The organism is Bacteroides sp. 519 (genome assembly GCF_010500955.1).
Classification (GTDB): domain Bacteria; phylum Bacteroidota; class Bacteroidia; order Bacteroidales; family Bacteroidaceae; genus Bacteroides.
Genome location: NZ_QVMJ01000022.1, coordinates 1 through 45,885 on the forward strand (window position 1 = coordinate 1; position 45,885 = coordinate 45,885).

Genomic DNA, 45,885 nt, shown 5'->3' on the forward strand with positions numbered 1-45,885 from the left:
TATAGTTCTGAGGCTTGCATAAAATATTATATAAAAATTAAATGCAAAGATACAGAACAAGGAAAAGACAATATAGGCGACAAAGCGGAGACGCTTACTGTTATGATACTTCGAATGGTACTTATGTTTTACTTTTTGAGCATCTATCATAATGTAACAAACTGAAATACAGTCCAATAAGTGCGTTATGATACTTATGATGGTTTTTTAGGCGAAAATCTTCTGTAGCGAGTTGAATTGGGCTACCAGAATTTTCATTTAGTGCGACCAACAGCAAAAGCATTTTCCATCCTATCTTGTTCTGCAGATGATATTTGGTACCTCTTTGCTTCCTGTCGCCAACCTGCAACAGCTGTTTTTGTGCTTTCAATAATAGTTTGTGCCTCTTTTTTTTCAATCCTAAAAAAATCAGAAACACTTAAAACTAAGTCTAAATCCAAAGAATTATCATCCAGATTAATATTCAGCTTTAGCCCTTTCCCATCTGGGTTTGGGTTGATATCGTATGCAGGAGAAAGTGACCACCCTTTGTTGTTGAGCAAAAAACCATGATTGCGTAGATGATCATCCGTATTACTGATACAAACCGAAAATGCAATACGCTTAAAGAGTTCTTTTAAATCTTTACCTACATCAGACCCATGTTTAATGATAAATTCGGCAAGTTCCAGATAGCTAACATCGTCATCGGCTCCCGTTCCATCGGTGTATCCAAGCAATGTCATAGCAGAAGCAAAATGTATACGGTTGCCTGCTTGGTCTCGGTCGAATCGTTTAGTCAGATAAGTATGATGCTTATTATTAAACTGTCCTACTTTTCCTGTTGCACAGTTTATTCCAGCCTTCTTTGCAAGAGAATTGACTAACATTTCCCAAGCTCCGATATTTACATCGTCATTCTTACTGGGAAACTTTGCAATCCATAAAAAACCATCAGTATCTTTTATATTTGCTTTCGGACGTGCTCCACCCAACGAAGAACCGGGAGCATACAGCATGTTCAGCCATTTCAAAAGTTCGGGATTATCTTCTTCCAATCCTTTTTCATATTCAAGGCTAGCACTTTCAAGTTCTCTTATGGAGGTCCATGGGGGAGTAGTATAATTTGTGCTATTGTCTAAAAAAGCACCTTCTTTATCTGTTTTAAAACGTAGACCTCCCATCCGTAGTGGATCGTATACACCAAGCAGGAAATCTGATTCAAAAAGGGTTCTTGATCTTCTAGCTTCTTGTTTTGCTGAAGCTATTTCGCGGCGCTTCATTAAAACGCGCCCCCATCTGTCGGGAGATGAATCGAGAAACATTCCGAAGTTTAATTTATCATCACGTAGATGCTGAAAGCCGGAAAAAAGAGATAAATCCGGATCCAGAGCTCTGGCATTACCAGATTCAAGCCACTCGTCATCATACTGAAAAGAAAAAATTTCTTTTCCTCGTATCTGATTCACAGTCAGGGTTCCCATAAAATGCGGATAGTTTAAACCTATCCAATCGGCATATACATATATATTCTTTGTTTGCTCTCCCATACCCTATTTTTTTGAAGAGCCTCGTCCTAAAAGCAATTCGGCATCTTGTAGTTTGCGTCCTAATATATCGTCGCCTGCAAGTTTGAGGATGTCTTTCTCCAGCCCAAGAACAAATAACACTTGGGCATACACCCCGAAGGAAACAGTAGGAAGCCCTTTTTCTACTTGCCACAGAGTGGAACGAGCAATGCCTGCGCGTTCTGCTACCTGCTCCATGGTAAGATTTCGTCTGAGGCGAGCTAATTTAATGTTTTCGCCCATCTCTTCAAGGATTTTACTCAAGCGAGGTAATAATGTCAGTCCTTTACTTTTCATAAGGTTTTATGTTTGATGCAAAGATAAGATTATTGTTTGATGTTGCAAACAATTTAGCAAGTGGTCTTATTTTTTATCTTTCACTCATACCTTGATTTCTTCCCAACCAACGCCAATTCAGCACACTCTTTCAGGCCGCAATTAGTTGATTCGGCAAAACGTTTCAAATAAGCTTGGCTGCTGGGATCTTTCCATTTGCTCATTGCCGAGAGCAAGGATTCGCGAGGATCTCCAAGTCCGGTAATAGCTATTTCCTTCTCATCTTTGCTATCCAATAATGAAATTATTGTTTTTATATCTTCTTCCAAAGGCTTCATCTCGTCGAAAGCTAAAATATTTGTTGCGCCGTTTAAGACAGAAAGGTTGCCGTTTTTTAGCAAATCAATTACAGGTTTCGCATCGGTTAAATCGCTACGCTTTAGTCGCACATACGATCTGGCTGCGGCAATGGTTATCATATCGTGCGGTTCGTTTCGGTTGATAATCAGTTCGAGGTCGGGCAGTGCTTTCGTATAACCAATTCTGCCTAAGGATAAAATCATTTCGGTTTGGGTTTCCCACGTGCGTTTATCTCCTCTTTCTTTTATGTAGGCTTCATAAAGGGCATCACCTAATGCAGTGAGCTGATTTTTTCCTACTTTCTTGGCAGCGCTTCTCCGTTTTGTACTCTGTGAGTTTTGCAGGTCGGTAGCTATTTGAGAGATTTCTTCCAAGGTTAATTGTTTTTTTGCCATATTCTTAATCTTTTTGTCCTCTATCAATTATGTAGCTAACTTTTCACAATTTTCTCTACTGTCATTTTCGTAGGCTCGATGTCTCCACCATCGGGGTGAAAAATCCAGAGTGAATTATTATCCTGATAGTCTATGAACAAAACGGCTTCATTCTCGTACCCGATTGTCAGGCAATTGGATAATTGGGCAAGAGAGAAGGTTTCTGTATTTTCTTCTCCGAACACCTCCTCCAGCGATTTGGCGTAGGCTTTCAGAGAGGTAATTCTTAAACAAGAATTGCCGTCAATACTTACTGTTTCGCACAGTTCATTGAGGTTGTAGAGGTGGAATTTGCTTTGTCCGCGAACTATTGAAACGTTCGGTTTGAACATCTTGCTTGTTAAATAATCCAAGTACGATGGCGGTATCCTGATGTTTTGTTTTTCAAGGGTTGTAAGCAACTCTGTGGTGGGTTTTAGCTCTTTTGCAGCTTTCTTGTTCGGATCTGAAAATGCAGCTTTAGCCTTCCACTCCACAGGATTGAAGCTGAATTGTGTGGAGCACTTCGGACAGTGAATAAACATGAACGTCATTCCTTTTGTTATTGCCGATTGCAAGAATTTATAGTCATATTCGCTCATGTCTTGTGCTTCGAATTCTTCTCCGCAAAACCAAGTGTAGGGGCAGATTAGTTTTTTCATGGTCTTCTTCGATAGTGTCATTGCAATCATTATACTGCGAATTTATATATATATCTTCTGATAATCAAAAAAAAATTCGATATTTGTACATCTCAATATTTTAAGCATAAAATTGTAATAGACAAATGAACTACACACCAGCCAACAATAAAGATTTTGAAGCTTTTGCAAGTGAATACCACAAAGAAGAAAAAGAAATCCTGATACTGACAAGTGACTACTCGGGAGGAGCAATAAGATTCGGAAGTTCGTGGGCGGCGATCGCTGATTTTCTTGCATATATCAATCTTTCCTCAAATGAGTTAAAAAAAGGAGACGGAAGGGTTACCTGGCTTCTATCTGAGGAAGAGAATAAGAAACACAGTTTTTCTTATCCTTATTATTTCAAGGAAGGAACAATTTATCGACTTAAAGTAAGGGATTTGATAGACAAGACAGTTCCCGAAGGACGATTGCCTTCCTTCTGTAATCGCTTTATGGTTGTTGAAGTTCTTGAAGAAAATGTAGAGAATGATGAGTTGCTCGCCATCTTGGCAGAGTATCGAAAACCGGTAAAAGTTGTAGATGAAATATTGGGAGAACTTGAGCTCAATAAAGACATGGAGATGTTTGAAGGAGCTATCGACTGGCTTGGAGAGGAAATCACTATCTATTTAAAGGTAAATATTAACAACAAAGCCAGTTGGACGAAGGCCATAAAAGCATTGCGCACGTTAGTTGAGCAGCAAAAACAACAAGACTCTGAATTCCGCAACTTTGCCGCAGAGCATCTTACCCGCTTGGCAAATGACTGGCGAGACTGGCGAGACGATAAAGAAACCCCGGAAATATCAAAAACCGATTTTGCCGACAGGATAAGCCTTTCTGAACTAAAAATAACCTCAAGTGGAAATTTTGCAGCCTATTACGATGATGATGATATGTTTTTGTGTCATGCAATTACAGTGTCGGGGAATATTAAAAAAGGGCTGAAATCGGCAACGATAGAGGGGTAATTGCTTACGATTCTTCTTCATATTCCCACTCGGCATTAGAACTCTCCCTCCATGCGCGCCAACCGTATTGCAAATGATAAACTTCATTGATTGAGGGATCGAGCTTTATTATTTCTTCCAGACAAACGAGTTGTGCATCATCTGTATTGGGTTCGGAAGTTGTATGAAACTGCCAGTTGCCATCTTTATTATGATATACAAAGAGTATTGGTTCTCCTTCAAAGGCTTGTTTGGTAGTATATACACCCAGATTTCTTTCTTCATAAAATTTAAAATCCGTGTTTCTGTCTAATAATGGTTGGCGGAATTTCCAATCGGGGTTGAAGGCTTTATCCCAAGGAAAATTATGTTGTTTGTCCGGCCATACAATTTGCAATAGTGGGAAATCGAAACTATTGTCATAAAACCAACCGGCATACCCCACATAATCGGCGTAAAACTCTTTCTCTACTTCCAGAAATTGAATATCATAGCCTTTTAGAAATCCACCATAGGGTTTGCCCGGCTCAAATGAAGCACCTTGTTTTATCAAATCCCGAGCATGATTTAAAATGGCTCCCATAATTTCATTGTGCAATCCAAAGCAAATTATTTCAGGGTGGTTGAACTTCTTATGAAGCCCAATTGTGTAAACAAATCCGGGTAGATAATTGTCTGGCTCAATCAGCGCCAAGTGGCAACCATAAGTTTCAATATTGCTTAATATTGTTTTTTTGGCTTCTCTGTCGTGATGGGTGTGGTTGTCTTCTATCATCTTACAATTTAATCATTACGCTGCGAATTTATATATATATCTTCTGATAATCAAAAAATATTCGATATTTGTGCATCTCAATATTTTAAGTTTTGAAGCAACAAAAAGTGTAACCCCTCTGCAAAATGCTTTTTTACATTCGATTTTGTGATTTTCCCATGCATTTTTATATCTTGCACAAGATTTTAAATTAGATCATCAACTATGTTTCATTATTAACTATACCACAATGTCTAACAAAAGAAAATACCTCATATTTGCCGATTGGCAGAAAGACCACTCATACACTCCCTATTTCGATGCCTGCACACAAGCCATTCTGGACGGAACGGCACGGATATCAAAGACACGATACGAACCTGGATACCCACAATATCCTTGCTTCCGCGTACAGGGGCACGAGGTGTTGGTCGGTGCAGTATTGGAATACTATCTATATCGGTTGGGGGTTGAAGGATTCGACTACGAAAAGGCTCGTAATTTCTCTGAACGAATGCGCCAACTTGCCGGTTTCTCGTTCGAGGTTCGTTATCCGCTCAGTCAATGGGTGAAACGATGCCTACGCAATCCCTATTTTCAGAACGTTGCCCAAGAAGATAGTTTTTATGAAAACTGGGTATTGAACCCTAACGAAGCACACGATTTCATTCCCGAAGATATGTTCAAATTTGCCTGTTATGTGGCTGTTTGTCATACAAAATATGATGCAGGAGATAGCTATACAGCCCAACAGATTTTTCAATATGTAACGGCTCTTGGTTCGAATATACCTACACAATTAAAGAAGAATGGTAGTGGAACCCTGCCGAAAGAAATTATTGAGTATAAGGACGTTGCCCTTTCGTGTAAAGCCAATGATGCTTTTGCAACTATCAAAATCACGATGAAAGAGGATACTGAACAAAATTATGCCCAAACACTCGACTTTCTTTGTACATTGCTGGAATCCGAGTTTCCACGATCATATTCTATCGACTTCCGCACTCCCTCTAAGAAATTGTTGCCAATAAAAGGACTTCCCAAATGTGGTGTCCACTATTTGTTTGCAGGCGCTATACACTATCCTGCACTATACAAAAAAATAGAACGTTATGCACGGTTGGCGATGCAAGAGTTTGAATGGTATATCAATCTACAAGCCGAAAAATGCGCCATACCTGGCACATTTGCTGTCTTTGCACTTGGTATTACCGACGAAAAATATCATACACTTGTGTGCGATTATCTATTGGTTTGCGATGGCGAACACCAAAGTTTGCAAGGTGATTTCGTGTTAGCTTATATCGAAAAGTATGGTTTTACAGAGAAAGGGCTGGAACTTTATCGCCTATGCGAAGAAAACATGCAACATCTGCCAAAACGACTAATAACACTCTATAAAAAGAAATAAATTATAAGTTAGCAGGTACAAACAAAATAGCAGGTTCTTTACCACATTTCCAAAATAATGGTTAAATTTGCACTCATGAATCAACTGGCTTCACATATAGAGATACTGCTTTTGGAAAACGATTGTGTTGTAATTCCCGGATTTGGTGGTTTTATTGCACACAATGTATCCGCAATATGGAATAAAGAAGAAAATTTATTTATTCCACCTACACGTATCATAGGCTTCAATCCACAGCTTAAAATGAACGATGGATTATTAGTACAATCGTATATGAAAACATATAAAATTGACTATAATGAAGCCAATAAACTTGTACAAGAAGAAACAAGCACTCTTATCAGCACACTCAATAATGAAGGAAAGATAGAATTACCTTTCATTGGCGTAATTAAATATTCGGCAAATGAAAGTTATCATTTCTCGCCATATAACGAAAAGTTGAATTCGCCCACTTTATATGGATTAAATTCTTTTGGTATTCAAGATCTAACCAGCTTATCGAAGAAAAACAATGAACCAACAAAAGAATTAACTGTTTCATCACCCAAAAGAAAACATCGTATCAATCCGATGTGGAAAAATGTGGCAGCAGTTGCGGCAGCTATCATTCTGTTTTTCTTTATGTCTACCCCAATAGAAAACACATACATCGAAAACCAAAGTTATGCTCATGTTTTTCCCGGCGAACTTCTGGATAAGATAAAAAACGAATCGCTTATAACAACACAAGTTGTTACCTCAACCGACAATAAACAAAATAAGAAAACAGAGCAAACTACACCAACCAAACAGGTTACGCCGGTAGCTGCTAAAGAAGTTAAGGTTCCTCAAACCGAAACTCAAAAGATAGAAACTCCAAAAACTGATAATACACCAAAAGAAGAATATAATTATCACCTTATAGTATCCAGTGTAAGCAATGAAGCTGATGCGGAACGTATGGTTAATAATTTACGTAGCAAAGGTTATTTAGGAGCAAAAGTTATTCAGAGCGATGGAAAAATCCGTGTAAGTATTGCCTCCTATGCAACTTATAACGATGCTTCAAAAGAATTAAAAGAGTTGCGTAAGATAGAATCTTATAAGAACGCCTGGTTATTGGTTAAGTAAAAACATTTTTCATGAAAAGAATCCTTTGTCCGAAGTGTGAGAATTATCTATCTTTTGACGAAACTAAATACAGCGAGGGACAATCGCTTGTTTTCATTTGCGAACATTGCGGAAAACAATTTAGTATCCGCATTGGTAAATCCAAAATGAAAGACATGCATAAGAATGAAGACCCAGATGCTGAAACTGCCGGGTCTGAATTTGGATACTTAACTGTAGTTGAAAATGTATTTGGCTATAAACAAATACTAAAACTAAAAGAAGGAGATAATGTTATTGGCCGCCGTTGTGTAGGTAGTGTAGTTAATCAACCTATAGAAAGTGGTGATATGAGCATGGACAGGCGTCATTGCATTGTTAATGTGAAACAAAACAAATACGGGAAAATAATACATACCTTGCGTGATGCTCCAAGCCTGACAGGTACTTTTCTTATGAATGAGTTATTGCAGGAAAAGGATAGAATTCAGATAAAAAACGGAGATATAATAACAATTGGTGCTACAACCCTTATTTTCCATAAGGACGACTAATTAGTGAGAGAGACAGAAATGAAAAAGGATGCCTTTTGGCATCCTTTTTCATTTCTTTATTCTTTTGGAAGATTTACTACCAGATTTAATTCATCTAATTGCGCAGGATCAAGACACGAAGGAGCATCCAGCATAACATCACGTCCGGAGTTATTCTTGGGGAACGCAATACAATCGCGAATTGAATCAAGACCGGCAAACAACGACACAAAACGATCCAATCCATAAGCTAATCCACCATGAGGAGGAGCACCATACTTAAACGCATTCATCAAGAATCCAAATTGTTCTTGCGCACGCTCGGGTGTAAAGCCTAACAAACCGAACATTTTATTCTGTAAAACACTATCGAAAATACGGATAGAGCCCCCTCCTACTTCAACACCATTTATTACCATATCATAGGCATTGGCACGAACAGCACCCGGATCAGAATCCAGCAAATGAATATCTTCCGGTTTAGGCGAAGTAAACGGATGGTGCATTGCCATGTAACGTCCGGACTCTTCGTCCCACTCTAACAATGGGAAGTCAACCACCCACAAGCAAACAAATTTATCCTTATCACGTAAACCTAACTGATTACCTACTTCCAAACGAAGTTCATTCAATTGTCTGCGGGTTTTCATTGCATCATCGCCTGATAGAATCAAGATTAAGTCGCCCGGTTTTGCTCCGAATGCTTCTTTCATTTGTTGAAGCACCTCCTGTGTATAGAATTTATCGACACTTGATTTAACTGTTCCATCGGCTTCTATACGGGCATAAACCATACCTTTGGCACCAATCTGAGGTCTTTTCACATAATCGGTTAACGCGTCCAGTTGTTTACGGGTATAGGATGCTGCACCTTCTGCGCAAATTCCACCGACATAAGCTGCATCGTCAAATACAGGGAACCCGTGACCTTTCATTATGTCCATCAATTCAACAAACTGCATCCCAAAACGAAGATCCGGTTTATCGCTTCCATAATACTTCATTGCATCGTGCCAGGTAATACGTTGAAATGGTTCAGTTATATCAATACCACGAATGCTTTTGAAAAGATGTTTCGACATTCCTTCGAATGTACTCAATACATCTTCCTGATCCACAAAGCTCATTTCACAGTCAATCTGGGTAAATTCCGGTTGACGGTCGGCACGTAAATCTTCATCGCGGAAACACTTTACGATCTGGAAATAACGGTCGAATCCCGAAACCATCAATAATTGCTTTAATGTTTGAGGCGATTGTGGAAGAGCATAGAACTGCCCCGGATTCATACGTGAAGGTACAACGAAGTCACGTGCCCCTTCGGGGGTAGAACCTACCAGAACAGGAGTTTCAACTTCAAGGAAGCCAAGTTTATCCAAATAACTCCGTACCTCAATAGTCATTTTATGGCGAAGTTCCAGATTGGCACGAACTACATTACGGCGTAAATCCAGGTAACGATACTTCATACGAATATCATCACCACCATCTGTATTATCTTCAATAGTAAAAGGGGGAGTCAAAGCTGCATTTAATACTTTCAATTCGGATACGATTATTTCAATATCTCCGGTAGGTATATTCGCATTCTTATTAAAACGTTCGTTTACTGTACCAACAACCTGAATTACAAATTCACGTCCCAGTTTATTGGCCTGATCGCACAATTCAGCGTTAACTTCTTCATTAAAAACTAATTGTGTTACGCCGTAACGATCGCGAAGATCAACAAACGTCATACCTCCCATTTTGCGGGAACGATGTACCCATCCTGCAAGGGTTACTTGATTATTCACATCAGAGATTCTCAACTCTCCACATGTATGTGTTCTAAACATATATAATATTTTTAGTTAATTTTAATCCTTCTTAGTCAGTTTCTTTATGAATTCTTTATTTCTCGAAGTTATATCATTAAATATTGCTTCATTCAGGGTTTTTAATCCATTTATATAACCAGAAGCTTTATCAAGCATATTGGTGTTACTCTTTTTCTTTTCCGGAGGGATAATAACCTTTAGCCCTTTCGTTATTACCTCAACATCTATATCTTTTCCCATTTTAATAGGATCACCATCATAATGCACCACCCCTTCACACATCCGGTGAATGCGCAGGTTCTTGCATCTGAAAGATTTAATGTGACTATTCTGATCGATTGTTTTATTGAATAACTGAAAAGCAAGTGAAGGTACATCCAGTACAGTAAAAGGTTCGAGTATGGTAACATCCAGCAAACCGTCTGTTATTGTAGCTTGTGGAGCTATATAGGCATTATTGCCATACTGCGAAGCATTTCCGCAAGCTATTAAGAATGCTTTGTACTTTTGTGTACCATCTTCGGTTTCAAGTTCGTATGTTTCAGGTTTATAATTCAAACTTTCCAGCAATGTTTTTTCAAGATAGGTAAGCGGACCACGTCTTCCTGCTTCTGCAAATTTTAGGCTGACAAAGGCATCAAATCCTACTCCGCAAGTACAAAAGAAAGATGTGCCATTTATTTTTCCGTAATCTATTGTTTCGGTAACGCCTTCATTTATAACTTGAAGAGCCTTTTTAACCTCTAACGGTATCCGTAAATGCCGGGCAAGCCCGTTTCCGGATCCTAATGGTAATATTGCCAAAGCAGTATCTGTGTGAACTAGAGAACGTGCTATTTCATTTATTGTTCCGTCGCCTCCCACTGCAACAACAATATCTATATTATCTTTAGCTGCCTGCGCAGCTAGTTCTACAGCATGGCCAGCCCTTTCAGTATATGCAATTTCCCAAGTAAATTTACTACTATCAATTATTTCACCAAATAACTTAACAAGAGAATCCTTATTCTGGGTTCCGGAAATAGGGTTTATTATGAAAACTATTTTTTTCATTTTAAATGAATGAAAAGTTCAGGGTTTGTATACAACTCGCTTGACAAAAGTAATATATTTCTCGCAATTGCAACGTACAGATGTCAGTTAAATCCAAAAAGTGAAGTTTTTCCTCTTAAAAAGAACAGTTAAATACATATTTTATTATCTTTGACCCCGATTTTTAAACTTGTATTAAAAAGGAAAGTAGAACAACTGCCAAATGTTATATTGTTATAAATATATGGCAGACACTGAATTTATTTAAACGACAATTCGATGGGATTATTACAAGACAAGTTAACAAAGTATGATCTTCCCCAACAAGTGAAAGCTAAAGGAGTATATCCTTATTTCCGTTGTATAGAGAGTGAACAACATACTGAGGTGGTAATGAGCGGTAGAAAAGTGCTGATGTTCGGTTCAAATTCTTATCTGGGATTAACCAACCACCCCAAAGTTATTGAAGCAGCTGTAGAAGCCACAAAAAAATATGGTACAGGATGTGCCGGGTCACGCTTTCTCAATGGTACTTTAGATATTCATATTGAACTGGAAAAAGAACTGGCTCAGTTTGTTGGTAAAGAAGATGCTATTATTTATTCCACAGGTTTTCAGGTTAATCTAGGTGTAGTATCATGTGTAACCGGCCGGGAAGATTATATTATCTGCGATGAGTTAGATCATGCATCTATTGTTGAGGGGCGCCGTCTCTCATTTTCAACAGCTTTAAAATTTAAGCACAACAATATGCAGTCTCTCGAAAAAGAGTTGCAAAAGTGTAAACCTGAATCTATTAAGCTGATAGTTGTTGACGGTGTATTCAGCATGGAAGGCGATATCACAAACCTTCCCGAAATAGTTCGTCTGTCTAAAAAGTACAATGCAAGCATCATGGTCGATGAAGCTCATGGTCTTGGGGTTTTAGGAAGACAAGGAAGAGGAACCTGTGACCATTTTGGATTAACCGACAATGTTGACCTGATTATGGGAACTTTCAGTAAGTCACTTGCTTCTTTAGGTGGTTTCATTGCTGCCGACGAATCTATTATTAATTACCTGCGCCATACTTCACGTTCCTATATATTTAGTGCAAGTGCTACTCCTGCTGCTGTTGCTGCTGCAAGAACCGCATTACACATTATGCAGAATGAACCCGAACGCCTTCAACAATTATGGGATAATACCAATTATTCATTAAAGTGTTTCCGCGATCTGGGATTTGAAATAGGTAATACTGCCACGCCGATTATTCCTTTGTATGTAAGAGACATGGAAAAGACATTCATGGTTACAAAAATGTTGTTCGACGAAGGCGTTTTTGTTAATCCGGTAATTCCACCTGCATGTTCTCCGGAAGATACCCTGATTCGTTTTTCACTGATGGCTACTCATACCAGAGAGCAAATAGACTTTGCTATTGATAAACTGGTGAAGTGCTTTAAGCAGTTAGATATATTGTAAGAATATTCTGATTTAAATATTGAAAAGCCTGTAAAGCAAGTGTTTTACAGGCTTTTTTCTTGTTTAAACAATAAAAACAGAATAATAAAGTAGGGTATTTGTATCTTCATGCGGTATAATAATAAAAAGCCGGACAGGATGTTACGCAAAACAGAGTTTAAACAGTTATTCGACACCTATTTCGATACGATTCGAAGTTTTATCTTCTACCGTTGTGGTAACGAAGATATGGCATCGGATATGGCACAGGATATCTTTATGAAGATATGGGAAAAGCGGGAACAGTTGAATAGCCATAATCTGAAATCATTATTATATAAAATGGCAAATGATATGGTTATCAGCAATTACAGAAAAGATTCAACCCGTTTTGACTTTGAACAAAGTATGACAATCAAAGAGAATGCCAGTTTATCGCCTGAGGAAGAATTTACTTTTGAAGAACTTGCATCATCATACGCCAAGGCATTGAAACAGATGCCGGAAACGCAACGAATAGTTTTCTTGATGAGCCGGAACGATGAACTTAAATACAGTGAAATTGCGAAATATCTGAATATCAGCATAAAAGCTGTAGAAAAGCGAATGAGTGCAGCATTACAATTTCTAAGAACAGAATTATTATAACCATAGAAAGATGAAAACAGAAGATATTAAAATCACCCCGAAGTGGAGTAAAAGTAAAGATGAAATCTGGAATGAAGCTTTCTCCGGACTTGAAGAAACCGCTCCAAGGATCAGGCATTTTTCTTTTTGGAAATACATAGCCGCAGCCACCATTACACTTGTAGTTGTTGGTAGTTCATTTGCCTATTTTTATAAAACAACTGAAGTTGCAAAACGAGGTTCGCATCTGGCAGTTACTTTACCCGATGGTTCTAAAGTAGCTCTTAATGCAGACAGTAAACTCAGCTATAAACCTTATTGGTGGTTTGTTTCAAGAAAAGTAGAGTTAAATGGTGAGGCGTTTTTTGAGGTTAAGCGTGGAAGTAAGTTTACTGTTGAAGCTCTTCAAAACGAAATCCGTGTATTAGGTACAAGTTTCAATGTTTTTGCCCGTTTAGAAAAATATAGCGTTACATGCCTCACCGGAAAAGTAGAAGTCAGAACGGATAAGGGAAAAAACATACTAACATCCAATATGCAGTTAAATTTGCGAAATGGAATTCTTGAAGTTTCCAATAACATTGATGCTTTACCATTTGTCAGCTGGAAAGAGAATAAATTCTCTTTTATTGGAGTTCCACTAGTCGATGTTATGAAAGAAATTGAACGTCAATATAATATTCATATATCTACAACTTCAAATTTAGATTATCTTTATACCGGCAATTTCTCTAAGAATAAAAAGCCGGAAGAAGTGCTCGAAATAATAGGAAAGGCCTTGGGAATAACCCTCAATATAGAACAGTGAAAAAAAGTATTTTAGCATTCATTATATTGGTTATATCTGCTACCGCAGCTCTTGCACAAGAGTTGCGGTTAGTTGTTACAGATAAGCCTCTGAATACTGTATTGAACACACTCAATACAGAAATATCTTACAATGATAAAGCACTCTCCAAATACACCATATCTGTATCAAAAACATTTAAAACACCCGAAGAAGCCATTACCTATTTACTTAAAGACACACCTTTTAGGGTAGAAAAAATTGGTAGTGTTTATGTTATTTCTCCTATTCCAACAAATTATAAGCAAGAAAAGACTGTTCGTAAAACATACACTATATCGGGCAACTTATCCGATCGGTTAACCGGCGAACCCCTACCCTATGCATATATGCATACAAACAAAGGAATTATATTAACTAACGAATCCGGTTATTTTTCTATCGTTTGTGAATCAAACAAGCCAACACAAATACAAACACAATATATAGGGTTTGAAACACTTGACACCCTTCTGAACATTGGTAATCACAAACTCACCCTTTACCCCAAAACAATAGCTCTGGATGAAGTTGTTATTGCTCCTTCATCATCTGTAATGCTTATGCAAACAGGCAAAACCTCTGGCGAAACAAGAATTAATCATCAGATAGCACAATATATGCCCGGAAGTGCAGATAATTCTATTTTCAACCTGATGCGCATGATGCCTGGTATTCGTGCTTCGGGCGAACCTTCGGAAGATCTTATAGCATGGGGCAGCAATTGGGGAGAGAGTCGTTTGGTTTACGATGGATTTACGATTTTCGGTATGAAGAGTTTTAATGATCAGATAGGTTCTGTTAATCCTTATCTGGCAAATGACATTCGTTTGCTAAAAGGAGGGTATGATGCAGCCAAAGGTAATCGAATCGGAGCCATTGCAGAAATAACCGGAAATGAAGGTGATTTTAATAAGTCATCAGTTAAAGTAAACCTGAGTAACTACACTGCCAATATTTATACTTCGGTTCCAATCAAAAAAATGTCGGCTTTATCGGTTGCGTACAGACAAACATTTTACAACTTGTATAGCAATAAAAGAACTTCTAACCTATATATTGAGCCCGAATATGAGTTTCGTGATCTGAACATAAAGTATGCAGGCAAAGCATTCGAAAATGATCGCTACCATATAAGTTTATACGGTGCCGACGATCGTTTCAAGTTTTCGGTAAAACAGCAACGTTATGAATTAAATGCTGCTGAAAAAAACAGGCAATACGGCGCAGCAGCAAATTACAACAGAGTTTGGAATAATGGCAGTAACAGCAAATTTCTTTTCACATACTCCCGATTCTCAGCAGCAATTGATAATGTTTCTGGTATTACCGAGGGGAAACCAGCCCCACCAGATGTTTTTCTGTTGGAAAACAGGGTACAAGAACTATCTTTGAAACTGGAACATAATTTCAATATCGGACAATACCAAAAGATACAAATTGGTGGCGAATGGCAACAATACACCACATCTTACAATAACAATGAAACAAGCATTAACAACCCAGCATTACATTTTACGGATAACATTTTACTTGGTAAGTTATCACTAAAGGCGGGTGTAAGAGCAGACATTATACCCAATGATAAGATATATGTGCAGCCTAGATTATCTGCCAGATATACCATAACGGATGAATTAACTGCAACTGCTTCTTTTGGATTGTACAATCAATTCCTGACACGGGTTCCTTATCAATACCGTGAGGGAAGTTACCAAATGATCTGGAATCTATCTGATGGTACCACCTTGGCTTCTACTCAATTATTAGCAGGTATTGGATATGGCAAAAATGGTTGGCTTGTAAGTGCCGAAGGATATATACGAAAAAACCGGAATCAATTATACTATATTGATAATAATATCTACAAGCTTAACAATACCAATATGGGGATGGATGTTTTTATAAAAAAAGAATGGAAGAAACATTCTGTTTTTGGTTCATATTCTTTTGTAAATTCTACGAATCCACAAAAATCAACAGGTCACGAAATAAAGCTGGGAGCGATTTATTCTTTGAGATCTTTTCATCTTTCTGCTACTTATGTTTATGGTACCGGATTCCCTTATCTTTCTACTGGAAGTCATGGACATGGACAAAACAATGAAGAGGGGCAACACGGCGAAAACCATAAACACGCTGATGTATCCAGTGAACCTTACAACCGTTTTGATCTATCACTTAGCTATAAATTACAGGTAAAGAAATTCAGTATACAAACCGGAGCATCATTATTAAATGTATTCGATATCAATAATATTAAATACAGCTATCGGCTGTCCGATCAAAACAATGTGTTTAATGTGTACACTAAAGCCACTTCATTTACTCCGGTAGCATTCTTCGAAATTATTTTTTAATTCCGAGTAGGGTATAAACAAAGCTGTGCGGTATATAGATAAAGAACTTTTTACTAACATAAAAAAGAGAAAAATGAAAAAGCTTATTTATTTATTTGCAGTAGTAGCAATGGCAACAGGGTTTACATCGTGTAGTAACGATCATGATAACAACAACACAGAACCCAATTTGGAACTTCGTGCAGCAATGCTTGGTTATACAGATGTAGATGCCTATAAAAGATCTGTAGCAGAACAGTGTGCAGCTGGTAACCATGAAAATTGTGATATACAGAATGATGGCACCCATCAGGTTTGTGCTTACGAAGACCATAGCGGCACAAAACACGATGGCTCGCATCACAATGGAAGCGACCACGGAACACACGATGAAAACGGACATTCACATAATTCACATGGAAACGGCAATCATCATTAATTCATAAGAATGGAAGGAGTTAAAGGGAGTTATCAGGAGCTTTGCTCCTTAGCTAAGATACTTCAGAGCATCTAAAGCTTTAACTCCTAGCGAAGCGATAACTCCTTCCATTCTGGAATAGCTTTATTTATTAAAAAATATTCTGATAACAAAGTGGCAGTACAAAGAGATTTTATACTTTTGCATGAAAAATACATTATTATGAAAATCAGAACAACGCTAATTATTATTTTACTAGCCTTACCTTTTTTATCCGGATGTGATGTTGCCAAGCAAATGAGTGGTGCTTACAATGTTATTAACTGCAAGTATGATTTTAACTCCATCTCTAACCTCAACCTTGCCGGAATAAATGTAAATGAGGGTCTATCATTTACCAACATTGCCAAAGCCACTTCTATTTTATCAGGCAATGCTAGCTCAATTCCATTGAACTTTACCCTGAATCTGAATGTAGAAAACCCCAGCCAATCGGCAGCTTTTCTAAATGGGTTGGATTATATCCTGAGTATTGACAACATTCAGTTTACTACCGGTTCATTATCACAAACTTTAAATGTTCCCGGAAACGGAACAGGTATTCTACCGCTTTCTATTGGGTTCGACTTGGCTACCTTATTAAAAGGCGACACAAAAGATGCTGTAGTTGGAATCACCAAGAACTTTCTTGGCATAGGCAGTCAGAAGTCAAATATTACCTTCCAGATACGTCCTACATTTGTTATTGGCAACATTTCGGTACCATCACCCGCTTACATTCCTGTAAGTTTTGCTTTTGGTGGTAAAAAATAGTATTTAGCTTTTTTCTCAGTACCAATAAACAAATAAACCAATCTTATGTTTATTAAGATACAATAACAATCTAATAAACATAAGATTATGGAATTTCTAACAACAGAAAAATTAACTATTGTAGGAGCAGCCGGAATGATTGGCTCCAACATGGCACAGTCTGCCATCCTCATGGGACTATCGTCTAATATTTGTTTGTACGATCCTTATGCTAAAGGACTGGAAGGCGTTGCCGAGGAATTATTGCAATGCGGCTTTAAAGGTATCAATATTACATATACCAACAGTATAGAGGAAGCTCTTAAAGACAGTAAGTATATTGTTACATCGGGAGGTGCTGCTCGTAAAGAGGGCATGACACGAGAGGACCTGTTGAAAGGTAATGCCGAAATAGCTATTCAATTTGGAAAAGATATTAAACAGCATTGTCCGGATGTAAAACATGTTGTTGTAATATTCAACCCGGCAGATATTACAGGACTACTTGTGCTGCTATATTCAGGATTAAAACCTTCACAAGTTTCAACATTGGCTGCTTTAGATAGTACCAGACTACGAAACGAATTAGCTAAACATTTTAATGTACATCCGGATAAAATAACTAATTGCCGGACTTATGGAGGCCATGGAGAACAAATGGCTGTATTTTCTTCGACTGCAACAGTTGATGGAAAACCTTTAAACAAGCTTATAGGAACCCCTGCTCTTACCGATGCTGAATGGACCAGTATAAAAGAAAAAGTAGTTCAAGGTGGAAAAAAAATCATTGAATTACGAGGACGCTCTTCTTTTCAAAGTCCATCGTATTTATCGTTAGAAATGTTGCAGGCAGTTATGGGTGGACAAAAATTTGATTGGCCTGTTGGTGTGTATGTTTCAAATAAAGAATTTTCGAATATAATGATGGCTATGGAAACAAAGCTTGATAAAGACGGAGTACACTACCAAACAGTACAAGGTACACCTAACGAGCATAAATCTTTATCACAAAGCTATGTGCATTTATGCGATCTGAGAGATGAACTTATTAAATCGGGGGTTATTCCTGCAATAAATGAATGGAGAACTATAAACCCAAACTTATAAGTTAATCAGAACGGATAACCTACTGCAAAATGGAAGGCAAAGTCTCTTTTGAAATTGGGATGTATAATCGGATAACGTTTTTTTCCGCTCTCATATTCAGGATTCAATGCCTTCATCCCTCCATCAAAGCGTATAACAAAGAAATCAAAATCTAAACGCAAACCCAAACCATAAGCAACAGCTATTTGCTTATAGAACTTATCGAAATAAAATTTCCCTCCTGGCTGACTTTCATAATTACGAATGCTCCAGATATTACCTGCATCAATAAAGAAAGCTCCTTGGAATTTCCAGAAGAGACGGCTTCGTAACTCAATACTGGCATCAAATTTTATATCTCCCGACTGATTAAGGAAGTTACCATCTCCAGGAAAAGTTCCCGGTCCCAAACTACGTACAGACCACCCACGAACACTGTTAGCCCCACCAGAAAAGTATTGTTTCTCAAACGGAACCACATCGGCATTTCCATAAGGTACAGCTACTCCAAGCCCAACATGGTATGCTATTGAGTTTCGCTGATCTAATGCCATGTTCTTTGCAAAGTCAAAATCGAACTTCAAATATTGTGCAAACGGGATATTAAAGATTGAATACTCACCATCAGCATTTTTAGAAAGACCTAACATTTTAGAGAAAGCAAAAAGCACATTTCCTGCCGATTCAACTCCGGCACGGATAGTATAAGAGTTCGAAGCAATTGTATTGTTGTTTAAACCAGCGCCAATACTGTTGTAATTATACATGTAACCCATACGTACAATAAACCTGTCTTTGTAATTGTATGCCAGAATATAATTCTTTTTCTCATCATTCAGATAGTCTTCTTCAAACTTTGGAGACTTCCAGGGCATATATAAATAATTAACGTCAATAAGATCAAATCTATGATTAACCCGTTGGTCGCGTTGGGTCCATTTATAGCCCCAAGAGCCTGAAAGAACCGTACGCGAAAACTCCGGACGGATTTGATAATTATACTGTAGCCCAAACTCGGTTGTTGCTCTGATTCCTCTTTTGAATTTAGAAGTCAGGAAAGGAAACAGGAATCGTGGAAAGTTAACAGTAGTTTCAACTCCCCATTCTCTATAGTTGTCATAACTATAATCTTCCTTACTCAATCCGGAAATTGCTTCATAAGCACCTCTAAACTTTACCATAAACCGTTCGGAACCTTTAAATATATTACGGTGTTGATAGGTTACAGATGCAGCGGCCCCTAAATCGCCGGCCGAGTTTGTTCCGTCCAACTCAAACGATACTGACTGATGTTTGCTTTTAGTGAGTAAGATATAAGCATTCAGCTTAGTGGTATCACCTACCTGAGTTTCGGCAAACCGTATATTGGTATATTTCAAGGCAGATAAACGTCCAAAGTTATTATAAGTGCTCTGCACATTCTTTTCGTTATACAATTCTCCCGGCTGAATGCGAAGATTGTTTAACAATACCTTAGGACGCATGTACATTCCATCTTTAAAATAAATAGGATAACCGCGGTAATGAATTGAATCATTTATTTCAATACTACTTCGCACAGAAGTTTGCATCGGATCATAATCAGCAATAAAATTCACCTTATTTATAGCATATTGGCTATGTTCCTGAGGTTCGGCACCTGTGTGCTTATATAAATTTAAATGCAAAGTTAAATCAACCTCATATGTATTTCTTACAGTATCTGCTTCGTAGTTAATGTAATCTTTATTAAACTTATAATATCCATTAGATAACAAATACTTGGTTATTCGTTGGCGCTCTGCATCCAGCACATTTACATCGAGCACCATACCCTTTTTAAGATAAGTGTTGGCCGAGTCTTGTGTTAGGTATTTTGCTATTTTATGATCCTCAATATTGTAATACAATGAGCGCACAATATACGGTTTACCCGAAGTTACTTTATAAGTTAAGGAGAGTTTCTTCTTTTTAGTTCGCTCAATCTTTTCTACCTGTGCGCTCATGTAACCCATGTTGTGAACAGCTTTGGTCATCTCTTCTTCCGAACGCATTGCCAGTCCACGGTCGTATAATACCGGAGCCTGTCCCATTTTACGCAATACTTTGTTTATCCATTTGGTAGAATCGCGTCCGGAAAGACTGTAAATGTGAAGTTGGGTTTTAAAAAGGCTAAACCACTTGGAGTTTGGGTTTTGCCTGACATAAGGCTCAAGAGCCTCCTTCTTTATTTTTCTATTGTCTGTTTGTATCTTTACATTGTCTAACAGATATGCCCCTTCGGGTACAAACTTAGTAGACGAACATGAAGCCAGTAACAGTATAATAATAAGGAAAGAAAGATTCTTCATGCTGGGAATTTCAATAAACCATTTAGCATACAAACTTAAATAAAATGTTCGATTTATATGCCAGTTTAATAAAATTTATATTCGTTGCAGAGGAGTTATTACTGCAATCTGAAAGTTATTGGGACAGTATATTTTACCTGTACAGGTTTTCCTCTTTGTTCGCCAGGAATCCATGCAGGCATTCCTGAAATTACACGAATCGCTTCCTTATCGAGCGACTCTTCTACACTACGTACTACTACCGGATTAGTGATTACCCCACTCTTACTTACCACAAATTGCACAATTACACGTCCCTGTATTCCTTTTTCCTGTGCAGCGAGCGGATATTTAATAGATGAATTCAGATAACGCATTAAAGCTGTCTGTCCTCCTGGATATTCCGGCATCTTTTCAACTATTTCGAATATAGTATCTTCAACCTTTTCAACCGGTATTAATTCTTCTTCCTTATTCTGCTCCATGTAATTCTGACAGTTACTGAAAATCAACAGAAAAGCAATAAATGGTATAAAAAGCAAATACTTATATACCATAAATGCAGGAGTTGCTTTCCGGTTTAACATTTTCAGTCGGCTTTTTAAAGGCAGTATACTAAAGCTATTATATAACGCAACAGGCAAGTGAGAGGTTTGTTTTAATCCTATCAGATGATACTGGTAACTTTTCTTGTTATAACCTGAGTTTATAACCTGCCTGTCGGCCAGGTATTCATGGTTAATCCGCATTTCATTTCGTAAAAGCCAAACAAAAGGATTAAACCAGTTGAATATAATTATTAGTTGAATAAACAATACATCTAACGAATGACGCTCTTTAGCATGAGTTTGTTCATGATGTAATATTTCATAAAGTTCTTCGCAGCTATATAAATCTGGAGATACACAAATCCAATTAAAGAATGAGTATGGTTCTGTTCTTTCTTTGAAAGTACAAACTTTAATTCCATTTATAACAGTTTTATTGCTTTGGAATATCTTTCTTGTAATTTTTCTTATTTCCAGTAACGAGCGGGTAGATAAGAGAACAATACCAATTATATACAGAATTCCTAAAGCATGATACCAGTTAAATATTGGGGCATCAGTTTCTTCTGTTGATATTGTGACTTCCGGTAATAATCCATCGTACAAAGAAGATAATGCTGTTATTGTTGCATTGTTCTGATCGTAAGCTAATTCAAATTCAATAAAAGGATACAAAACGGAAACAATACATATTAGAAGTAATACGTACCTTTTAAGACGCAGAAAAGTATCTTTACCAAACAACAGCTTGTATAAAAGATACAACACAACAAAAGCAATATTTACTTTCAACAGATAGAGAATGAGTGTTTCCATAGATGAAAGAATTATTTAAAAGGTACTATGATTCTTCATTCTCTATTATATCCAGAAGCTCTTTCAATTCATCTTTGGATATTTTGCGGTCTTTCACAAAGAAAGAAACCATTTCTTTATAAGACCCTGTGAAGTAATCTTTTACTACTCCATTCAGAAACTTCCGTTTATAATCTGTTTCTTTTATGGCAGGATAATATTGTATGGAGTTACCCACTTTATAAGGAGATAAATATTTCTTCTTCTCCAGATTACGCACAATAGAAGCTAGGCTTGTATAGGGTGGTTTGGGATCTGGCATTTCGTTTAACACCTCCCGTATAAAACTTGGTCCTAAGTTCCAAAAGTAAAGCATTACTTCTTCCTCTTGCTGAGTTAATTTCTCTTTCTTCATTTCCTGATTACTTTTAGTATTCTTGAAAGTAATGACTCTCTTTTACAAAGATACTTAATTTATAAATATTGAGCAAGTCAGTATTCTCGTTTTATATTCTTTCAACTACAAAATATCTCGCAAAATGTTTACCTTTGCATTATATCAAAGAATTAGCATTATGACTTACACCGAATTACAAACCCGCAAAGCTCAACTCATAGCTTTCATTGAAGAAGAGGTATATAACGAACAGCAACTACTGAAATACGAAACCATGCTTATGGGGTTCGAAGGAGGTGTAATGCCACATCAAATATCGCCCAATTATCCTTATTCTCCTTCGGAAGAGAAACTAAAATCGATTGTTACCCAAGCAATAGAAGACGACAAAAATGGTTCATTTATTGATGGAGCTGAATTTGAAAAGAAGCTATATGAAAGAAGAAAAAGAGAGGAGACTCTATCATTATGATTTATCGTCTCTCTCCTCAGGCCGAAAATGATCTTATGGCCATTGAGATTTATTATACAGGTGTTGGCAACAAACAAGCAGGTAATCGTATTGTTGACAGTATCATATCTTGTATCCATACCCTTATACATCATCCTTATCTTGGCCATCCAGAACCAATGCTTCAAGAATTTCCTCAAAGTTTTCGAACAATGGTTAATGTACCCAACTATAAAATTGTTTACTGGGTTGAAGAAGATATTGTGAAAATAGCTACCATCTTCGACTGCCGACAGTTTCCAATGAAACTACATAATCTTATTAATAAAGGCAACATGTGGATATGTGAGCCACAGGTAGAATACAAAAAAAGTAGGCAGTAAAATGACATTAAGCAAGAATAAAATCAAATACATCCACTCACTGGAGCTAAAAAAGAAGAGAAAAGAAGAGAAAGTTTTTCTTGCCGAAGGTCCCAGATTAATAGAGGAACTACTTCCTTGTTTCCAGTGCAACCTACTTATAGCAACAGCCGAATGGTTAAGCAAAAATCCGGATATAAATACTTCTGAAATTATAGAAGTAAACCAGGAAGAGCTTCAACGGGTTAGCCTTTTAAAAGCTCCACAGCAGGTATTAGCTGTATTTAAACAACCCGAATATGTTCTGAACATGAACGAACTCCAAAACAATCTCACCATTGTTTTAGATGATGTGCAAGACCCTGGCAACTTAGGAACAATTATCCGGCTGGCCGACTGGTTTGGTATTGAAAACGTTATCTGTTCTCCTAACTCGGCCGAAGTTTACAATCCGAAGGTAATTCAAGCTACGATGGGAGGCATTGCCCGTGTAAAAGTACATTATACTCCCCTACTCCCTTTATTAGATAAACTCAACAATAGCTTACCTGTTTACGGAACGTTTCTGGATGGTGAAAATATGTACCAGCAACAGTTAAGTAAAAACGGGCTGATTATTATGGGGAATGAAGGAAACGGTATTAGCAGTGAACTGGAAAAAAAAGTAAGCCGGAAACTGTATATACCCAATTATCCGGCTGATAGAAATACGTCAGAATCGCTCAATGTAGCAATTGCAACAGCTATAGTTTGTGCTGAGTTCAGAAGACAAGGCTAACTCACTCATTTGTCTTTCAGCATCACATCATGCGCTCCTCCTTCTACAATGCTGGTCGATGATACAAGAGTTATTTTTGCATTCTCCTGTAACTCAGCTATTGTTATCGATCCGCAGCTACACATGGTTGCTTTAATCTTACCCAATGTAAGATTAAGGTTATCTTTCATTTTTCCGGCATAGGGCACATAACTATCTACACCTTCTTCAAATTTAAGGTTTTCTGTTCCACCCATATCATAACGTTGCCAGTTCTGGGCACGGTTCGAACCTTCGCCCCAGTATTCTTTTACATAATTATTACCTACACGCAATACCTTTGTGGGCGATTCGTCGAAACGGGCAAAATAACGTCCCATCATTAAAAAATCGGCTCCCATTGCCAAAGCTAGTACCATGTGATAATCGTGCACCAAACCACCATCGCTGCAAATAGGTACATAGGTACCTGTACTTTTATAATATTCATCGCGAGCTTGTGCAACATCAATCAATGCAGTTGCCTGTCCGCGGCCTATACCTTTTTGCTCACGGGTAATACAAATAGAGCCACCACCAATACCTACCTTAATAAAGTCGGCCCCAGCTTTTACCAGATAATCAAACCCATCCTTATCAACCACATTTCCGGCTCCTACCAGTACCGAATTTCCATAATTTTCTCTTATCCAAAGAAGGGTTTCCTGCTGCCATTCAGAATATCCATCGGACGAATCAATACAAAGAACATCTACTCCGGCATCCACCAAAGCAGGAACACGCTCTTTATAGTCGCGGGTATTTATTCCGGCACCAACCAACAATTTCTTTTCCGGAGTAAGCAGCTCCAACGGGTTTTCCCGGTGACTATCGTAATCTTTGCGGAAAACAAAATATACCAGATTCTGGTCTTTGTCAATTATAGGGAGGGAGTTCACTTTATGTTCCCAGATTATTTCGTTAGCCTCGGTAAGCGACATTCCCAACTGCCCAACATGCAGCTTATCGAACGGAGTCATAAACTCTTTCACTTTTTTGTCTAAACCATCTTTTTCTATCCGGTAATCGCGGCTTGATACCAATCCCAACAGTTTACCATTAGGAGAACCATCGTGCGTTATGCCTATGGTGTTGTGGCCCATTTTTTTAACCAATGCCACAACATCGCACAACGTATGTTCGGGTGTAAGATTAGCATCGCTCACCACAAAGCCAGCCTTAAACTTCTTTACTTTGCGCACCATCTCGGCCTGAGTGTCGATGGGCTGCGAGCCAAAAATAAATGATAATCCACCATTACGGGCCAGTTCTATTGCCAACTCGGGCCCCGATACCGATTGCATAATGGCCGAAACGAACGGTATATTTAAGGATATTGCAGGTTTTTCGTTTGCCCGATATTTAACAAGCGGGGTACGTAACGATACATTTGAAGGTACACATGACTTTTTAGTCAAACCGGGAATTAGAAGATATTCGCCGAAGGTTCTGGATACATCAGGTAAATAGTTTGCCATATTGATTAATATTGCTTGGTGAGTTTCTTACAAAATTAATCAAATAGTTTGATTATTAAAAAAATCAAAGAATAGAGTTAAATAGAATTCTTGCAAAAGCTTCAGACTTTTCTTGTGGAAACCCTGTACTTTCCCTACCTTTGCTACAGAGTTTTCTTTTAGGGAGATGCGCATCTCCCCTATACCGAGATGCACATCTCCCATACACCAAGACGTGCATCTCCCCTATGCCGAGATGCGCATCTCCCTCAAGGAAAACTCTGTACTATATAAAAGGAAAAGCCGAAGAACATTCTGGAAAATACCGGAGAAAACAAAAACTTAATATTATATTCTACTTATGCCAGTACTGTATGTTGCCCGAAAAAAAACGTTTAGTATAAAAGGAATCCTGAAATCTTTATATTTCATAGTACCCAAAGCTTTACAGAAAAAAGGTGTTTCCGAAAATGAATTGGCAGATAGCTTAGCCGAATTAAGTTCACTATCTCCTGGAGATGTATTATCTGTACTAAGATTGCTTCCAGCCCAGATAGCAAAAGAAATAAAAAACGGACGAACAGTAACAATAGACGGGCTGGGAACTTTCTACATAGCAGTAAGCAGTGATGGAGCAGAAACCCCGGAAGAATGTAAACCCAAAAACATCCGCTCGTACCGTGTTTGTTTCAGAGCAGACGACACTATGAAAAATCATATGCTCAACTGCAAATTCGAACGTATACCCGACAACGACACTGAAAACAAATAATGAGCGAACTCCTTATCTACAAAGCCTCTGCTGGCTCTGGTAAAACCTTTACCCTGGCCGTAGAGTACATAAAACAACTTATTTTATATCCACGCGCTTACAAAAGTATACTCGCTGTAACCTTTACCAATAAGGCCACAGCCGAGATGAAAGAACGTATACTAAGCCAGCTATACGGCATTTGGAGCAACGATAAAGGTTCCGAAGCCTATCTGAAACGCTTAATGGAAGAAACCAGGCTGAGTGCCAAGGAAATCCGTAATGCATCAGGCCAAGCGCTTACAAATATTCTTCACGATTATAGCCACTTCCGGGTAGAGACGATCGACTCATTCTTTCAGTCGCTTATGCGAAATCTGGCCCGTGAGTTGGAACTTACACCCAACCTCAATATCGAATTAAATCAAGATGATATATTGAGTGAGGCTGTAGATTCCATGATTGAAAAGTTAACCCACAACTCGCCCATGCTGCTTTGGTTGCTGGATTATATCAATGAACGAATAGCTAACGATAAACGCTGGAATGTTTCGGACGAGGTTAAGAAATTCGGAAAAAACATTTTCAACGAAGAATATATAGAAAAAGGGGTAGCCCTTCGGGAGAAACTGAAAAATCCCGAAATAATCCGGGGGTATAAAGAAAAGCTGAATCTGCTAATGAAAGAAGCCATTGCCGAAATGACTGTTTACTGCGATTGGTTTGAACAGACATTAGAGATGAACAGCATGACACCAGAAGATTTCAGAAAGAGCATCCGCAGTTACTTTAGCAAATTGCGGAAAGGCATACTTAACGATAATCTGCGAAACCAAACCGTGGAAAGATGTTTAACCGAACCGGATTACTGGGCCTACAAGAAAGCACGCTATTATACAGAAATAACTTTGATGGCCGAGAATACTTTTATTCCGTTGTTACAGAAAACGGAAATGGCTCGCCAAAAAAACAACGTCATTGTAAACAGTTGCAGGTTATCTTTGCAGCACCTTCACAAAGTACAGCTTCTGGCAGGTATCGACGAAGAAGTGCGTGAGCAAAACCGGTTGAATAACCGTTTTTTACTTTCGGATACAAATGCACTGCTCCATTCGCTGATTAAAGATGATGATTCTTCGTTTGTATTCGAAAAAATAGGTAGCAGCATTCGCAATGTAATGATTGATGAGTTTCAGGACACCAGCCGTATGCAGTGGGAAAATTTCAAGCTACTGTTACTGGAGGGGCTATCGCAAGGAGCCGACAGTTTAATTGTTGGCGACGTAAAACAATCCATCTATCGCTGGCGTAATGGCGACTGGGGAATATTGAATGGATTGACCGACCGTATTGCTAACTTCCCCATCAATCTTAAAACGTTGGTTACCAACCGCCGAAGCGAAACCAACATTATTGAATTTAACAATAAATTTTTCACTGCGGCTGTAAATTACCTTAATGAAATGCATCGTACTGATTTGGGGATAAATTGCGAACCACTGCAAAAAGCCTATAAAGATGTAGTACAGAAATCTCCGAAGGAAATACAAAAGGGATATGTAAAAGTATCTTTCGTTAATGCTGAAAACAAAGACGAATATATTGAAAATACACTTCTGGAATTGGGTAAACAGGTACAAACGTTACTCGAGGCAGGAGTACAAACCAATGATATAGCCATATTGGTGCGCAAAAACAAAATGATACCGCAGATAGCGGAATATTTTGATAAAACGATGAACTGCAAAATCATTTCGGACGAAGCTTTCAGACTGGATGCCTCATTGGCAATCTCTATTATGATTAACGCAGTGCGTTATCTTTCTTCGCCTAGTGATAACATAGCCCGTGCCCAACTGATTATATCTTACCAGAACGACATATTAAACAACCCTATAAGCCGCAATGAGTTACTACTCAATCCGGATGATTCTTATCTTCCTACGGAGTTTATTGAAAACCTCGACCGCTTGCGGTTAATGCCTTTATACGAACTGTTGGAAGAGCTATTTATTCTTTTCCGCATGGAACTGATAGCAAATCAGGATGCCTATCTGTTCTCCTTTTTTGATGCGGTTCTGGATTACCTGCAAGATAACTCTCCGGATTTAACAAGTTTTATTCAGCATTGGGATAAAACCCTGTGCAGCAAAACGATCCCCAACGGCGAAGTAGAAGGAATACGCATTTTCTCTATTCATAAATCGAAAGGGCTTGAGTTTCATACGGTTCTGGTTCCCTTCTGCGATTGGAAACTGGAAAATGAAACCATGCAACAACTGGTTTGGTGTTTCCCCGAAGTAGCTCCTTTTAATGAGTTAGACATTGTTCCTATCAACTATTCTGCTCAAATGGCACAGTCTATTTATTTAAAGGATTATCTGCACGAGCGAATGCAGTTATGGGTAGATAACCTTAATTTGCTGTATGTAGCTTTTACACGTGCCGGAAAAAATCTTATTGTGTGGAGTAAGGAAGTACAAAAAAACACTGTCAGTGAGTTGTTAGCTAATGCCCTTCCGTATGCCGAATATGGCGAAATTTGTCCATCGGAAGCTAAAACCGAAACAAAGGTTACCAACAAACTGTTGCAGAAACCTTCTAAACTTCCGGTTAAAATGGAATCTACCAGACACGATATACAATTTAAACAATCCAACCGATCGGCCGATTTTATTCAAGGAATTGAAGAAGCCGACTCCGATTTCAGGTTCCTGGATCGTGGCCGGATGCTCCATACTTTATTCTCATGGATAAAATCTATAAACGATATTGGGCCTGCCATTGAACAATTAATTTTCGAGGGGGTTATAGGTAGTAAGGAGCAGGAAGAAGAAATACGAAACATTACTCACAAGGCTTTCTCTTTACCTGCCGTGCAGGATTGGTATTCGGGCGAATGGCATCTTTTTAACGAATGTGCCATTATATATAAAGAAAACGGTATGATGCAGCTTCGCCGGCCCGACAGGGTAATGATGAAAGATGGCCGCGTAGTGGTGGTCGATTTTAAGTTCGGAAAGCCTCAGAAACAGTACCGTAAACAGCTACTAGAGTACATGGACCTATTAAACCGGATGGGATATACCAACATTGAAGGATACCTTTGGTACGTAGATAAAGAATTAATAGAACAAATATAATGGAGCCATTTCTTAAGATTGTTGCACAGGACCTTTTCAAAAAGAAAGGAAATGATATGTCGCGCATTGCGGTAGTGTTCCCAAACAAACGTGCCGGATTGTTTTTCAACGAGTATCTTGTTGAAGAGTCCGATATGCCATTATGGGCCAATCTACCGTTATGGTCGCCTGCTTACTTAAGCATTAGCGAACTGTTTCTGGGGTTCTCCTCACTCAAAACAGGCGATTCCATCAAGCTGATTACCGAACTTTATAAAGTGTTTCACCAGGAAATGGCTAACGACGAAACGCTGGACGATTTCTATTTCTGGGGAGAATTGCTGTTGAGCGACTTTGACGATGTAGATAAGAATCTCGTTAATGCCGAACAGCTCTTTGCCAACCTGAAAGATCTGAAACAGATTATGGATGATCTTGATTTTCTGGACGAAGAACAGGAAGCAGCCATCCAACAGTTCTTTTCCAACTTCTCCATAGAAAGACGAACGGAGTTAAAAGAACGGTTTATCTCTATTTGGGATAAGCTGGAAGATATATATACCCAATACAAAAAGAATCTAACTGCGCTTGGCATAGCTTATGAGGGAATGATATACCGTGATGGAATCGAGAAACTGGTTCCGGAAAACCTTCCTTTTGACACCTATGTGTTCGTTGGCTTCAATGTACTTAACAAAATTGAATACAAGCTATTTGAAGAACTTCAAAATGCAGGAAAAGCATTGTTCTATTGGGATTACGATGTCTTTTATACCAACAATAACCAGATAAAGCACGAGGCAGGCACCTATATGGTTAAGAATCTGCATAACTTTCCTTCCTCGTTAAGTACGAAGTTATTCGATAACCTCAAGAAACCCAAGAAGATACAGTTTATTTCTTCCCCGACCGAAAATGCCCAAGCGCGTTTTCTTCCCGAGTGGGCAGAGAATATAGATTTCATCGCCGAAAAGGAAAATGCAGTAGTGTTATGCAACGAATCTCTTCTGTTGCCAATCTTGCATTCCATTCCCGAAGAGATAAGCAATGTAAATATCACAATGGGATTCCCTTTGTCGCAGACTCCGGCCTATACTTTTGTAAACGCATTGATCGAACTACAAACTACCGGATATGACAATAAATCAGGAAGATATACATTTACTGCTGTCGAAACCATCCTGAAACATCCCTATACACTGAGCCTATCACCTAATGCCGATGCTTTGATACAGGATCTTACAGCAAACAATCGCTTTTATCCGCTTCCATCGGAGTTGCAAAGAGATGAAATTCTTCATCAGATATTCACTCCTCAAAATACATTGATTGCTATCTGCAACCAGGTAACAGAGTTATTAAAAGAGATAACAACACTATACAGAAGTGAAGAAGATAGCGATGATGTTTTCAACCAGCTATACCGCGAATCTCTTTTTAAAAGCTACACAATAATCAACAGAATGCTCAACCTGCTTGAAAATGGCGAGTTGGATGTACGCGAAGATACTTTTAAACGATTGGTATATAAGATATTACTATCTACCAATATACCTTTCCACGGTGAACCGGCCATCGGGATGCAGATTATGGGGGTTCTGGAAACGCGTAACCTTGATTTCAGAAATATCATTATCATGTCTTTCAATGAGGGACTGATGCCCCGCAGCACTGCCGATTCTTCGTTTATTCCGTTCTCACTGCGCAAGGCTTTTGGGATGACTACCATAGAACATCAGGATGCTATTTATGCGTATTATTTCTATCGCATGATTCAGCGGGCGGAGAATGTTACTATACTGTACAATACTTCTTCTGGTGGAATCAATCCGGGTGAAGCTTCCCGCTTTATGCTTCAAATGCAGGTAGAATGGCCTTATCCTATTGAGCAAAAGTTTCTGGAAGCCGGTCAGTCGCCTCAAAAGTCAGCCGAGATAACCATCGCCAAAACTCCGGATGTTATAGAACGTTTACATCAGGTTTTTAATCTCGACCTGAACAAGAAAGCTAATTTTACCCCATCGGCTTTAAACATGTATATAGATTGTGGTTTGAAGTTCTACTACAATTTTATTGCTGGATTAAAAGAACGGAAAGAAGTGAATACGGAAGTAGACTCTCCTACTTTCGGTAGTATCTTCCACCGGTCGGCAGAGTTAATTTACAGAAAACTAACAGAGTTCAACAGGATTATAAAGAAAGATGATCTGGAAAAGCTTCTTAAGAACGACCGAATGATTCAGGCCTATGTGGATATTGCTTTTAAAGAGATATTCTTTCATATTCCCGAAGAAGAGGTTCCCGAATACAATGGTACACAGTTAATTAACTCCAAAGTTATTGCTACATACATCAAACAATTGCTTCGTAACGACCTGCAATATGCTCCGTTCGAAATGGTTGAGATGGAAAAATGGGTAAGCGAAACCATCCGTGTAAAATCTGGAGACCTTTTGATCAATACCCGGATAGGTGGTATTATCGACCGTGTAGACTGCAAAGATAACACCCTCCGCATAGTAGATTATAAAACTGGAGGTAGTCCTAAAGTCCCCGAAAGTATTGAAGAGTTATTTATCTCAAGCGAGAAAAGACCGAATTATATTTTCCAAACCTTTCTGTATGCGGCTATCATGTGTCGACTGCAAAGTAAAAAGGTTGCTCCCTCGTTGTTGTATATTCACAGGGCAGCATCAGAAACATATTCGCCTGTTATAGAGATAAATAATTTTTTGGTAAGAACCCCGGTTTACGATTTTTCGGTATACGAGAAGGAATTCAGATCCAGACTTTATGTGTTGTTGGAAGAGATATTTAATTCAAGGATTCCTTTTACTCAAACGGATAATAAAAGGCGTTGTGAGTTCTGCGATTATAAATCACTGTGTAAAAGATAAATCAAAACTACAATATTAGTCTGGGAGGAAGCACAGACAAAACAAACTATTTAGAGGCCAATGGCCTCAATCCAATAGCATAGGGCAAAGCCCTATGTAACATATCGAATATACAGAAAGACCCCAAAGGGGTCAACGCAAACCATAACTATAACTGCGTTGACCCCTTTGGGGTCAATAAAAAATACTTTCCTCTTCGTAGGGCTTTGCCCTACGCTATTGCATAGAGGCCGTTGGCCTCAATTAAAGAATAATTAACTGGCTGTTTTTCTGCGGTTGAGTAAGAGTAAAATCGAAAGGATATATTTGTATAATCCGAACCTCTGATAACACAGGTATATCAGAGGCATTTCCTTGTACTTGCTTATTTGAATAAAACTCAGGGTTGAGAACCGTTTGGACTTCTTCGGTAACAGGCAATAAACAAATAATTCCCTGCATCCATGATACTGCTTCAATTTCTTCGGTTAAGGGAAAAAGCAGTATTCCATCGCCTTTTTCTTCCACAACATACTGTTTCAGAAAGCCATATTCCGGAATATAAATGTAATTTGCTGCAAAACGTTTCATTTGCTAACAGAGGAAGGACGAGCCCTTTCCATCCGCTGGGGTTGTTCTTGTAGAACTTCGGTTGGCTCAATAGGTTTGATTTTCTCCGGTTCAGGTTTTAGTATCTTCTCTGTTGCAACAACTGTGTCGGTACGGGTGGTTAATGTATCTTGCGAGTGGTAACGCATCAACGAAATACTATCTATCCACAAGGGTTTAACAGAGTTATCTTTGGCATTATAATAAATAAAGCCTTTGATTTCCTTTATCTTACCCAAAGTATCCGAATGCAAACGAATGGTATCCATTCCTGAAGTGACTATTTTTCTTATATCGCTGATTATACTATCATTATCGTATATAATATGCATAGCCATAATAGCGGCCCGGTTACTATCAACCTCATGTCCCAGGAAATTGTAATTTACCTGCCACGACAATGTATCACGATCATAGAAATTTGTATCCGATGGCAGATTAAAGGTGATCTTATTATTTAAAGGATGTCCTGTTAAGCGGTATATCTTTTCAAGGAACCAAACATTAATGCTATCGCCCGATTCAGATACCATTGGTTTGTTGTCGCGAATAGAAATCAGTCTCTTTACATCATTCAAATCGTTTTTCAAGCGTTTACTTACTTTTTCGTAAACTTTAGAAAGTACTTCGGTGTTACGTGTGTACCAAACCATAGATGAGTCGAATGCAGCTTGAGTAGTACCGTATTTCTTAAATACATCTTCTACATACAGAGCCTTTTTGTAGTTTTCATTATATGGCAAACCGTCTCCCATGGCTTTTGCAATATGATAATCGTATAGCAATTGCTCCATGGTACTTTCGGGAATAACATCTTTGGGTCTTTTTATTCCACAACTCATGAAAATAAAAAGCCCCAGAAAACAACAAACCAGACTATATGTTCTATTTACTCTTTTCAACTTTATCTGTCTTATCCGAATGATATATAGTATTCAAATATCTACCATAAAACAAAATCAAGGCAATCATGCCACAACTTATTGCAGCATCAGCAAAATTAAATATCGGGCTAAAGAAAACAAACTCTTGACCTCCCATGCCAAATGGCATCCATGTAGGCCATGTAGTTTGTATGATGGGGAAATAAAACATGTCTACTACTTTACCATGGAACCAGGAAGAATACCCTTCTCCTATTGGAACAAAGTTAGCAACATTACGGATAACCGGATCGCTGGCTTCGAAAATAACTCCATAAAAGATACTGTCGATTATATTACCAATAGCTCCGGCAAGTATCAGAGATACACAAATAACATATCCGGTTTTGAGTTTTTGCTTAATTATCTTCGCCAAGTACCAGCCAATCACACTGACTGCCACTATACGGAACAAGGTGAGGAATAATTTACCAAATATTTCCATACCAAAAGCCATTCCATTGTTCTCTGTAAAATAAATAAAGAACCAATCGGTTATCCGGATACTTTCGTGCCAATACATATTGGTTTTAATCCAGATCTTTATCCACTGGTCAATGATTAATACAAGTAAAACTATTATAATGGATAACTGTCCTTTGGATAGTGAAATTTTCATTCGGTTTATAGTTTGTAGTAAGTAGCAAGAATAAAGTAGTAAGAAGCAAGAATGCGATGCCGCATGGTATTCTTACTACTTACTACTTATTTCTAAATTCTGTATATTTAATTATTTCTTTCCTTCATTTTTGGCCTCGATACTCAACGTTGCATGCGGAACAGCACGAAGACGTTCGGCAGGAATCAATTTTCCTGTTTCGCGGCATATACCGTAAGTTTTATTCTCAATACGTATCAAAGCTGCCTGTAGTCCCTGAATGAACTTCTGCTGACGAGCTGCAAGACGTGTTGTTTCTTCTTTCGATAAAGTACTCGCACCCTCTTCCAACACTTTATATGTTGGTGATGTATCGTCGGTATCATTACCGTCTTTATTCATGATGCTACTTTTAAGAAGCTCATAATCGCGTTGAGCCAATTCCAGTTTCTCCATGATTATCTTCCGGAACTCTTCTAACTCTACATCTGAATATCTGGTTTTTTCTGCCATAACTCTGTAATTTAAAAATAGTAATTAGCAAATGGTCTATTTATTACTTTTCTCTATACTTACAAACAAAGAGAAATCGTCAAAATTTAGTTCAACTCCATTGTCTACCGAATCAACTAATTCTAAAGATGTTCCCAATACTTGATTGCAAATATAGGTATTATATTCTTTTACTGCATCATCTGTTTGAGGATTTTTAGACAATGTAATTTCTATTTTGTCTGTTATCTCAAACCCATTCGATTTGCGGATATTTTGAATACGGTTAACCAACTCACGTGCAACACCTTCGCGGCGAAGTTCTTCTGTTATAGTTACTTCCAGTGCTACCGTTAGTTTACCTTCGTTTGCAACCAGCCAGCCGGGAATATCTTCGCTGATGATTTCTACATCAACAGCCTCAATAACTGCATCAGCACCATCAATAATAAGTGTATAGTTTCCGTTTCTTTCGAGTTCAGCTATTTGTTCCTGATTCATTTCGCTGACAACAGCAGAAACAGCTTTCATCTGTTTACCGAACTTAGGACCCATCTTCTTGAAATCGCATTTTACACGTTTCACAAGGATACCGGCGGTTCCATCGACAAACTCAATTTCTTTCACATTGACTTCACTCATAATCAGAGATTTCACCGCTTCAACATGTTCTTTCTGAGCCTCATTAAGAACAGGAATCATGATACGTTGCAAAGGCTGACGTACTTTGATATTCACTTTTCTTCTGAGTGCCAGAACCATTGAAGTAATATCCTGAGCCATCTTCATGCGAATTTCCAGTTGCTTGTCGATCAATGCTTCATTGTATTTTGGGAATTCGGCTAAATGCACTGAATCGGTTGTAGCACGTCCGGTTGCTTTAGTCAGATCAGTATATAAAAGATCAGCATAGAACGGTGCTATTGGCGACATTAACTTCGCTACTGTTTCCAAACAGGTATAAAGTGTTTGATATGCAGATAGTTTATCTTGTGTGAATTCACCGCCCCAGAAACGTTTTCTGTTTAAACGCACATACCAGTTAGACAGGTTGTCGTTTACAAAATCAGAGATTAATCGTCCTGCTTTGGTTGGTTCATAATCGTTATAACATGCATCTACTTCCTGAATCAAAGAGTTGAGTTCCGATAGAATCCAACGGTCAATTTCAGGTCGTTCGGATACTGGTATATCGGCTTCTTTGTATTCAAACCCGTCTACATTTGCATAAAGAGCAAAGAAAGAATAGGTATTATATAATGTACCAAAGAATTTACGACGCACTTCTTCTACCCCATCAACATCAAACTTCAGATTATCCCATGGTGCAGAGTTGGTAATCATATACCAGCGTAATGGGTCGGAACCATATTTTTCTATCGCCTGGAAAGGATCAACACCATTACCCAAACGTTTAGACATTTTGTTTCCGTTCTTATCTAACACCAATCCGTTGGAGATAACTGCTTTAAATGATTTTGTATCAAAAACCATTGTTGCAATAGCATGGAGGGTAAAGAACCAACCACGAGTTTGGTCAACTCCTTCGGCGATGAAATCGGCAGGATACACAACACCGCTATCTAATAATTCTTTGTTTTCGAACGGATAGTGAATTTGTGCATAAGGCATAGCACCCGAATCGAACCAAACGTCGATAAGGTCGGCTTCACGTTTCATTGGTTGGCCGCTTTCGGAAACAAGAATTATATCGTCAACATAAGGACGGTGCAGGTCTATTTTATCATAATTTTCATTACTATAATCACCTGGTACAAAGCCTTTATCTTTTAATGGATTCGATGCCATTAATCCGGCAGCAACCGATTTTTCAATTGCGTTGTACAGTTCGGCAACCGATTCTATACATACTTCTTCGCTGTTATCTTCTGTACGCCAGATTGGCAACGGAGTACCCCAATAGCGCGAGCGGCTGAGGTTCCAATCGTTCAGGTTTTCCAACCATTTACCAAAACGTCCGGTTCCGGTGGATTCGGGTTTCCAGTTGATTTCTTTGTTCAATTCCATCATGCGCTCTTTGCAGGCAGTAGAACGAATAAACCAACTATCCAACGGATAATATAACACAGGTTTGTCTGTACGCCAGCAATGCGGATAGTTGTGAACATGCTTTTCGATCTTAAATGCCAGATTATTGGCTTTAAGCATCATACAGATAGCAACATCAAGAGTTTCGTCGGCTTCTGTCAGATTCGAATCGTATACGTTCTTCACAAATCTTCCGGCGAATTCTTTATATAGTTCTACGTTTACACGTTCTTTCACAAAGTCCCCGTCCAGTTCGTCTATCTTATAGAATTTACCTGTAAGATCAACCATTGGGCGTAACTCTCCTTTGGTGTTGATTAGTTGCAAAGGAGGAACTCCAGCTTGCTTTGCAACATGGGCATCGTCGGCACCAAATGTAGGAGCAATATGAACAATACCTGTACCATCTTCGGTTGTTACATAATCACCGGGTATTACACGGAAAGCACCATCACCGGGATAAACCCATGGAATAAGTTGTTCGTATTCCATGCCCAACAGGTCGGTTCCTTTGTATTCGGCAATTACTTTAAATGGCACTAGTTTATCTCCCTGCTTGTAATCTTCTAAAGCCAGATCGGCTGCTTTCGGATTGAAGTGTGCATTCAATAATGCTTTAGCCAAAACCACAGTTACAGGTAACCCAGTATATGTATTGTATGTTTGTACGGCAACATAATCGATGTTTGGTCCTACACAAAGGGCTGTATTCGATGGTAATGTCCAGGGTGTAGTTGTCCAGGCCAGAAAGCAAGGTGTTCCCCATTGCGCCATTTCGGGTTTCGGGTTCTTCATTCTGAACTGTGCTACCACTGTTGTATCCTTTACATCGCGATAGGTTCCGGGCTGGTTTAGTTCGTGCGAACTTAAACCGGTTCCGGCAGCAGGCGAATAAGGTTGTATGGTATATCCTTTATATAAAAGGTCTTTATTATATAACTGTTTAAGAAGCCACCATAATGTTTCGATATAACGGTTATCGTATGTGATGTAGGGGTCGGTCATATCTACCCAATATCCCATTATGTGGGTTAAGTCTTCCCACTCTTTGGTATACTTCATCACGTCTTTACGGCAGGCAGCATTATAATCGGCTACAGAAATCTTTTTGCCTATATCCTCTTTGGTAATTCCCAATGCTTTTTCAACACTAAGCTCAACAGGAAGCCCGTGGGTATCCCATCCTGCTTTACGTTTCACCTGAAAACCTTTCATGGTTTTATAACGACAGAAAATGTCTTTAATGGCACGGGCCATCACATGATGAATACCCGGCATACCGTTTGCCGAAGGTGGTCCTTCATAAAACACAAACGAAGGACATCCTTCGCGCTCTGTCATGCTCTTTGCGAAAACGCTGTTTTCATCCCATTTCTTAAGTACTTCCTTGTTTACTTCCGAAAGGTCAAACTGAGAATATTCAGCAAATTTCTTACTCATAATTCGATGTTTTTCTATATCTCTCAAAAATTAAGGTGCAAATTTACAAAAAGTTAAGATAGGAAAAGCTATTCTATAAAATAAAATAACACAAATAGTGGTTCTGTTTATCAATACTCTACTTTTAATATATTTGATAGATGCCTTCTTCTTATTCCCCAATTAATAACAGTGATTTCATCGCCGGCCAATAGCAAGTTCAATAATTGCGGATTTTCTTCTTTTATTTGTTTCATGCTCCCTATTTCCAATGTGGCTACATCCTGCTCCATCATTGTATATAGATATGGGCGGAGTATTTTTTGAATAGTATCCGATATTTCGGGTTTGTGTGTAGTATAAACAATCATATCTACTGTTTGAAATCCTTTCAACGTTTTGTATCTGTTTGCTTCCCATCTGAAAGGTATTTTTGTTAATGAGTCTCTTCCAACAATATATAAATCATTGAAATCGTCCCACCCTCTGCTTATGCCCGATGTTTTTTCTCCATTGTTATAGTAATAGTCAACTACATCAATTTTGCGTCGGGTTATAGCTTTGTTAGAAACCTCTAAAGCAATAGGAAAACGAATACTATAGATACGGTTAAAAGTGCTGTTACACTTCAATATAATTGGCAGGTCTGTTTCTGTTTGTTTTATTTTTATTACTCCGTTATAACCTTGAATAAAATTGGTTACAGGAACAAAGAAGTAAACCAATACAGTAATCCCCCATACCAGAACCAGTTTCTTTAATCTCTTTATTTTAAAGCCTGTAATTAGAAGTATCGCAGGGAGGCATAACAGAAAGATTACCAGAAAAATTATTTCATAAATATCCTTTGTGCTGATTTCGCCTCCATAAGATGCTAAAAGGATAGGATTTACCACACAGTCCATATAAAACCCTATAGCCAGATACGTTAACAATAGAACAAATGTAACAACGATTATTTTCTTTTTCATAATTAACAGCAAGTAAATTAGGTTGCCGAAGTTACAGAAATATTTGCACCTAACCACAACCTCTACAAAAAAATGCTTTCCTAAATGAACAAATAGTAGCATGATTATCGTTATTATACTAAGATTACACATTAATTAATAACAACGAACTTTTAATCAGAATTAATGACTATGGAAATTATGTTAAAAAGAACTGCTAAAAAGCGGGAATATACAATTGGAAAGCTATATTTGAATGACAAATATTTCTGTGATACACTTGAAGATACAGTACGAGATCTTTCGAAAGAAGAAAAAGTACCTGGGAAAACTGCAATACCAGCAGGGATATACAAAGTAATTGTAAATAAATCCCCGCGTTTTGGTCGCCAATTACCCAAATTATTGGATGTACCTCACTTCACTGGCATACTTATCCACAAAGGCAATACCTCTAATAACACTTCCGGGTGTATTTTGGTAGGCGAAAGTATAAAAAACGGCATGGCTTTTAATTCTGCATATTACGAACAAGAACTTGTAGAATTGCTATGCAAAGAAACAGATATTACTATTGAAATTAAATAACATGAATAAGAAACAATATAAAGATAGTGCCAAAATGGTTTTCTGGTCGTTTGTCGGTATGCTTATATTGATAGTAGCAATGCTTATTAAATAAAGGGCAACTATGCAAAGTTGCCTCTTATTTTAATTTAATGCCGTCCAAATATCCAGAATAGATATTTTGAGTTCTTCTCTTACCTTTTGAAGATTATCCCTATCTAATGTATTTTGATAATCAATGCAAGCCATATTTTTCCAGTTGTAGGCTTTTGGAGTTATATCGTCCCACAATAATATAGTAGGTCTTTTAAAGGTTTTCCGGATACTTAAACCCAAAGCTACCTTAGGATTTAAAGAACTCAAATCACACACTACAACCGGAGCATTAATTATTTTCTTTAAAGCTTTTAGCTCTAAATTCTTTTCACTTTTAAGTTCATTTCCACTAATAGATGTCATACCGGCATTCTCTATGGCCGGTTTAATCAATAAATCGTAAACTTTACGAAAATGCCCGTTTTCATATCCTCTGCATTCGCGTTCTGTGGGCATTATAACAAAACACTCCTTGAAAATACTGTTTCCCATAATAGTCTCTCTCTCCCTGAATATTATGAAACAAAAATAATCAATAAGTTCAAACCTGCAAACTAATCGGTCGTATGGAACATTTTTTTATCGTAAAAGAAGCTATATATGCATAATTCTATCTCTAATTTACGATTAGTTTATATCCTATTCCCCGAACATTCACTATGCGAATATGCTCATCCTTAGATAGTTTATGTCGCAATTTTGTTATAAAAACATGCAAACTGCGAGAATTAAAGAAACTATCATCACCCCATAAGTCTAAAAGAACATTTTGTGTATTTACCACCTCATTCCGATTCTCGCACAAACGTTTTAGTATTTCGGCTTCGCGATGAGACAAATCTTGTTTTTCACCGTTCAAAACTAACTCCTGTTTAACTGAGTCGAAATAATAGTTACCTATTTCAAATCGTGTAACTATTTCCTTTTCGTTAAAGGAGAAAGCTTTTCCCAACAATGCTTTAATACGAACAATTAGTTCTTGCATGCCGAATGGCTTTTTCAGGTAATCGTTAGCACCAAGTTCAAATCCTTCAACCACATCGTTTATTGCAGAACGTGCAGTAAGAAACAAAACCGGTGTTTGCTTGTTGATTTGGCGGATACGGCGCACCATCTCGAAACCGTCCATACGGGGCATCATAACATCGGCTACCAATACATCCGGACGAATATCAAAAAACAATCGCAACCCTTCTTCGCCATCGGCGGCTAAATGTATATTGAAGTTGCTTTCTTCAAGCGTATCTTTAATAATCATGGCCAGTGTTTGCTCGTCTTCTACCAGAAGCACATTTATCTTGTTGTTTTTCATCTTTGGTTTATTATTAAAGTAAAGGTACTACCTTTTCCTGGTTCGCTATGCAATGTTATTGTACCATTCATTTTCTCGATCATTGTTTTTACGTAATACAATCCCAAGCCATATCCTTTTACATTGTGTAAGTTGCCGGTAGGAACTCTATAGAATTTATCAAATATATGCTTCTGCCGGTCGGCTGAAATACCAATTCCTTTATCTGCAACGATTATTTCAAGATTGTTGCTTTTTATACAGGCTTTTATGGTAACATGAGCACTTTCCGACGAGTACTTAACTGCATTGTCTATCAAGTTACTGATTATATTACTGAAGTGACTGCGATCAATATCCACAACAATATCCTGTGGCCGAATATCTACATCAAATTCTACTTTCTTATCTGCTTTTAAGGTATGCTGTTCAACTAACGAGTTTATTAGAGGGGCAACCTGCACCTCTTCTATCTTGAAGCAGAATGTTTCTCTGTTTTCCATACTCATAGAAAGAATTTGTTCGACCAAGCCACTGAGCCGCTGCAATTGTTCCTGAGTAATATGCAGGTATTTATCCCGTTTGGATTTTTCTTCGGCCAGATTAAAATTCAACATCGCATCTGTTGCTGCATAAGCCACTGCTATAGGAGTTTTCAGTTCATGAGTTATATTATTGGTGAAATCGGTTTTCATTTCCTCCAATGTTCTCTGTTTTAACAGTGTACGGATTAGATACCAAAAAGAGAATCCCAATACAACAATAATAATGAATGATGCCAAAAGAATACCTTTCATTTGCTTTAAAACATATTTATTTACTGGCTCGGTATATACAATATAGGCATGATTATCTTCTAAATCATAGTAGTGTGTATATTTTTGCATTGGGGTAACATCTACTCCAACCGGAACCAACGAGAACACAATGCTATCTTCTACACAATCTGCAACTTGTGTATAATGAAGCATCTTTAGATTAGATTTTTTGAACTCATCCGATAATATACTATCAAATTTCATGATATTAACATTGCCCACTACCCCATCTACTGTGCTATGCAATCCCTTCTGCATAGATAATGCCATCTTTTCAATGGACGAAATATCTTTTCCTAATCCAAAATCCGGTTCCTGCTCCGATTGCTTTAGATGCCTGGTTGTATCTATTTCTATCGAATCATTTTTTAGTTTTTGTGTCAATACCGGTGCCTCGCTCTTATTGGTAAACGAAGTCGAAAAGCTAACCTCTCCAGTAGAAGTATCTGTACTTACCTCGGTTTCCCGCTGTTTTTCGCGAGCATCACTGATACTATCCAAACGTAGAAAAAGTTCTATATGATCTGCATTTTTTATTGCATTTACAACCGTTACATCTGTTTGCTTTTTCTGCGTTATATACATATTATATAACCAATAGGATTGATAAACAAAAATACCGGTTAACGATGCAATAACCAGAATGGCTATATATTTAAAAGGTAGTTTCATGTTTGTTATAAGTTAGTAATCGCAAAGATATATGGATTCTGTCGAATATAAACTGCACGATAAGACTAAATAACACTACTGATAACACTAGATAACACTACATAAGTTTGTGATAACCTAATGTTCTCTCACAATTGTCGTACTTTGCATCCAGACAAAACAATTAAAACTTATATATTATGAAAAGGCTTTTAATATTATCTACTATTTTCATTGCAATTGCATCAAAAGCTCAAATACAAGTGAACGATTCTACCTATCTGTTTTTGGATAGTCTTTTTATGAATCTGCCCGAAGTTATGGTTACCGGCGAGCAGCCTATTGTTAAAGCAGATCAGGGAAAACTAACTTATGATCTTCCGCGTATGGTTAGTCAGCTTCCAGTTGATAATGCATTGGATGCTATTAAAGAATTGCCGGGAGTTGTTGATATGGATGGGTTGACATTGGCTGGTAAAGCTATAAACATTATTATTGATGGTAAGGTAAGTACATTATCGTACGAACAATTAACACAGCTGCTTCAAACAATCCCTGTTTCGCGCATTGAAAAAGCAGAAGTTATGTATGCTGCTCCTGCACGATATCAGGTGCGTGGTCCTATGATTAACTTAATATTGAAGAAAGATAACGAAAACAGCAATCTTACAGGAGAATTATTTTCATCGTGGTTGCAAAGACAATACGGAAGTTTCAGAGAACGTGCAAGCCTCCTTTATTCATCTTCTAAATTCTCTGCCGATTTACTTTACTCTTACAATCGAAATAAGAATAAACAAACAATGGATAAGGAGGCTTTGCACACTGTAAACGGTACGGTTTACCCTATGAACTTATCGGACAGACTTTTATACCGTTCGCACAATCACAACATAAGATTGGGTATGGATTACACCTTTGCACAAGATAATGTATTAAGTATGGTGTACACCACAAACTTCTCCAACTACGATAATAATGGAGTAACAAGTGGCACCCAAAATTCAATTGCCAAAAGAACCGGAAACGACCAGCTACACAATGTAAAACTAGATTATCGCACTCCTTTTGGTTTAAGTACCGGTGCTGAGTTTACCTTCTATAAGTCGCCTGGTAAACAACACATTAACAGCACAATGAATGATGAAGAAATCAGCATACAATATGATGAACTGCAAAAAATTAACAGTTGGAAGTTTCATGCCACACAAGAACATAGTTTATCCAACAACTGGGGCTTAAATTATGGAGCATATTACTCTACAACGGTTGATAACAGTTTTCAAAATTACTATGATATGGAAACCGGAAAGTATAATCCGGAGAAATCAATGAAAGCACGAAGAAAGGAATATACAGTAAATGGTTTTGCCGGATTCAGTAAGGCATTTGGCGAAAAGGTTTCTATGGATGCATCGTTTGCAGCAGAATTGTACAACTCGGATATCTGGAACGAATGGATGTTTTACCCTACTTTAAATGTAAACTATCTGGCATCGCCGGGCAACATGTTTCAATTTTCGTTATCCAGTGATAAAAGATATCCTGAATTCTGGAGCATAAATAACTCTATTGCTTACCTGAGCACTTATTCGGAAATTCATGGTAATCCCGATCTTAAGCCTTCGGTTAGCTATAACACATCTCTTACTTATATATTAAAAAGCAAGTATATTTTTACAGCTTTCTTTAATCATCAACCGGATTATTTTGTGCAAGCCTTGTATCAGGACCCAACCAGATTGACCGAGGTTTATAAATATCTGAACTTTGATTATCAGCAACAATTTGGTGTGCAAATGGTTATTCCTTTTAAAATTGGTAACTGGTTAAACTCACGTATTACAACTACAGGATACAATAAGAGAGAGAAAGATAATGATTTCTGGGATATACCATTCAATCGTAATCATACATCGTTCATGGTATCAATGAATAATTCAATAACTTTATCAACCCAGCCCAATCTTCTTTTAAATATATCGGGATATTACCAAAATGGTTCGATACAGGGAATATATGATTTAAGTCGTTCGGGGGCATTAAATGCTTCATTAAGATGGAAATCGGATAATCAAAAATTTACGGTTACATTAAAAGGTAACGATTTGCTTGGAACAGAACAGGTTAACCCTAAAATCAAATTCAAAGGCCAGCATGTTAGTAATCGTTTTAGTAATACAACCCGTGGGGTTGAGGTTTCGTTTAGTTATCAGTTTGGTAATCATAAAGAGAAACAAAGAGAAGAGGTGGATACTTCAAGGTTCAAATAACATCCTCTACACAGAGTTTAAAAATCAAAAATCATTCGTCATTCAACACGCAATGTATTTATAGAAGCCATCTTCGGGCCGTAGGCCCAGTTCAATTCAGCCCAACGCAACGCGTTGGGTAGATAAATACCTTATATAATTTCTTATTAAACTGCCCTTTCAGGGCGCTGTGTATGAGATGATTATCTACCCAACGCGTTGCGTTGGGCTGAATTAAACTGAGCCTTCGGCCCGGAAGTATACATTTAATTGAGCATCTGCCCTACAGAATAGTGAGTTTTTTCTGTCCTTACAGAAAGTTTTCGATGAAAAAAGTATCATAAGTCTCATAGATGGTTTAATGTATTAATTATCAGAAGTTTAATTTATGATGTTTTGCTAAAAAGTAAAACATAAGTACCATTACAAGTATCATAACACTCTTCACTCAAAATCGAGTAACTTTCATGTCTTTTCTATTATTTTAGTTATTCGGTTATTCGGTTTTTGCTTCTCTGTAGGATGCCTTTTGTTTCTCTATACAAAACTAACTGTTTCTCAGTATGAAACCAACAGTTTCACAGTAGGAAACCAACAGTTTTCTATATAGGAAACTACTTGTTTTCTACTAATGAAACTAGTTGTTTCATATATAGAAAACTAGTAGTTTCATTAGTAGAAAATAAAATGAAACTACTGTTTTTTTGAATTTAAGTTATAATGAAACTTTTTTTCAAGCAGAAGAACAGTACAATAGTTACAAATTGTAAGTATGCCGCATGGTTTAACCGGAACGGTTGTTAATCTTGATCGAGTAGACTGCCCTGCCGGTGTCGCCCGGCAGGGAGAGCCTCTCACACCACTGTACGTACGGGTCACGTATACAGCGGTTCGTTAAGAT

39 protein-coding genes are annotated in these 45,885 nt (G+C 37.9%); 19 read left to right on the forward strand and 20 right to left on the reverse strand.

The features are described 5' to 3' along the window. Positions 1-254 precede the first annotated feature (254 nt). The 4 genes from D0T85_RS16480 to D0T85_RS16495 form a co-directional block, all read right to left on the reverse strand. On the reverse strand, positions 255-1,529 hold the full coding sequence (locus D0T85_RS16480; protein WP_163214629.1) for a type II toxin-antitoxin system HipA family toxin: 1,275 nt from the start codon (positions 1,527-1,529) through the stop codon (positions 255-257). A 3-nt stretch (positions 1,530-1,532) separates the two neighbouring features. Beyond that, positions 1,533-1,844 (reverse strand): helix-turn-helix domain-containing protein, encoded by a 312-nt coding sequence (locus D0T85_RS16485; RefSeq protein ID WP_163214630.1) that lies wholly within the window; start codon positions 1,842-1,844, stop codon positions 1,533-1,535. An 80-nt stretch (positions 1,845-1,924) separates the two neighbouring features. After that, a complete protein-coding gene (locus tag D0T85_RS16490) occupies positions 1,925-2,578 on the reverse strand; it encodes a hypothetical protein (RefSeq protein WP_163214631.1) in 654 nt (217 codons plus the stop codon). A 35-nt stretch (positions 2,579-2,613) separates the two neighbouring features. Continuing rightward, entirely contained in the window at positions 2,614-3,288 is a 675-nt protein-coding gene (locus D0T85_RS16495) for a hypothetical protein (RefSeq protein WP_163214632.1), read from the reverse strand. A gap of 95 nt (positions 3,289-3,383) precedes the next feature. Between D0T85_RS16495 and D0T85_RS16500 the strand changes: the two genes are divergently transcribed. After that, the gene (locus D0T85_RS16500; RefSeq protein ID WP_163214633.1) at positions 3,384-4,253 is read left to right on the forward strand and encodes a DUF2262 domain-containing protein; all 870 of its coding nucleotides are present in this window, start codon (positions 3,384-3,386) and stop codon (positions 4,251-4,253) included. Positions 4,254-4,257: 4 nt separating this feature from the next. Here D0T85_RS16500 and D0T85_RS16505 read toward each other — a convergent pair whose 3' ends face one another. Next, entirely contained in the window at positions 4,258-5,007 is a 750-nt protein-coding gene (locus D0T85_RS16505) for a DUF4262 domain-containing protein (protein ID WP_163214634.1), read from the reverse strand. A gap of 229 nt (positions 5,008-5,236) precedes the next feature. On the opposite strand from D0T85_RS16505, the gene D0T85_RS16510 reads away from it, so the two are divergent. From D0T85_RS16510 to D0T85_RS16520, 3 genes are all read left to right on the forward strand, one after another. Then, positions 5,237-6,397 carry a DUF6138 family protein gene (locus D0T85_RS16510; protein WP_163214635.1) on the forward strand — a complete coding sequence of 387 codons (1,161 nt, stop codon included), beginning with the start codon at positions 5,237-5,239 and terminating at the stop codon, positions 6,395-6,397. A 75-nt stretch (positions 6,398-6,472) separates the two neighbouring features. Continuing rightward, complete coding sequence (locus D0T85_RS16515) at positions 6,473-7,510, forward strand: SPOR domain-containing protein (RefSeq protein ID WP_163214665.1); 1,038 nt, start codon at positions 6,473-6,475, stop codon at positions 7,508-7,510. Positions 7,511-7,521: 11 nt separating this feature from the next. Continuing rightward, a complete protein-coding gene (locus D0T85_RS16520; RefSeq protein WP_163214636.1) occupies positions 7,522-8,043 on the forward strand; it encodes an FHA domain-containing protein in 522 nt (173 codons plus the stop codon). A gap of 56 nt (positions 8,044-8,099) precedes the next feature. On the opposite strand, the gene aspS is transcribed toward D0T85_RS16520, so the two are convergent. Both aspS and D0T85_RS16530 read right to left on the reverse strand, forming a co-directional pair. Continuing rightward, positions 8,100-9,860 carry an aspartate--tRNA ligase gene (gene aspS / locus D0T85_RS16525; protein ID WP_163214637.1) on the reverse strand — a complete coding sequence of 587 codons (1,761 nt, stop codon included), beginning with the start codon at positions 9,858-9,860 and terminating at the stop codon, positions 8,100-8,102. Positions 9,861-9,881: 21 nt separating this feature from the next. Continuing rightward, on the reverse strand, positions 9,882-10,895 hold the full coding sequence (locus D0T85_RS16530; protein WP_163214638.1) for a diacylglycerol kinase family protein: 1,014 nt from the start codon (positions 10,893-10,895) through the stop codon (positions 9,882-9,884). A 258-nt stretch (positions 10,896-11,153) separates the two neighbouring features. On the opposite strand from D0T85_RS16530, the gene D0T85_RS16535 reads away from it, so the two are divergent. From D0T85_RS16535 to D0T85_RS16565, 7 genes are all read left to right on the forward strand, one after another. Then, positions 11,154-12,338 (forward strand): aminotransferase class I/II-fold pyridoxal phosphate-dependent enzyme, encoded by a 1,185-nt coding sequence (locus D0T85_RS16535; RefSeq protein WP_163214639.1) that lies wholly within the window; start codon positions 11,154-11,156, stop codon positions 12,336-12,338. A gap of 138 nt (positions 12,339-12,476) precedes the next feature. Further along, entirely contained in the window at positions 12,477-12,965 is a 489-nt protein-coding gene (locus tag D0T85_RS16540; protein WP_163214640.1) for an RNA polymerase sigma factor, read from the forward strand. A 10-nt stretch (positions 12,966-12,975) separates the two neighbouring features. Next, entirely contained in the window at positions 12,976-13,752 is a 777-nt protein-coding gene (locus tag D0T85_RS16545) for a FecR family protein (RefSeq protein WP_163214641.1), read from the forward strand. Next, positions 13,749-16,130 carry a TonB-dependent receptor gene (locus tag D0T85_RS16550; RefSeq protein WP_163214642.1) on the forward strand — a complete coding sequence of 794 codons (2,382 nt, stop codon included), beginning with the start codon at positions 13,749-13,751 and terminating at the stop codon, positions 16,128-16,130. Before D0T85_RS16545 ends, D0T85_RS16550 begins: the two co-directional genes overlap by 4 nt. A gap of 73 nt (positions 16,131-16,203) precedes the next feature. Then, entirely contained in the window at positions 16,204-16,548 is a 345-nt protein-coding gene (locus D0T85_RS16555) for a hypothetical protein (RefSeq protein ID WP_163214643.1), read from the forward strand. A gap of 201 nt (positions 16,549-16,749) precedes the next feature. Beyond that, positions 16,750-17,340: an LEA type 2 family protein gene (locus D0T85_RS16560; protein ID WP_163214644.1), complete on the forward strand. Its 591-nt coding sequence runs from the start codon at positions 16,750-16,752 to the stop codon at positions 17,338-17,340. 87 nt (positions 17,341-17,427) lie between these two features. Beyond that, on the forward strand, positions 17,428-18,426 hold the full coding sequence (locus D0T85_RS16565) for a malate dehydrogenase (protein ID WP_163214645.1): 999 nt from the start codon (positions 17,428-17,430) through the stop codon (positions 18,424-18,426). A 5-nt stretch (positions 18,427-18,431) separates the two neighbouring features. Here the strand turns inward: D0T85_RS16565 and D0T85_RS16570 are convergent, their stop codons facing one another. The 3 genes from D0T85_RS16570 to D0T85_RS16580 all read right to left on the reverse strand — a co-directional run bounded on the left by D0T85_RS16570 (position 18,432) and on the right by D0T85_RS16580 (position 22,472). Next, positions 18,432-20,735: a BamA/TamA family outer membrane protein gene (locus D0T85_RS16570; RefSeq protein ID WP_163214646.1), complete on the reverse strand. Its 2,304-nt coding sequence runs from the start codon at positions 20,733-20,735 to the stop codon at positions 18,432-18,434. Between the two features lie 98 nt (positions 20,736-20,833). Next, positions 20,834-22,078 (reverse strand): TonB family protein, encoded by a 1,245-nt coding sequence (locus tag D0T85_RS16575; RefSeq protein WP_163214647.1) that lies wholly within the window; start codon positions 22,076-22,078, stop codon positions 20,834-20,836. A gap of 25 nt (positions 22,079-22,103) precedes the next feature. Then, the gene (locus D0T85_RS16580) at positions 22,104-22,472 is read right to left on the reverse strand and encodes a BlaI/MecI/CopY family transcriptional regulator (protein WP_163214648.1); all 369 of its coding nucleotides are present in this window, start codon (positions 22,470-22,472) and stop codon (positions 22,104-22,106) included. A gap of 160 nt (positions 22,473-22,632) precedes the next feature. On the opposite strand from D0T85_RS16580, the gene D0T85_RS16585 reads away from it, so the two are divergent. From D0T85_RS16585 to D0T85_RS16595, 3 genes are read left to right on the forward strand one after another with little or no spacing between them, the layout of a single operon-like run. Further along, positions 22,633-22,926 carry a hypothetical protein gene (locus D0T85_RS16585; protein WP_163214649.1) on the forward strand — a complete coding sequence of 98 codons (294 nt, stop codon included), beginning with the start codon at positions 22,633-22,635 and terminating at the stop codon, positions 22,924-22,926. Further along, complete coding sequence (locus D0T85_RS16590; protein WP_163214650.1) at positions 22,923-23,288, forward strand: type II toxin-antitoxin system RelE/ParE family toxin; 366 nt, start codon at positions 22,923-22,925, stop codon at positions 23,286-23,288. The genes D0T85_RS16585 and D0T85_RS16590 overlap by 4 nt, the downstream gene beginning before the upstream one ends. Before the next feature lies 1 nt (position 23,289). Then, positions 23,290-24,045, forward strand: a complete 756-nt coding sequence (locus tag D0T85_RS16595) for an RNA methyltransferase (protein WP_163214651.1) — start codon at positions 23,290-23,292, stop codon at positions 24,043-24,045. Positions 24,046-24,050: 5 nt separating this feature from the next. On the opposite strand, the gene D0T85_RS16600 is transcribed toward D0T85_RS16595, so the two are convergent. After that, the gene (locus D0T85_RS16600; protein WP_163214652.1) at positions 24,051-25,541 is read right to left on the reverse strand and encodes an IMP dehydrogenase; all 1,491 of its coding nucleotides are present in this window, start codon (positions 25,539-25,541) and stop codon (positions 24,051-24,053) included. A gap of 340 nt (positions 25,542-25,881) precedes the next feature. On the opposite strand from D0T85_RS16600, the gene D0T85_RS16605 reads away from it, so the two are divergent. Genes D0T85_RS16605 through D0T85_RS16615 form a run of 3 tightly spaced genes read left to right on the forward strand, consistent with a single transcriptional unit; the run spans position 25,882 to position 32,290 of the window. Then, positions 25,882-26,292 carry an HU family DNA-binding protein gene (locus D0T85_RS16605; RefSeq protein WP_163214653.1) on the forward strand — a complete coding sequence of 137 codons (411 nt, stop codon included), beginning with the start codon at positions 25,882-25,884 and terminating at the stop codon, positions 26,290-26,292. Then, positions 26,292-29,414 (forward strand): exodeoxyribonuclease V subunit beta, encoded by a 3,123-nt coding sequence (locus D0T85_RS16610; protein ID WP_163214654.1) that lies wholly within the window; start codon positions 26,292-26,294, stop codon positions 29,412-29,414. Before D0T85_RS16605 ends, D0T85_RS16610 begins: the two co-directional genes overlap by 1 nt. Continuing rightward, a complete protein-coding gene (locus D0T85_RS16615) occupies positions 29,414-32,290 on the forward strand; it encodes a PD-(D/E)XK nuclease family protein (protein WP_163214655.1) in 2,877 nt (958 codons plus the stop codon). The genes D0T85_RS16610 and D0T85_RS16615 overlap by 1 nt, the downstream gene beginning before the upstream one ends. Before the next feature lie 243 nt (positions 32,291-32,533). Here the strand turns inward: D0T85_RS16615 and D0T85_RS22550 are convergent, their stop codons facing one another. The 6 genes from D0T85_RS22550 to D0T85_RS16645 form a co-directional block, all read right to left on the reverse strand. Continuing rightward, positions 32,534-32,860 (reverse strand): hypothetical protein, encoded by a 327-nt coding sequence (locus tag D0T85_RS22550; protein WP_203558511.1) that lies wholly within the window; start codon positions 32,858-32,860, stop codon positions 32,534-32,536. Continuing rightward, entirely contained in the window at positions 32,857-33,780 is a 924-nt protein-coding gene (locus D0T85_RS16625) for a DUF4296 domain-containing protein (protein ID WP_239060754.1), read from the reverse strand. Before D0T85_RS16625 ends, D0T85_RS22550 begins: the two co-directional genes overlap by 4 nt. Further along, positions 33,764-34,420 (reverse strand): lipoprotein signal peptidase, encoded by a 657-nt coding sequence (locus D0T85_RS16630; protein WP_163214656.1) that lies wholly within the window; start codon positions 34,418-34,420, stop codon positions 33,764-33,766. The genes D0T85_RS16625 and D0T85_RS16630 overlap by 17 nt, the downstream gene beginning before the upstream one ends. Positions 34,421-34,531: 111 nt before the next feature. Beyond that, entirely contained in the window at positions 34,532-34,912 is a 381-nt protein-coding gene (locus tag D0T85_RS16635; RefSeq protein ID WP_163214657.1) for a TraR/DksA C4-type zinc finger protein, read from the reverse strand. Between the two features lie 36 nt (positions 34,913-34,948). Beyond that, positions 34,949-38,380, reverse strand: coding sequence for an isoleucine--tRNA ligase (gene ileS, locus D0T85_RS16640; protein ID WP_163214658.1), 3,432 nt, complete (start codon positions 38,378-38,380; stop codon positions 34,949-34,951). Between the two features lie 110 nt (positions 38,381-38,490). Further along, on the reverse strand, positions 38,491-39,330 hold the full coding sequence (locus D0T85_RS16645; RefSeq protein WP_163214659.1) for a hypothetical protein: 840 nt from the start codon (positions 39,328-39,330) through the stop codon (positions 38,491-38,493). A 171-nt stretch (positions 39,331-39,501) separates the two neighbouring features. Between D0T85_RS16645 and D0T85_RS16650 the strand changes: the two genes are divergently transcribed. Beyond that, positions 39,502-39,897, forward strand: coding sequence for a DUF5675 family protein (locus tag D0T85_RS16650; protein ID WP_239060755.1), 396 nt, complete (start codon positions 39,502-39,504; stop codon positions 39,895-39,897). A gap of 123 nt (positions 39,898-40,020) precedes the next feature. Here the strand turns inward: D0T85_RS16650 and D0T85_RS16655 are convergent, their stop codons facing one another. The 3 genes from D0T85_RS16655 to D0T85_RS16665 all read right to left on the reverse strand — a co-directional run bounded on the left by D0T85_RS16655 (position 40,021) and on the right by D0T85_RS16665 (position 42,753). After that, entirely contained in the window at positions 40,021-40,464 is a 444-nt protein-coding gene (locus D0T85_RS16655) for a hypothetical protein (protein WP_163214661.1), read from the reverse strand. Positions 40,465-40,588: 124 nt separating this feature from the next. Continuing rightward, a complete protein-coding gene (locus D0T85_RS16660) occupies positions 40,589-41,284 on the reverse strand; it encodes a response regulator transcription factor (protein ID WP_163214662.1) in 696 nt (231 codons plus the stop codon). Next, entirely contained in the window at positions 41,281-42,753 is a 1,473-nt protein-coding gene (locus tag D0T85_RS16665) for a sensor histidine kinase KdpD (protein WP_163214663.1), read from the reverse strand. The genes D0T85_RS16660 and D0T85_RS16665 overlap by 4 nt, the downstream gene beginning before the upstream one ends. Before the next feature lie 179 nt (positions 42,754-42,932). Here D0T85_RS16665 and D0T85_RS16670 point away from each other — a divergent pair, with 179 nt between their 5' ends. Further along, the gene (locus D0T85_RS16670) at positions 42,933-45,005 is read left to right on the forward strand and encodes an outer membrane beta-barrel family protein (protein WP_163214664.1); all 2,073 of its coding nucleotides are present in this window, start codon (positions 42,933-42,935) and stop codon (positions 45,003-45,005) included. Positions 45,006-45,885: the final 880 nt, after the last annotated feature.

Excerpts from the sequence above, each read along its gene's own strand:
- D0T85_RS16480 (WP_163214629.1), bottom strand. The coding sequence starts at position 1,529 with ATGGGAGAGCAAACAAAGAATATATATGTATATGCCGATTGGATAGGT.
- D0T85_RS16485 (WP_163214630.1), bottom strand. The coding sequence starts at position 1,844 with ATGAAAAGTAAAGGACTGACATTATTACCTCGCTTGAGTAAAATCCTT.
- D0T85_RS16490 (WP_163214631.1), bottom strand. The coding sequence starts at position 2,578 with ATGGCAAAAAAACAATTAACCTTGGAAGAAATCTCTCAAATAGCTACC.
- D0T85_RS16495 (WP_163214632.1), bottom strand. The coding sequence starts at position 3,288 with ATGATTGCAATGACACTATCGAAGAAGACCATGAAAAAACTAATCTGC.
- D0T85_RS16500 (WP_163214633.1), top strand. The coding sequence starts at position 3,384 with ATGAACTACACACCAGCCAACAATAAAGATTTTGAAGCTTTTGCAAGT.
- D0T85_RS16505 (WP_163214634.1), bottom strand. The coding sequence starts at position 5,007 with ATGATAGAAGACAACCACACCCATCACGACAGAGAAGCCAAAAAAACA.
- D0T85_RS16510 (WP_163214635.1), top strand. The coding sequence starts at position 5,237 with ATGTCTAACAAAAGAAAATACCTCATATTTGCCGATTGGCAGAAAGAC.
- D0T85_RS16515 (WP_163214665.1), top strand. The coding sequence starts at position 6,473 with ATGAATCAACTGGCTTCACATATAGAGATACTGCTTTTGGAAAACGAT.
- D0T85_RS16520 (WP_163214636.1), top strand. The coding sequence starts at position 7,522 with ATGAAAAGAATCCTTTGTCCGAAGTGTGAGAATTATCTATCTTTTGAC.
- aspS (WP_163214637.1), bottom strand. The coding sequence starts at position 9,860 with ATGTTTAGAACACATACATGTGGAGAGTTGAGAATCTCTGATGTGAAT.
- D0T85_RS16530 (WP_163214638.1), bottom strand. The coding sequence starts at position 10,895 with ATGAAAAAAATAGTTTTCATAATAAACCCTATTTCCGGAACCCAGAAT.
- D0T85_RS16535 (WP_163214639.1), top strand. The coding sequence starts at position 11,154 with ATGGGATTATTACAAGACAAGTTAACAAAGTATGATCTTCCCCAACAA.
- D0T85_RS16540 (WP_163214640.1), top strand. The coding sequence starts at position 12,477 with ATGTTACGCAAAACAGAGTTTAAACAGTTATTCGACACCTATTTCGAT.
- D0T85_RS16545 (WP_163214641.1), top strand. The coding sequence starts at position 12,976 with ATGAAAACAGAAGATATTAAAATCACCCCGAAGTGGAGTAAAAGTAAA.
- D0T85_RS16555 (WP_163214643.1), top strand. The coding sequence starts at position 16,204 with ATGAAAAAGCTTATTTATTTATTTGCAGTAGTAGCAATGGCAACAGGG.
- D0T85_RS16560 (WP_163214644.1), top strand. The coding sequence starts at position 16,750 with ATGAAAATCAGAACAACGCTAATTATTATTTTACTAGCCTTACCTTTT.
- D0T85_RS16565 (WP_163214645.1), top strand. The coding sequence starts at position 17,428 with ATGGAATTTCTAACAACAGAAAAATTAACTATTGTAGGAGCAGCCGGA.
- D0T85_RS16570 (WP_163214646.1), bottom strand. The coding sequence starts at position 20,735 with ATGAAGAATCTTTCTTTCCTTATTATTATACTGTTACTGGCTTCATGT.
- D0T85_RS16575 (WP_163214647.1), bottom strand. The coding sequence starts at position 22,078 with ATGGAAACACTCATTCTCTATCTGTTGAAAGTAAATATTGCTTTTGTT.
- D0T85_RS16580 (WP_163214648.1), bottom strand. The coding sequence starts at position 22,472 with ATGAAGAAAGAGAAATTAACTCAGCAAGAGGAAGAAGTAATGCTTTAC.
- D0T85_RS16585 (WP_163214649.1), top strand. The coding sequence starts at position 22,633 with ATGACTTACACCGAATTACAAACCCGCAAAGCTCAACTCATAGCTTTC.
- D0T85_RS16590 (WP_163214650.1), top strand. The coding sequence starts at position 22,923 with ATGATTTATCGTCTCTCTCCTCAGGCCGAAAATGATCTTATGGCCATT.
- D0T85_RS16595 (WP_163214651.1), top strand. The coding sequence starts at position 23,290 with ATGACATTAAGCAAGAATAAAATCAAATACATCCACTCACTGGAGCTA.
- D0T85_RS16600 (WP_163214652.1), bottom strand. The coding sequence starts at position 25,541 with ATGGCAAACTATTTACCTGATGTATCCAGAACCTTCGGCGAATATCTT.
- D0T85_RS16605 (WP_163214653.1), top strand. The coding sequence starts at position 25,882 with ATGCCAGTACTGTATGTTGCCCGAAAAAAAACGTTTAGTATAAAAGGA.
- D0T85_RS16610 (WP_163214654.1), top strand. The coding sequence starts at position 26,292 with ATGAGCGAACTCCTTATCTACAAAGCCTCTGCTGGCTCTGGTAAAACC.
- D0T85_RS16615 (WP_163214655.1), top strand. The coding sequence starts at position 29,414 with ATGGAGCCATTTCTTAAGATTGTTGCACAGGACCTTTTCAAAAAGAAA.
- D0T85_RS22550 (WP_203558511.1), bottom strand. The coding sequence starts at position 32,860 with ATGAAACGTTTTGCAGCAAATTACATTTATATTCCGGAATATGGCTTT.
- D0T85_RS16630 (WP_163214656.1), bottom strand. The coding sequence starts at position 34,420 with ATGAAAATTTCACTATCCAAAGGACAGTTATCCATTATAATAGTTTTA.
- D0T85_RS16635 (WP_163214657.1), bottom strand. The coding sequence starts at position 34,912 with ATGGCAGAAAAAACCAGATATTCAGATGTAGAGTTAGAAGAGTTCCGG.
- ileS (WP_163214658.1), bottom strand. The coding sequence starts at position 38,380 with ATGAGTAAGAAATTTGCTGAATATTCTCAGTTTGACCTTTCGGAAGTA.
- D0T85_RS16645 (WP_163214659.1), bottom strand. The coding sequence starts at position 39,330 with ATGAAAAAGAAAATAATCGTTGTTACATTTGTTCTATTGTTAACGTAT.
- D0T85_RS16650 (WP_239060755.1), top strand. The coding sequence starts at position 39,502 with ATGGAAATTATGTTAAAAAGAACTGCTAAAAAGCGGGAATATACAATT.
- D0T85_RS16655 (WP_163214661.1), bottom strand. The coding sequence starts at position 40,464 with ATGGGAAACAGTATTTTCAAGGAGTGTTTTGTTATAATGCCCACAGAA.
- D0T85_RS16660 (WP_163214662.1), bottom strand. The coding sequence starts at position 41,284 with ATGAAAAACAACAAGATAAATGTGCTTCTGGTAGAAGACGAGCAAACA.
- D0T85_RS16665 (WP_163214663.1), bottom strand. The coding sequence starts at position 42,753 with ATGAAACTACCTTTTAAATATATAGCCATTCTGGTTATTGCATCGTTA.
- D0T85_RS16670 (WP_163214664.1), top strand. The coding sequence starts at position 42,933 with ATGAAAAGGCTTTTAATATTATCTACTATTTTCATTGCAATTGCATCA.